The following is a 57,671-nucleotide window of genomic DNA, read 5'->3' on the forward strand; positions in this document are numbered from 1 at the left end:
AATTATTCAATTGAAATTTCAGCAAACTTACGCAAATTTAAGTTATACACCAATTATCATCTTATTTAATGTTTTAGAATGATTTTTTATTCGATTTTTTTTATTAGTGAATATACAATTGAAAATTGTAAGTATTTGATAATTAGTTTTCAAGTTTGTTTTGTTAATAAATTATACAAGTGTTTTTTGCTTTAGATTTTATCCAACTGCTGTTTTTGCTAACTTTTTAAATAGTTACCGAAATTTTATTTGTAAGAAAATATTTTTTAAAGTGTAAAAACTTATTAACAAAGTGGGGTTTTGTGGTAAAAAGTGGTAAATATTTTATATTTTTGTCTGAAACAAAGCTAAAAAATGAATTCATTTATAGGAACATACGAATGCAAAGTAGATGCTAAAGGGCGTCTTATGGTTCCTGTTGCACTTAAAAAGCAAATGAATGATTTAGAGGCTGGTTTTGTTTTAAAAAGATCTGTTTTTCAGCCTTGCATGGAGTTGTATCCTATGGAAGAATGGAATAAAATGATGGCAAAAATTAATAAACTGAATCGTTTTGTAAAGAAGAACGATGATTTTATTAGAAGATTTACAGCTGGAGTTAAAGTGGTTGAGATTGATGCTAATGGAAGATTGTTGATTCCAAAAGACTTAGTTGTGTTTGCTAAAATTGATAAAGATGTAGTGCTTTCTTCGGCTATTAATATCATTGAGATTTGGGATAAAAATCTTTATGAATCTTCTATAGAAAGTTCAGTTGATGATTTTGCTTCGTTAGCAGAAGAGGTAATGGGGAATTTAAATTTTGATGAGGATGGAATATCATAATCCGGTTTTATTAAAGGAAACGGTTGATGGTTTAAATATTAAGCCTAATGGAGTTTATGTAGATGTAACCTTTGGTGGAGGGGGCATTCTCGTGAAATAATGTCAAGGCTAGGTGAGAATGGTAAATTGATAGCTTTTGATCAAGACGAAGATGCGTTGCAAAATGCAATTGATGATGAAAGGTTTTTATTGATTAATGAAAACTTTAGAAATATAAAGAGATTCTTGCGTTTTCATGGCATTAAAGAAGTAGATGGTATTTTAGGTGATTTTGGTGTTTCTTCACATCAGTTTGATGTGGCTGAAAGAGGTTTTTCTACACGTTTTGATGCGGAATTAGATATGCGAATGAATCGTCGTGGCGATTTAAGTGCGTATCATGTGGTGAATGAATACGATGAACAAGATTTGAAAAGAGTTTTTGTTCAGTATGGCGAATTGAAAAACGGTGGAGCAATGGCAAATGTTATTGTTTCGGCTAGGAAAGACAAACAAATTAGAAATACAGAGCAATTAAAACAGGTGCTTTCTAAATTTTTGCCTGCGCATAAAAGTAATAAGATATTGGCTCAAATTTATCAAGCTATTCGTATTGAAGTGAATCAAGAAATTGATGTTTTGAGAGAGTTTTTAGAGCAATCTTTAGAGATATTGAAACCTGGAGGAAGACTAAGCGTTATTTCATATCATTCTTTAGAGGACAGACTGGTTAAGCGTTACATGCGAAATGGAATGTTTGAAGGAGAGCCAGAAAGAGATATGTTTGGTCGTTTTGAAGTTCCTTTTAAAATTATAGAAAAGTTAATTGTGCCTACAGAAGAAGAAATTGCAATTAACAATAGAGCAAGAAGTGCGAAACTTAGAGTAGCTGAAAAAATCTAAGGTATGAAACAGGGAGTTTACAGCCTTTTGAAAGCTAAATTTTTAGTAAGTGACGATGCTCTTAAAAATTGGAAGTTCATTGTTTTTTTAATTGTCCTAGCGATGATCATGATTGCAAATAATCATTGGTACGATGCTAAAAATTATAAAATAACCGAGTTAACGAATAAAGTTAAGGAGTTGCGTTCAGAGTTTGTAGATAAACGTTCCGAGTTGATGAAATTAAAAATGGAATCAACAGTTTCGAAAAAAATGGAAGAAAGAAATATTTTTCCTGCTGAAGTTCCTCCCACAAAAATTATAGTAAAACAAAAAGAAGATAAAAGTAAAAGTTTTTTTGAACGATTAAAAATATGGCAGTAAACCAAAAAAATACAAATTATAGAATGTATTTAGTGGCCTTCACTATGTTCGTGATGGCTGTTTTGGTTTTGGTTAAATTAAATAATATTCAATGGATAGAAGGAGAATATTATCGCAAATTAGCAAAAGAACGTACGGTTAAAAATTTTACTATTCCTGCAAATAAAGGAAATGTTTATTCGGCAGATGGTAGTTTATTAGCAACTTCAATTCCGGAGTATACTATTAGATTTGATGCTTTGTCGCCTTCCTCAGAAAATTTTTCAGAATTATTAAAGCCGTTAAGTGATTCGTTGGCAAAAATGTTTGGCAAATCAACAGGTTTTTATCAATCAGAATTGCAAAAAGCTCGTAATAATAAAAATCGCTATTTCTTAATTGCTCGAAAATTAAGTTATACCGATTATATGCGTATCAAAAGTTTTCCTTTATTCAACAAAGGAGCTTATAAAGGCGGAATTATTATCGAACAAAAAACAGTTCGTTCGCATCCTATTGGTTTAGTGGCACAAAGAACAATTGGTTACGAAAGAGAAAATGCAGACGGTTCTGCAAATGGTAAAGGTTTAGAATTTGCTTTTAGTACTTACTTAAATGGGAAAAATGGGCATCGTATGATGCAAAAAATTGCAAAAAGTCAATGGAAACCTATCAGTGATAATAACGAATTAGAACCTCAAGATGGTTACGATATTATTTCAACAATAGATGTATATATTCAAGATATTGCACATCACGCGCTTTTAAAACAACTAGAACATTATCAGGCAGATCATGGTTGTGTGGTTGTAATGGAAACTAAAACTGGCGAAGTAAAAGCAATTTCAAATTTAGGTAGAGCAGATGATGGTTCTTACTATGAAACTCAAAATTATGCTGTAGCCGAATCGCACGAGCCTGGTTCAACTTTTAAGTTAGTTGATTTGATAGCTCTTTTAGATGATAACAAGATTGATACAAGTAAAGTATATGATACAAATGGCGGTGTTATTGAATATTATAATAGGAAAGTAAGAGATTCTAAAAAAGGTGGTTACGGAAAAATTTCAATTGCTAGAGGTTTTGAGCTTTCTTCAAATACAGCATTAGTAAAAGCAGTAACCGATAATTATGCCAGCAATCCACAACAGTTTGTAGATAGAATTAACAGTTATGGTTTAAACAAACCACTAGGTTTACAATTAGTTGGAGAAGGAAAACCAAGAATTCCTCAACCTGGAGATAAAAATTGGTACGGAACAACATTGCCTTGGATGGCATTTGGTTATGGAGTTGCAATGACACCATTACAAACTCTGACGCTCTATAATGCTGTAGCAAATGATGGTAAAATGATAAAGCCATTCTTTGTTAAGGAAGTAAAAGAATGGAATAAAACCATTAAAAAATACGATATCGAAGTAATTAATCCTAAAATTGCTTCAGATGAAACATTAAATAAAGTTCGTGCGGTATTAGAAAATGTGGTAAAAAAAGGAACAGGTTCAAAACTATATTCTAAAGACTTTTCTATGGCGGGAAAAACAGGTACGGCTCAAGCAAATTATCGCGACAAATCGAAGTTACACTATGTGTCGTCTTTTGTAGGATATTTTCCAGCAAACGAACCTAAATATTCTTGTATTGTAATTGTGCATAAACCTAATGTAGCTGCAGGATATTATGGAGCAGATGTTGCGGGACCAGTTTTTAAAAGAATTGCTCAAAAAATTTATACCGATTCGCCGCCAACAAATCATATCAAGAATATTGATTCTGAAATTGCTTTGGTAGAACAAAACTATAATTCGTACTATAAAAAAGCGCAAGATATAACTACTAAAGTTCCTAATGTAAAAGGAATGCAAGTTATGGATGCAATTGCATTATTAGAAAATTTAGGATTTAAAGTAAAAGCAAACGGATTAGGAAAAGTGAAATCTCAATCTATTCAAGCGGGAGAACCTATTCATAACAACGAAACAATTGTATTAGAATTATCGTGAATATTTTAAAAGACATATTATATAAAGTACATCTTGAAGCGGTTCAAGGTGCAACAGATATTGCTGTAAATAAAATTGAATTTGATTCTAGAAAAGTAGAATTGAATGATGTTTTTGTAGCTATTCGCGGTTTACTTTCAGATGGACATGATTTTATTGAAAAAGCTGTAAATCAAGGTGCAATTGCAATTGTTTGTGAAGAATTTCCATCAAAAATAGTAAACGGAGTTACATATGTTAAAGTTGAAAATTCAAACGAAGCTTTAGCACATTTAGCTAATAATTTCTACGAAAATCCATCTTTAAAATTACGCTTAGTTGGTGTTACAGGAACCAATGGTAAAACTACCATTGCGTCATTGTTGTACCAAATGTTCAAAAAAGCAGGTTATAAAGTAGGCTTGTTATCAACTGTAAAAATTATGGTTGATGAAACAGAATATAAAGCAACACACACAACACCAGATTCATTGACAATAAATTATTATTTAAATGAAATGATTGAAGTTGGGTGCGAATTTTGTTTTATGGAAGTTTCTTCTCACGGAATTCATCAAAAAAGAACGGAGGGTTTGCATTTCGAAGGCGGAATATTTACAAATCTTTCTCACGATCATTTAGATTATCACAAAACATTTGCAGAATATCGCGATGTAAAAAAATCATATTTTGATAATCTGCCTAAAACAGCATTTGCTATAACAAATGTTGATGATAAAAACGGAAGTATAATGCTTCAAAACACAAAAGCTAAGAAAATTACTTATGCTATTAAATCTTATGCCGATTATAAAGCGCAAGTTTTAGAAAATCAATTTACAGGATTGCTTTTAAAAATTAATAACAATGAGGTTTGGACCAAATTAATTGGTTCTTTTAATGCCTATAATTTGTTAGCTATTTATGCTACTGCTGTAGAATTAGGAATTGAACAAAATGAAGCGTTGCGTTTACTTTCAGAATTAGAAAGTGTTTCTGGAAGATTTCAATATTTCATTTCAAGTGGAAAAATTACAGCGATTGTAGATTATGCGCATACACCAGATGCATTAGAAAATGTGTTGAATACCATAAATAATATTCGCACAAAGAATGAAGAATTAATTACAGTTGTAGGTTGTGGTGGCGATAGAGATAAAACCAAACGACCAATAATGGCTCAAATTGCTTCGGAACTAAGTACGAGAGCCATTTTTACTTCAGATAATCCAAGAACAGAAGATCCTCAAGTTATTATTGAAGAAATGGAAAAAGGTGTTGAGGCTCAAAACTTCAAAAAAACACTTTCCATTTTAGATAGAAAACAAGCTATAAAAACAGCATGTCAATTAGCGCAACCAAATGATATTATTCTAATTGCAGGAAAAGGGCATGAAACTTATCAGGAAATAAATGGTGTGCGCCATGATTTTGATGATTTAAAAATTGTAAAAGAATTATTAAGCCAACTAAACAAGTAACCTATGCTATATTACATTTTTCAATATTTAGATAAAGCCTTTGATGTTCCAGGAGCAGGTGTGTTTCAATACATCACTTTTCGTTCTGCAATGGCATTTATTGTGTCATTGTTAATAGCTACAATTTATGGTAAAAAAGTAATTAACTTTTTAAGAAAACAACAAGTAGGAGAAACAGTTCGCGAGCTTGGTTTAGAGGGTCAAACTCAAAAAGCCGGAACGCCAACAATGGGAGGAGTTATCATTATAATGGCAACATTAATTCCAGTTTTATTATTTGCCAAATTAGAAAATATATATGTTGTTCTATTAATAATTACAACACTTTGGATGGGAACTATTGGTTTTATAGACGACTATATCAAAGTTTTCAAAAAAGATAAAGAAGGTTTAAAAGGAAGGTTTAAAATTGTTGGTCAAGTTGGTTTAGGTTTAATTGTAGGATGTGTATTGTACTTTCATCCAGGAGTAACTATCAAAAAGGATATTGAAATTAATAAAGTAACTATTGAGAATATTGAAAAAATAAAATCGGTAGAAGTTAAGTCAACAGAAACAACTATTCCATTCTTAAAAAACAACACTTTTGATTATGCTAAAGTGTTGTCTTTTATGGGTGAGGGTTACCAAAACTGGGCTTGGTTAATTTTTATTCCAGTGGTAATTTTTATCATTACAGCGGTTTCAAACGGTGCTAATTTAACAGATGGAATCGACGGTTTAGCCGCAGGAACTTCAGCAATTTCAGTTCTAACCTTAGGTATTTTTGCATTTGTTTCGGGGAATATCATTTTCTCAGATTATTTGCACATCATGTACATTCCTAATTCTGGAGAAATTACCGTTTACATTGCAGCTTTTGTAGGTGGATTAGTAGGTTTTCTTTGGTACAATGCTTATCCTGCACAAGTATTTATGGGCGATACAGGAAGTTTAACAATTGGTGGTATAATTGCCGTAATTGCTATTGCAGTTAGAAAAGAACTTTTAATTCCAATTATTTGTGGTGTCTTTTTAGCCGAAAATTTATCGGTAATGCTACAAGTAAGTTATTTTAAATATACTAAGAAGAAGTATGGCGAAGGTCGAAGAATTTTCTTGATGTCACCTTTGCATCATCATTATCAAAAGAAAGGTTTCCACGAAAGTAAAATTGTATCTCGTTTTTGGATTGTGGGAATCCTATTAGCAATTCTTTCACTTGTGTTATTAAAACTTAGATAATATGCGATTAGTTGTTCTAGGTGGAGGAGAAAGCGGAGTAGGTACCGCAATTTTAGGAAAGAAGAAAGGATACGATGTGTTTGTTTCTGATTTTGGAAAAATAAAAGAAACCTACAAAGAAGTTCTATCAATTAATGGCATTCAGTGGGAAGATGAGCAACATACTGAAGATTTAATTTTAAATGCTGATGTAGTGATGAAAAGTCCAGGTATTCCTGATAAAGCTCCAATTATAAAGAAGTTGGTCGAAAAGGGAATCTCTGTAATTTCTGAAATTGAATTTGCAATCCAGTTTACAAATGCATTAACAATAGGTATAACTGGTAGCAATGGAAAAACCACTACAACATTATTAACCTATCATTTGTTAAAACAAGGAGGTTTAAATGTTGGTTTAGCAGGAAACATTGGAAAGAGTTTTGCATGGCAAGTTGCCGAAGATAAATTCGATGTTTATGTGTTAGAATTAAGTAGTTTTCAATTAGACGGAATTATTAATTACAAGCCACACATTGCCATAATTACCAATTTGAGTCCAGATCATTTAGATCGCTATAATTATGATTACAATCAATACATCGCGGCTAAGTTTAGAATAACGATGAATCAAGATGAAAACGACTTTTTAATTGTGGATGGAGACGATATAGAAATTCAAAAATGGTTACAAAACAATAAAATAGAAGCAAACGTCATTCCTTTTTCGCTTCAAGATAAAAATAAAGAAGGAGGATATGTACAAGAAAACAATATATATAACAACGTCAATAACGAATTATTTACTATGCCAATTAACGAATTAGCTTTAGAAGGAAAACACAACGTTAAAAATGCTATGGCTGCAACAGCAGTAGCGCAGTTGATGAAAATTAGAAAACAAACTATCAGAGAAAGTTTAAGCAATTTTCAAGGAGCAGAGCATCGTTTAGAAAAGGTTTTAAAAATTCAAGACGTACAATATATTAACGATTCAAAAGCTACTAATGTAAATTCTGTTTTTTATGCTTTAGATAGCATGACTACACCTACAGTTTGGATTGTAGGAGGAGTAGATAAAGGAAACGACTATGATGAATTAATGCCATTAGTTCGCGAAAAAGTAAAAAGCATTATTTGTTTAGGTGTTGATAATCAAAAGTTAATGAACACTTTTCAAAATGTAGTAGATACAATTGTAGAAACAACATCAATGGTTGAGGCTGTTAAAATTGCTCAAAAAATGGCAGAAAAAGGCGATGCAGTTTTACTTTCTCCAGCTTGTGCTAGTTTCGATTTATTTGAAAATTACGAAGATAGAGGTCGTCAATTTAAAAATGCAGTAAGAAATTTATAATATTTAAAATGAATTTTTTAAACAAGTTAAGAGGAGATAAAGTTATTTGGGCAATAGTTGTTCTATTGGCGCTTATCTCATTTTTACCTGTTTATAGTGCAAGTACTAACTTAGTTTATGTTATTGGTAAAGGTTCAACGTTAGGTTACTTGTTTAAACATTTAGTTCATTTATTTATTGGTTTTGTTATTATATTTTGGATACACAAAGTACCCTATCATATTTTTAGAGCACTATCAATGCTCGGTTTACCAGTGGTAGTCGCTTTATTGATATATACTTTGTTTCAGGGAACTACAATTGGTGGTGCAAATGCGAGTCGATGGATACAAATTCCTTTTGTTGGAATTAGTTTTCAAACATCTACTTTAGCGTTTACCGTTTTAATGGTTTATGTGGCGCGTTATTTGGCTAAAGTAAGCGATAAAGAATATTCCTTTAAGGATTCATTATTAGAGTTATGGTTACCCATCTTTGGAGTATTAATTTTTATCCTTCCATCCAATTTTTCTACAACAGCCTTAATCTTTTCAATGGTTTGTATGTTGTTGTATATTGGACAATATCCATTAAAATATCTAGGAGTAGTCTTAGGTTCAGGTTTTGTGGTGCTAATGTTGTTTTTCTTAATGGCAAAGGCATTTCCAGATAATAAATTGTTTAGTAGGGTTAGTACATGGGAAAGTCGAGTTGAACGATTTCTGCACGACGAACCTAATGAAGATGATTATCAAATTGAAAAAGCTAAAATTGCGATTGCATCAGGTAAAATTTATGGTTTAGGACCAGGAAAAAGTGTTCAGAAAAATTTTTTACCACAGTCTTCATCCGATTTTATTTTTGCCATTATTGTAGAAGAATATGGATTAATAGGAGCAATTGGAATTGTGTTTTTATACTTATTGCTTTTTTTTAGATTTATAATAAATGCTCAAAAGGCTTCAACTTTATTCGGAAAATTATTAATCATTGGATTAGGATTTCCAATTATTTTTCAAGCATTAGTAAATATGGCTGTTGCTGTTGAATTATTACCAGTAACTGGTCAAACTTTACCGCTCATTAGTGCCGGAGGAACGTCAATATGGATGACTTGCGTTTCCATAGGAATTATTTTAAGTGTTACCAAAAAAGATGAAGAAGTAGCACAAGACGAAGAAGAAAAGAAACAAAGAGATGAAGCTTTAAAAAGAATTATCGACAGAGAAATTCAAGAAGGTTCGACTGAAAATACAGAAGAGGAAATCGATGAGTCCCCAAACCCATTAGAACCTGTTTTAAATCAATAGTATGGAAAAGAAATTTAAGTTTATTATCAGTGGTGGTGGAACTGGCGGACACATTTATCCAGCGGTTGCTATTGCAAACGAATTAAAAGTTCGTTTCCCTGATGCTGAATTTTTGTTTGTTGGGGCAAAAGATAAAATGGAGATGCAAAAAGTGCCTCAAGCGGGTTACAAAATTGAAGGTCTTTGGATTTCAGGAATTCAAAGAAAATTAACCTTACAAAATTTAGCATTTCCTTTAAAATTAGTGTCGAGCTTATTTAAGTCTTTCTTAATTATAAAAAGATTTAAGCCCGATGTGGTAATTGGAACAGGAGGTTTTGCAAGTGGAGCTGTTTTAAAAGTAGCATCTATGTTAGGAGTACCTACATTAATTCAAGAGCAAAATTCATTTCCAGGTATTACAAATAAATTATTAGCTAAAAAGGCTGAAGCTATTTGTGTTGCTTACGATGGAATGGAAAAGTTTTTTCCGACTGATAAAATAAAATTAACTGGTAATCCGGTTAGGCAAGATTTAATTTTTGTTGACGATAAACGCTTGCAAGGATTGACTTATTTTGAGTTGAATACCGAAATGAGAACATTGCTTGTTTTAGGTGGAAGTTTAGGAGCTAGAAGAATAAATCAATTAATGGAGAAGGAACTCGATTTTATTCTTCAATTGGGAATTCAGGTGGTTTGGCAATGTGGAAAGTTGTATTATGACGAGTATAAACATTTAAATGAGAAAGAAAACGTACATGTTTTTGCGTTTATTGATAGAATGGATTTTGCTTATGCAGCAGCCGATTTTATAATTTCTCGTTCAGGTGCATCTTCAATTTCTGAATTACGTATTGTAGGAAAACCAACAGTTTTAATTCCATCGCCTAATGTAGCGGAAGATCATCAAACGAAAAACGCAATGTCATTATTCGATAATAAAGCGGCTATTTTGTTAAAGGAAATAGAGTTAGAAGAAAAATTTAAACACACTTTTGCCGATTTAGTTTCAAATGATGAATTACAAGATAAATTAAGTAAGAAAATTCATAAAAGAGCGTTACCAAATGCAACAAATAACATTGTTGACGAAATAGAAAGATTAATTGGAATAAGAAAGTAAAATGAATTTACAACAAATAAATAGCGTATATTTTATTGGTATTGGAGGTATTGGAATGAGTGCCTTAGCACGCTATTTTATGCATATTGGTAAAAATGTTGCAGGTTACGATAAAACACCTACACAACTTACTGATGAATTAATCGCTTCAGGAATGTCAATTCATTTTGAAGACGATGTTAAATTAATCGATGCTAAATTTTTAGATAAAGAAACAACTTTAGTGGTGGTAACTCCAGCGGTTCCAAAAAATCATAGTGAATGGAATTTCTTTTTAGATAACGGATTTGTAGTTAAAAAAAGAGCCGAAGTTTTAGGAATTATTACTAAAGATACATTTTGTTTTGCAATTGCTGGAACTCACGGTAAAACTACTACTTCTAGTATTTTAGGTCATATTCTTTTTGAAAGTGGTGTAGATGTTACGGCTTTTTTAGGAGGAATTGTTGAAAATTATAATTCAAATTTAATTGGAACAGGAAAAACAGTTACTGTTGTAGAAGCAGATGAATTTGATCGTTCCTTTTTGCATTTGCATCCTAACTTAGCTTGTGTTACTTCAATGGATGCAGATCATTTAGATATTTATGGCGATGCTACTGCAATTGAAGATTCGTTTAGAGAATTTGCTCATAAAGTTGAGTCGAAAAATTTGTTTGTTGCAAACGGACTTCCATTAAATGGAAATACAATTGGTGTAAATGTTTCTTCAGATTTTGAAGCTCAAAATATTAGAATTGAAAATGGTTTTTATGTTTTCGATGTAAAAACACCAACCGAAGTAATAACGAATATAAAATTTGGCTTACCAGGTCATCATAATCTGTCAAATGCGCTAATTGCTTTAGCAATGGCAAAAAGTTATGGAGTTTCAAATGATAATATTAAAAACGCCTTAGCTTCTTTTAAAGGAGTTAGACGTCGTTTTTCATTTCAAATTAGAGAAGAGAAGTTAGTGTATATAGATGATTATGCACATCATCCAACAGAAATAAATGCAGTGCACCAAGCAGTGAGGGAATTGTATCCAAATAAAAAAGTTTTGGCAGTTTTTCAGCCACATTTATTCTCCAGAACTAAAGATTTTGTTGATGGTTTTGCAGAGAGTTTATCAAAGTTTGATGAAGTTGTGTTATTGGAAATTTATCCTGCTAGAGAATTGCCTATGGAAGGTGTAAATTCTAGTTGGCTTTTAAGTAAAATAAATAATCCAAATAAGAGATTAATAGAGAAACAAGAATTGTTAACGGATATTAAAAATTCAAATTTTGATGTTTTGGTAACAATTGGTGCTGGCGACATTGGAGAAATGGTAAAAGACATTAAAAAAATGTTAGATGAAGAAGCTAAATTGGTATAATATTCGATTGGTTGTTATCGTTGTTTTAATGGTTTTTTTGTATTCTTTTTCGAGTACTAGAAATGAAAATCGTAAAATAAAGGAGCCAACTATTTCATTTGCAAAAGGTCAAGAGAATTTGTTCATAACTCATGAAATAGTTAATAACTTGTTGAAACAAAATTTAGGAGGCACGTATAATATTAAAAAAGTTAAAGTAGATTTGAATACTCTAGAAACTGTTCTCGATGATCACGAGATGATAGAAAAAGCAGAAGTTTTTTCGACAATAGACGGTTCTCTAAGTGCGCTAATAACCCAAAAGACCCCAATCGTTCGTTTTGTGTCAAGTAATGATTCATATTATCTTGATAGCAAAGGAATTAAAATGCCGTTATCTGAAAACTTTTCTGCGAGAGTACCTCTTGTAACAGGTTCGCTTGCCGAAAACGGAACGGAAAAATATATAGAATTGTTTAATGAAATTAGTAAAGACGATTTCTTAAGCAAGAACATTACTGGTGTTAAAATATTACCATCGGGAAGTGTTATTATGACAAATAGGAATTTCGATTACAAAATTGTATTCGGGAATCCTATATATGTTAAAAAGAAATTAGATAATTACAAAGCTTTCTTTTACCACGCTGTAAAAGATACTTTGGTTAAAAATTATAAGGAAGTAAACCTTATGTTTACGCAACAAGTAGTTTGTAAGAAATAGAATTGAAAGTAAAATGAACAAAGACAACATTGCAGTAGGACTAGACATCGGAACCACAAAAATTGTGGCAATGATTGGTAGAAAAAATGAATATGGAAAGTTAGAAATTCTTGGCTTGGGTAAAGCGAAGAGTTTAGGTGTTCATAGAGGCGTTGTAAATAATATTACACAAACTATTCAATCTATTCAACAAGCAGTTTTAGAAGCTGAAAATGATTCAGGATATAAAATTAACGATGTTGTTGTAGGAATTGCAGGTCAGCACATCAGAAGTATTCAACATAGCGATTATATCAGTCGCAATAATCCAGATGAAGTAATCGGAGATTTGGATATTGATATGTTAATTGGTCAAGTACACAAATTAGCCATGTTACCAGGTGAAGAAATTATTCACGTTTTACCACAAGAATTTAAAATTGATGGTCAAAGCGAAATAAAAGAGCCTATCGGAATGTATGGCGGAAGATTAGAATCTAGTTTTCACGTAGTAGTAGGTCAAGCAGCTTCAATAAGAAATCTTGGTCGTTGTGTAAAAAGTGCTGGATTAGAATTATCAGGATTAACATTAGAACCATTAGCTTCTGCTGATGCAGTTTTAAGTCAAGAAGAAAAAGAAGCAGGAGTTGCATTAATCGATATAGGTGGTGGAACAACAGATTTAGCCATTTTTAAAGATGGTATCATTCGTCACACTGCCGTTATTCCATTTGGAGGTAATGTAATTACAGAAGATATCAAAGAAGGTTGTTCAATTATTGAAAAACAAGCCGAATTATTAAAAGTAAAATTTGGATCAGCTTGGCCTGGAGAAAATAAAGACAATGAAATTGTTTCTATTCCCGGATTAAGAGGTCGTGAGCCAAAAGAAATTTCATTAAAAAACTTGTCAAAAATTATTCATGCAAGAGTAGTAGAAATTATAGAGCAAGTTTATTCTGAAATTAAACTTTACGGTCATGAAGATCCAAAAAAGAAATTAATTGCAGGAATTGTTTTAACTGGAGGTGGCGCACAACTAAAACATATTAAACAATTAGTAGAATATATAACAGGAATGGATACAAGAATTGGGTATCCAAACGAACATTTAGCTGGTAACTCAAACGAAGAATTATCGAGCCCATTATATGCTACGGCTGTTGGTTTAGTTATGAATAGTATTCGAAATAATACTAAGAGCGCAACGCCATTAGTGGAATTGAAAAAAGAAGAGCCTGTTGTTGTTCACGAACCGATAAAAGTGGTAGAACAACAAGAAAAAGTAGAAGAAGTGCAAGAACAAGTAATGTCTCATGAAACGGAAACTACTGGTGAAAAAATCAAAAAATCATTTTTTGATAAATACATAGAGAAGATTAAAGAATTTTTAGATAACGCCGAATAAAAAAAGTACCACATTATGTCAGAATTTTCAAGTATCGAATTTAATTTACCTAAAAACCAATCAAACGTTATCAAAGTTATTGGTGTAGGAGGTGGAGGTAGTAATGCTATCAACCACATGTTTAAACAAGGAATTAAAGGTGTTGACTTTGTAGTTTGTAATACCGATGCGCAGGCTTTGCAAAATAGTCCCGTTCCAAATAAAATTCAATTAGGTTTAAGCTTAACTGAAGGTTTAGGAGCAGGAGCAAATCCAGAAGTTGGTCATCAATCTGCAATTGAAAGTATTTCAGAAATTGAGAAAATGTTAGACACTAATACTAAGATGGTATTTATTACCGCTGGTATGGGTGGTGGTACAGGTACTGGTGCAGCTCCAGTAATTGCTCAATTAGCGAAGGAACGCGATATTTTAACAGTAGGTATTGTAACAATTCCGTTTCAGTTTGAAGGGAAAAATCGTTCAGAACAAGCTATGCAAGGGGTTGAAAGACTTCGTAAGCAGGTTGATTCGTTGATTGTAGTTAATAATAATAAATTAAGAGAAGTTTACGGAAACCTTGGTTTTAAAGCAGGTTTCTCTAAAGCTGATGAAGTGTTAGCAACTGCGGCTCGTGGTATTGCCGAAGTTATTTCTCAACACTACATTCAAAATATCGATTTACGCGATGCTAAAACGGTACTAGCAAATAGTGGTACTGCGATTATGGGTTCGGCTGTAATTTCTGGAGAAGAAAGAGCAAAACAAGCTATTGTAAGTGCGTTAGATTCTCCTTTATTAAATGATAATAAAATTACGGGTGCTAAAAATGTATTGTTGTTAATTGTATCTGGTTCTTCTGAAATTACACTAGATGAGATTGGAGAAATTAACGAATACATCCAAAATGAAGCAGGTTACAGTGCAAATATTATTATGGGTGTTGGTGAAGACGAAACTTTAGAAGACGCTATTTCAGTAACAGTAATTGCTACGGGTTTTAATATCGATCAACAAGCAGAAATTATTAATACCGAGCCTAAAAAAATAATTCATTCTTTAGAAGATGAACAAAAAATTGTTCACGATTTATCAGCGCCTATTCAAAATATGGTTGTAAATGAGCCTATTTTTGAATCTAAAAATGATGTTGTTGCTGAAGAAGAAACAAAAACTGAAGCTGTTGTTGAAGAGCAAAAAGTTGTATTTACATTAGAAGAAGAGGAAGAAAAGGAAGTAATTGAAACGCCAGCTCCTGTTCAATTTGAAATAAATGAAGTGGTGCCAACTCCAACTATGGATTTAGTTCCTACTTCTGAGTTAATAAAAATATAGATGTTACATTCGAAGTAGTTTCACCAAATGTAGCGCCTTCGTTCGAAATTATTACGCCACAAATTAGAGAAATCGAAGTTGTAGAACCGGAGTTTGTTTTAGGAGATGAGTTTAAATTTTCGTTAGACTTATTTGATGCGCCAACAGCAAAAACGGAACAAAAAACAATTTTCGATTTAAATATTAATGAAGAAGTTAGAGAAATTAAAGTTAATGATCCTATTAATGTAGTTCCTGTAACTGAAGTTAGTAAAGATGGTGTTGTAAAATATTCTCTAGAAGATTTCGAAGAAAAAGAAGAAGTAGTTGAACAAAAAGTAGTTGCTAAAGTTCAAGAACCAGTTGATGAAGAATTAAATTTTCAGTACAAAAAGAAGAGAAAACAACTTTTACAAATTCTGAAAACTTAGATAATGTTTCTCCTTTCGAAATGACAATCGAAGAAACATTAAAAGCAAGAGCTGCAGAACGAAAAAGAAAAATGAAAGAGTTTAATTATAAGTTTAATTTAGCTTCTTCAAATATTGATGAGTTCGAAAAAGTTCCAGCTTATAAAAGAATGGGAGTAGATGTAACTTCTACGCCAGATGTTAACAATCAGTCTAGAACCTCATTGGGAACCGATAGTAATGATGATTTACAATTAAGATCTAATAATTCGTTTCTACATGACAATGTAGATTAGTCCATAAATCCCAACCTACATAAATCCCGATTTTATCGGGATTTTTTTTATTTTTGCACTATTATTTTTGGAACCTATTTCCAGCTATTCGCTTTAGTTTTAATAAATGCTTTGCATTAATCAAAAGCTATCGCTACTATCTGGGGTAGTTTATTTAAGAAAAAGAAATCGTCATTTCGAGTATTTCAAAATTTTTTGGAATATATCGAGAAAAAGATTTCATATAATTACAAGTTTGGTTCTCGATACAATTTTCGACGAAAATCACTCGAACTGACGTTGAAAAGAAATATAACAATAAATAAAAAATAATATTATGAGTTTAGAAAAACAAATAATGGATCAAATGAAAGAAGCAATGAAAGCAAAAGATTCAGTTGCTTTAGAAGCTTTAAGAGCCATTAAATCAGGAATTATATTAGCCAAAACAGAATCGGGAGCAAAAGAGGAGTTATCGGCTGATGAAGAAATTAAATTATTACAAAAGTTAGTTAAACAAAGAAAAGATAGCGCTGCAATTTATACTGAACAAGGAAGAGCTGATTTAGCAGAACCCGAGTTAGCACAAGTAGCAGTTATCGAAAAGTTTTTACCAGCACAATTATCTGAAACAGAAGTTGAGGCTGCAGTAGCTAAAATTATTGCTGAAGGCGGATTTTCAGGAATGGCAGCTATGGGGCAAGTAATGGGGCTTGCATCAAAGCAATTAGCAGGAAAAGCTGACGGTAAAACAATATCAACTGTTGTTAAAAAGCTTTTAGCTTAATTAAAAAGATATAAGTTAGAATATAGAGGATAGATTACTTCATAATTCTAAAATCTAAATTCTAACTTTCTATTGGCTCCGTAGTTCAACTGGATAGAATAACGGATTTCGGCTCCGTTGGTTGGGGGTTCGAATCCCTTCGGGGTCACAACTAAATTTTAAAAATCCTTATTATATAAGGGTTTTTTGTTTTTAATAGGTTTGTTTTCCCGACATTTTCCCGACATAGAGAGTATTTTAACTTTTTTTCGCCGTATTTGGCAAATTTCACGCACTGGGTTTTAATGTATTGTTGAGGTTCCCGATAGGGCAAAGTATTTTAATTGAATTCCGAAGCTCTCGCACTCCAGGAGTATTATTATAACCTCATCGAGAGAAAACGCCGTATTTGGCAAATTTCACGCACTGGGTTTTAATGTATTGTTGAGGTTCCCGATAGGGCAAAGTATTTTAATTGAATTCCGAAGCTCTCGCACTCCAGGAGTATTATTATAACCTCATCGAGAGAAAACGCCGTATTTGGCAAATTTCACGCACTGGGTTTTAATGTATTGTTGAGGTTCCCGATAGGGCAAAGTATTTTAATTGAATTCCGAAGCTCTCGCACTCCAGGAGTATTATTATAACCTCATCGAGAGAAAACGCCGTATTTGGCAAATTTCACGCACTGGGTTTTAATGTATTGTTGAGGTTCCCGATAGGGCAAAGTATTTTAATTGAATTCCGAAGCTCTCGCACTCCAGGAGTATTATTATAACCTCATCGAGAGAAAACGCCGTATTTGGCAAATTTCACGCACTGGGTTTTAATGTATTGTTGAGGTTCCCGATAGGGCAAAGTATTTTAATTGAATTCCGAAGCTCTCGCACTCCAGGAGTATTATTATAACCTCATCGAGAGAAAACGCCGTATTTGGCAAATTTCACGCACTGGGTTTTAATGTATTGTTGAGGTTCCCGATAGGGCAAAGTATTTTAATATTTTTATGTAACTTACTATATATCAATAAGTACACCCCCTACCTAAAACGCATTGCGAGTATAATTCTGTCTAAACAGCGATGTACAACACTATCGAATACCCATGATAAAAAGGCATATCCCCAATAAATAATTATTTAAAATGTTTTATCTCTATATAATTGTTGAGGCTCATTCAAACGTTTTAAATCAGGGCGTTTTATTGTATCTACGTTATTAGTTTTGTTGTAATTTAATTCGTCATTAATCCATTTCTTTAATTTAACTAAAGAAACATTTTTATTAAAATAAAAATCATTAAATTTTTCAATCATAAAAGCCCATTGTTCTTTACTGAATTTATTTTTAAATTCATTTTCAATATTAATAACTTCATTTGAAAAGTTTAATTTTAAAAAATCAAAGGGAGAGCACTCTCTCTTTATTTCTTTAACTTCTTTTATATTCTTATTTTCTTTAGTTGTTGTTTTTTGTTTGTTGTTTCTTTGTTTTTTGTTTGTTGTTTTTTCTTCAATACCTACCCAAGTATCATAATTTACAATAGTTATAGTAGTATTTTTGTTTGTTGTTTTAGTTTCTATATAATTAGTTTCTTTTAATTTATCGAGAGCTCTCCTAATTTGAGCAATTGATAACCCTAGAGCATTAGATAATTTATCATTACTAGTTACAAATTGCCCTCTATTTATTTTGTGACCTTTCCAGTATTTTGTTTCGTAATTAGCCATAATTAGAATATGTAAAAATGTACTCCTTATGCAATTATCCGAGTACCATTCCCAATCTAATATTTCTTCCCTAACTATTTGAATATAACCATACTTCATTATTATCGTATTTTAACCTCATTTGTAGGATATTCAAATTGATGTAGATATATAAACTTTAATTTATCTTTTAATGAATAAGGATTAAAGTTTTTAAAGTAGTCTATTACTAAAATTCCCAAATCGGCGCAAACTTGCACTAATAAAAGACTTTTACGCCCTTTAGAGTTTACTTCATCGCCATAGTAAACGCCTTTTAAGGTTGTTTCTCTCAATCCAGTTACTAAATCGCTATCACTCCAATTCGGTTTATCTCTTTTACGTAGCCAAAAATCAATATCAGTACAATTGTTTTTTCCAAAATTGCGCTCAATTTGTACCCATTCCGTAAATAAGTAGTTGTTTTCCATTGGTTCCGTAGAAGTCAAATAATACTTTGAAACGGTTTCTTTTACATTATCTAATTGATAAATAAAACGTGTGAAGTAAATACCATTTGTTTGCATAGCTCTATTTATTTGAATTATTAATTATTTCTTCAATATCCGAGCGTTTAAAGTATGTGCGGTTTCCTACTTTGTAAGGTTTTAAAATTCCTTTATTCATCCAGTTATGCAAACAAAAGTTACTTATCTTTAGTAACGATTTTGTTTCTTCTCGAGTTAAATAACTATCGGGTTCTTTAGGTTGAAATTCTTTTTTTAATACTTCAATTTCATTTTTTACACTAATAGAAATTAATTCTTTTAACTGGTCGGGGTTTACGCCGTGTAACATTGTTGTTTCCATAACTATATAATTTAAATTGTACTTCTTAATTTTTTACAATACTACAGCACTAAGAAAAGTTACAACGGTATAAAAGTTTACTTTCTTAATTGGTTTGTATTAATGTTACTTTGTTTTGTAAAAAAAAACACCTACAATAAGTAGGCGCATTTATGTTAAGTTAAAAGAAATAGATTAACAATTATTGGAAGTTTTAAAACTTTGAAAGTCTTTATATTTTAATTCTCCGAAATATTGAAAGTATTTATTATTAACATGGTTAAATGTTTCTTCTTGCGTTTCATGATGAGGTAATAATAAAAAATACTCTTTGTAAAATCCTTTATTTGTAGAAATACGGCGCATTTCTTTTCGTTCTTTTTTAAGGGTTTTTAATTCGTTTTCCAATTGTTTTAATAGAGTTTCCATAATTATAGTTATTTAGCGATTTTTAATTCAATTTTATTATCTTTTTTAGTTTTTCTGTTTGCCAGTATTCACGTAAAAAGTCGGCATTATCTTTAGCCGTTTTACCAATATATTTTAATAACATTTTTTCGGTAGTGTGACCAGTTGCAGACATAATAACGGGCGTTGGTAGTTTTCCGTAATGGATAGTTGCAAAAGTACGGCGTCCTATATGCGTTGAAACTAATTCGTATTTTTTATAAGTTGAGTTTACTTTACGCCAAATCGGGTTCTTTTGCGTTCCAATGTTTTCAAGTTTACGCCCTTTAACCTCATCGTTTATATTTAATTCTTTGCACACCTCTTTTATGTAGTCATTATACTTTTGAGTTGAAATTTTATGCGGAAATCCCCAATATTTTCAATAATAGACTTTATTTGCCAGTGTATTGGTAAAATAATCTTTTGCCCAGTTTTTTGCGCCGTATATTCGATAAAATCCCCGTTTAAGTTTTCTTTTGTGAAGTTTACTAAATCGGAAGCTCTCGCACCAGTCCAAACACCAATAATTAACCAGTTTTTTGCATTTTGTAAATAGTTTTGCTCAAAGTTTGAGTAAAATATAGTATCAATTTCTTTTTCTGAAAAAGTTACAAAAGTTGTAGGTTCTTTAGTAACTCGAAATTCACTTTTAGTAAAATCATTATTAACTTTTATTCCGTTCTCTTTTGCGTCTTTACATATTGATTTTAATAGCGCAATATGTTTACCAATAGTGTTAAAACTTAATTTTTGATTTTTATTTAAGAAGTTTACAAACTCTCTATAAAATTTTAAATCTATATCAGTAAATACAAATTGTTTGTTTTTAAGTTTTTGAAAATCTTTAATTTTTTGTGTTAAATTTTTGTATCGTAGTTTAGTAATGTGAGTTACACCAGTACGCCCGTTTTTTTGTACTTTAAAATCCAAATTATCAATATAAAAACTCGAATACGAAACAAAATAATTTAAATCGGTTGTTTCTCTTTGATTAAAAACATTTTTTATTATACTCTCGAGCCAATAAGAGTTAATTAATTCCCCTTTAGCATAATCAATAGAAAATTTATTAATCACCTCATCTCTTAACTCATTAAGTTTATTTTGTAGGTTTAGTTTTTCTGAAAATTCGGCAACTTGTCGCACGTTGCCGTTTTTATTATTCCAGTATTTAGAATTAATGATTAAAGATGTACTTTTTGTAAAATCGAATTTACGCCCGTGTAAGAAACGCAAATAAATTGTACTAGGGTAATTGTCACTTTTAATAAAAAACTTAACAGACGCCATAAAAACAATATTTAAGAATTCAAATATAATGTTTTCCCGACATTTTCCCGACATTTTTATAATTTATTCAAACTTTAACGAATTTATAAAAACAATTTACAAAAAGTAAAATCTTTTTTAATGGTTATATTTACTGGGTTTTATTTCTTTTTTTACTGAAAAAATTGAAGTTTTGAAAATGTGTAAAATTATATAGGTTGTACTCCCTTCGGGGTCACAAATTTAAATGCTTAAAGTTTGTTAAGCATTTTTTTATTTCCTTGTTTAAATGTATTTTTAGACATCAAATCAATTTTCTTTGAACTATTTACTTATTTTATTTGGTGCAATATTTATAAGTTTATTTGCTTATAATGTTATAGTTGAGCCAGTTTATGCTTTCTTTTTTCGTAAACCTATTTACGTACATTTTTACCCTTTTCCAAAAAGCTGAGTTTACATCAACTACAAATTTTAAACAATCAGTTTGAATTTTATCAAAAATTAGATCCAAAAATAAAAGATATTTCGAGCATAGAGTGGCTACTTTCATAGATAAATATCCATTTTACGGAAAAGAAAGTTTAATAATTACAGATGAAATGAAAGTATTAATTTCCGCTACGGCAATTATGTTAACCTTTGGAATGCGTAATTATTTATTTGATGTCATTGACAAGGTTATTGTCTTTCCTGATATTTATTATTCAAGTATGAATGACAACTATCACAAAGGAGAATTTAATCCATTAATGAGTGTTATCGTTTTTTCTTGGAAACATTTTTTAGAAGGTTACGAAATATCAAATGATAATTTAAATTTAGGTTTACATGAATTTGGACATGTCATTCATTATCAAGGACTAAAAAACACAGATACTTCAGCTACTATCTTTGCAGTTACTTATGACGAAATTATGGAGCAAGTAAAGCATCCGCCAAATTTAAAAAGACTTAGAGATTCTAGCTATTTTAGAAATTATGCCTATACAAACGAATTTGAATTTATAGCAGTTATTCTAGAACATTTCTTCGAATCTCCCGAACAGTTTCAATCTGAATTTCCTCAACTCTATGAAAAAGTTAAGGTTATGATTAATTTTCACGACTTTTCATAATATACAAAAAAAACAGTATTTAATCAATGATTTATATTGTTTTTTTTATTTTTTTACTTCGTAAATTTGTGATAATCAAATATCTAAGTTATGAAACAGCGTGTTCCAATTTCGACAATTATGACCAAGAATGTTGTAAAGCTTAATACATCAGACGATTTAACTAAAGCGGAACAATTATTCAAAAAGCATCATATAAGACATATTCCTGTTGTTAATGGAAATAAAATAATAGGAATGTTAAGTTACACAGATTTGCTGCGAATTTCGTTTGCAGATGCAGTAGATGACGACGATTCAGAAGTTATAGATACTACTGTTTATAACATGTTTACAGTGGAACAAGTTATGGCTAAAAATTTGGTTAAAGTTTCTCCTGATAATACAATTAAAGAAACAGCTGAAATACTTTCTAAAAAAGAATTTCACGCATTACCAGTTTGCGAAGATGATTTGCTTGTTGGTATCGTAACGACTACTGATTTAATAAAATATTTAATAGATCAATATTAATAAAAAAGCTCCTAGATGGAGCTTTTCTTATTTTGTAATTTCTTTTAAGTTTTTAATGGTTTCAATTGGATTTTCAGAATTGAAAACAAAACTTCCAGCAACTAAAACATCAGCGCCAGCATCTACAAGTTGTTTTGCATTTTTGCTAGTTACTCCGCCATCAATTTCAATTAATGTAGGCGCATTTTTTTCTGCTATAAGTTGTTTCAGTTTTTTTACTTTGTTGTAAGTGTTTTCAATAAATGATTGGCCTCCAAAACCTGGGTTAACGCTCATAATACAAACTAAATCAATATCTTGAATAACATCTTCAAGTAAGTTAATGTTGGTATGAGGATTTATAGCAACTCCAGCTTTCATACCTTCGGCTTTTATAGCTTGTAAAGTTCTGTGTAAATGTGTACAAGCTTCATAATGTACAGTTAAAACATTTGCACCCAACTTTTTAAAAGTAGAAATATAACGGTCAGGATCAACAATCATTAAGTGAACATCAATAATTTTTTTTGCATGCTTGTTAATTGCATCTAAAACTGGCATTCCGAAAGAAATATTAGGAACAAAAACGCCATCCATAATATCAATATGGAACCAATCGGCCTCACTTTGATTAATCATTTCAATATCGCGTTGTAAGTTTGCAAAATCTGCTGCTAAAACAGAAGGAGCAATAAGTGTGTTTTTCATGTTATAGTTAGTGTTGTTTATTTGAGATTTCAAAATTCGTTGTTCTACATTGAATGTTCAATCTTTTTGCAAATGTACAAATTATACACTTTTGTTTTTGGAATTTTGAATTTTCAAGTTTAAAAAAACAAAACCTCGGTAATCAGCCGAGGTTTCAATCATCAATCAAAAAACGAACAGTCATGATTAGACCGTTGTTATCGTAATTAGGATTATTATCCTAAATATGTTTTTAAAATTTTACTTCTAGAAGTGTGTTTTAATCTGCGAATTGCTTTTTCTTTAATTTGGCGAACACGTTCACGCGTTAAATCGAAAGTTTCTCCTATTTCTTCAAGAGTCATTGGATGTTGATCACCTAATCCAAAATATAAACGAATAACATCAGCTTCTCTTGGAGTTAATGTTTCTAAAGCTCTTTCAATCTCAGTTTGTAAAGACTCGTGAATTAATTCTCTATCAGGATTTGGAGATTCTCCAGAACGTAATACGTCATATAAGTTAGAATCTTCACCTTCAACTAAAGGTGCATCCATTGATAAATGACGACCAGAATTTTTCATAGATTCTTTAACGTCATTAACTGTCATGTCTAATTCTTTTGCAATTTCTTCGGCAGAAGGAGCACGTTCACTAGATTGTTCTAACAACGCGTACATTTTATTGATCTTGTTGATAGAACCAATTTTATTTAGTGGTAAACGTACAATACGAGATTGTTCTGCTAAAGCTTGTAAGATAGATTGACGAATCCACCATACAGCATATGAAATAAATTTAAAACCACGAGTTTCATCAAAACGCTGAGCCGCTTTAATTAATCCTAAGTTTCCTTCGTTAATTAAATCGGGTAATGTTAATCCTTGGTTTTGATATTGTTTAGCAACCGAAACTACGAAACGTAAATTAGCTTTAGTTAATTTTTCTAAAGCTCTTTGATCGCCTGCTTTAATTCTTTGTGCTAATTCTACCTCTTCATCTGCAGTAATTAAATCAACTTTACCAATTTCTTGTAGGTATTTGTCTAAGGAAGCAGTTTCACGATTAGTTACCTGCTTAGTAATTTTGAGCTGTCTCATTTAATTTGTCCCTCTAATTTAATTCTTATACGTAAGTAGAAACTAAAAAGTTACAAAAAATATAAAAAAATAAAAAAAGCTCTCATAAAAATGAGAGCTTTAATATTTGAATTAATATATGAAAATTAACCTTGAGGATTTTCTTTATTTTCTTGAGGTTTTTTATCCTCTCTAGGTGGTCTTGGTAATAATTGTTTTCTAGAAACCTTTTCTTTTCTAGTTTTAGGATCAACTCCTAAATATTTTACCATAAATACATCACCCATATTAACTACGTCGCTTGGTTTTTCTGTTCTTTCCCAAGCTAATTCAGATACGTGTAATAAAACTTCTTGACCAGGCGCTCTTGTATATTCTACAACTGCTCCAAAATCTAACATTTTAACAACTTTTACTTCGTATGCTTCACCAACTTCAGGTTTGAAAATCATAGCTTCAATTTTTGCTAACACAGCATCAATACCCGCTTGATTTGTTCCTAAAATTTCTACAATACCTCGATCTCCATCTTCGTTAAGAACAATTGTAGTTTCAGTATTTTTTTGTAATTCTTGAATATTTTTTCCACCAGGACCAATGAAAGCACCAATCATACTAGCAGGAATAGAACTCATTACAATCTTAGGAGCTTTAGGTTTTACATTTGCATTTGGTTTTGCAATTGTTTCAGTTATTTTACCTAGTATGTGTAAACGACCATCACGAGCTTGAGCTAAAGCTTGCTCCATAATATCGTAACGTAATCCTTCGATTTTGATATCCATTTGACATGCTGTAATACCGTCAGCAGTACCAGTTACTTTAAAGTCCATATCACCTAAATGATCTTCGTCTCCTAAAATATCTGATAATACAGCGAACTTATCACCATCTGTAATTAATCCCATAGCAATACCAGAAACTGGTTTTACCATTTGAACTCCAGCGTCCATTAAGGCTAATGTTCCAGAACAAACAGTAGCCATTGAAGAAGAACCGTTTGATTCTAATACTTCAGATACTATACGAATTGTATAAGGACAATCTGCAGGAATCATGTTTTTAAGTGCACGTTGCGCTAAGTTTCCGTGTCCCACTTCTCTTCTTGAAGTTCCTCTTAATGGTTTTGCTTCACCTGTTGAGAATGGAGGGAAATTATAATGTAAATAGAATTTTTCTTCACCTTGTTCAGATGGTAAATCAATTACGTTAGCTTCTCTTGAAGTACCTAATGTTACTGTAGCTAAAGCTTGAGTTTCCCCACGTGTAAATATTGCTGATCCATGAGCAGAAGGTAAGTAATCAACTTCAGACCAAATTGGACGAATTTCAGTTGTTTTTCTACCATCTAAACGAATTCCTTTTTCAAGAATTACATTACGAACAGCTTCTTTTTGTACTTTATAGTTGTATTTTGAAACAAGTTCTGCTAAATTTTCATTTTCAGCATATTCTTCTTCAGTATACAAAGCTTTTACTTCTTCTTTTACTTCTGCAAATTTTTCTCCTCTTTCTTGTTTAGAAGAAGCTTCTTGAGCAATTGCATAATATTTATCGTAAGCTGCAGCTTTTACTTTTGCTTTTACAGTTTCGTCTTCTAATTCGCCTTCATATTCGCGATAAGCTGGTGAACCTAAAGCGGCTCTTAATTTTTCTTGAGCTACAATTTGTACTTTAATAGCTTCGTGGGCAAATTTAATTGCTTCTACCATTTCAGCTTCTGAAATTTCTTTCATTTCACCTTCTACCATACAAACTGAATCTTTAGAAGCGCCAATCATCATATCGATGTCTGATTGCTCTAATTGTTCGCGACTAGGGTTAACGATTAATTGACCGTTTACTCTACCTACACGAACTTCAGAAATAAGATTGTAAAAAGGAATGTCTGAAACAGCTAATGCAGCAGATGCAGCTAAACCAGCTAATGCATCAGGCATAACATTATCGTCATGAGACATTAATTGAATCATAACTTGTGTTTCTGCATGATAATCATCTGGGAATAATGGGCGTAAAACACGGTCCACTAAACGCATAGTTAAAATTTCTTGGTCACTTGGGCGTGCTTCTCTTTTGAAAAAACCACCTGGGAAACGACCTGCAGCAGCAAATTTCTCACGGTAGTCTACCGTTAATGGAAGGAAATCTACTCCTGGATTGGCAGTACGGGCAGATACTGCGGTTGCTAAAAGCATGGCATCGCCCATACGAACCACGACAGAACCGTCTGCTTGTTTGGCTAACTTACCTGTTTCGATAGAGATAGATCTTCCATCTCCTAAATCGATAATTTCTTGGGTTACTTTAGGAATCATAAATTTGAATTCTTAATTAAACAAAGGGTTTAGTTGCGTTGTTGTGTGTGTTGTTGTTAGTTGTTTGAAACCCAATGAAAAACCAAACTTTTTTCTGTCTTTTTTTGTAAACAAAAAGGGGCGCAAAGCCCCTTTAGTTGATTATTTTCTAATACCTAATTCTTTAATAATCTCACGATATCTGTTGATATCCTTGTTTTTTAAGTAGTCTAAAAGACTTTTTCTTTTACCTACTAATTTTACTAACGAACGCTCAGTGTTATAATCGTGACGATTTTGTTTTAAGTGTTGCGTTAAGTGGTTAATTCTGAAAGTAAATAATGCAATTTGTCCTTCAGCAGAACCTGTGTTTTCAGCTTTTCCTCCGTGTTTTGCGAAGATTTCAGCTTTAGTTTCTTTAGTTAAATACATGCCAATATTGTTTAATAATTTTTATGTAGATTGAGATTTTCTCAACATGGGTGCAAAGATAAGTTTATTTTTGTATTATACAAACTAGTTTCTAAAATAACTTCGCAACTTCTTCATTTACAAACTCTAAAAAGCGTTCGTCGGCTTCAGTAAATGGATCAATTTCATGAGAATCTATATCTATTTGTCCAATATTTTTGCCATTTACGAACAAAGGAATAACAATTTCTGATTTTACTGTAAAACTACATGCAATGTAATTGTCTTGAGTTTTTACATCACGAACTACAAAATTTTGGTTCGATTCTGCAACTTGACCGCAAATTCCTTTCCCAAATGGAATCACTGTATGATCAGTTTCTGCTCCAACATATGGGCCTAAATGCAATGTCTTGGTGTCGTGGTTTGCAAAATAGAAACCCACCCAGTTGTAATAACTAATTTCTTTGTTTAATAATTTACAAATTTCTAGTAGTTTTTCATCTCTTTCCAAGTTAGATGAAACTATTGATTGTATTTCTGGTTTTAAATTTTCGAAGCTCATGTTCTTTTTTTTGCAAAAATATTTATATTGCAATAATGTTAATTATATTTTTTTGTTAAAAATTCTCTCTTTTGAAAGCTGTTATAAACCAACATAAACCTTTTTTTGTTTTTTTATTTAAGTTTTTGGCCTTTTACATAATTTTTGCATTGGCTTATAAAGTTTATTTAAATCAATATGATGTTTCTAAATTTGAAGTAGATTTTATTTCTGAAAAAGTTAGTTACCAAACTGTAGCGTTTCTAAATTTTTTTGGAGGTGAAGCGCAAGCATTTCATCACGACTTTGAACCATCTATGAAATTAATTTTCAATGGTAAATATTCGTCTCGAATAATAGAAGGTTGTAATGCTGTTAGTGTAATCATTTTATTTTCGGCTTTTGTTTTTGCATTTTCTAATAAATTTAAAAGAGCATTATTATATATAGTTATAGGATCAGTAATTATTTATGCATTAAATATTGTTAGAATTGCGTTACTTACTTATGCATTATTTTACTATCCACAATATGAAGAATTATTGCACGGAACAGTTTTTCCATTATTCATTTATGGAGTAGTTTTTATTTTATGGGTTTTATGGGTTACTAAATTTTCGGGATATGGTAAAATGGCTATTGAGAAATAAAGTAAAATTAGGTTTAGTTACTTTACTAGTTTTTTTACTTGTGTTGATTCGATTTTTTGAATCGGCATTATTTTACGATCCTTTTTTATCATTCTTTAAGTCAGAATTTCAAAATGAGGTCTTACCAGAATACACGACTTGGAAACTTTATTTAAATTTATTTTTTAGGTATACTTTAAATTCGGCAATTTCTATTGCTATAATTCATGTTTTATTCGCAAATATGCAATTAACAAAATTGTCATTTTGGTTATACATTATATTCTTTTTAGGGTTAATTATTCTTTTTGCTATTGAGCTAAATTTTTATCAAGATTATATGCTTATGTTTTACACAAGAAGATTTATTATTCAACCCATTTTCTTAATTCTATTTATTCCAGCCTTTTATTATCAAAAATTGAATCGATAATTTTCGTAAATTAGTGTTATAGTTTTATAACATGAAAATTAAAAAACAAACGGGTGAGTGGGTTAATTTTGATAGACAAAAATTAATTAGATCATTGCAAAGTGCTGGAGCCAATTTAGATTTAGCTAATGCAATAGTTTCTGAAATTGAACCAAAAATCCATGACGGAGCAACATCAAAACAAATTTTTAAGTTGGCTTTTCAAAAACTTAGAACAAAATCCAACTCTAATGCTGCTCGATATAATTTAAAGAAAGGAATTCAATTTTTAGGTCCGGCCGGATTTTACTTTGAGAAGTACATCGCCAGAATATTTGAATTGCAAGGTTATAAAGCTAAAACGAATTTAATTGTAGAAGGAAAATGTGTTTCGCATGAACTCGATGTAATTATTCAAAAGGAAATGCATCTAGCAATGGTAGAATGTAAATTTCACGGCAGTCAAGAAACTAAAACTGATGTAAAAGTTCCGATGTATATTTTATCGAGATTTAACGATTTAAAGAATACAGATTTTAATTTTTTTTCGTCGAATCAACAATTTACAAAATGCTGGATTGTAACCAATAATAAGTTTACCGAAGATGCTGTAAAATTTGGAATTTGTAGCGGTTTAAATTTATTAAGTTGGAACTACCCAGAGAACAATAGTTTAAAAGATATTATTACACATTACCGAGTTTTTCCAATAACTTGTTTAACAACAATAACTCAAGCGGAAAAAGAAATTCTTCTTATTGAAGATATTTTAACAGTTTACGATTTTATTCATTTTGGAAAAAGTAAAACGAATTTAAAACTGAGTCAAAATAGATTGAAAAAAGTATTAAATGAATGTCACCAACTTTTAAATAACTAGGTATGAAAATTTACTTTTTTGGAGGAACAGAAACCGTTACAGGTTCTAAAACATTAATAGAATCCGATGAAATTAATGTAATGATAGATTGTGGCTTGTTCCAAGGCCTTAAAGAATTACGATTGTTAAATAGAGAACCATTACCATTTGATGTTAGTTTAATCGATTTTGTGATTCTTACGCACGGACATTTAGATCATTGCGGTTGGTTACCATTATTAGTAAAATATGGCTTTGAAGGAAAAATATTTTGTACAGCTCCAACGAAGGAAATTACCAAGTTGATTTTATTAGATAGTGCTAAAATTCAGGAAGAAGAAGCCGAAAGAGCAAATAACGAGCATTATTCTAAACATGATCCTGCCGAACCTTTATATACAGTTGCCGATGCAGAAAAAGTATTTCCGTTATTAAAATCGGTTAATCCTAATGAGGAAATTAAGTTGTCCGATTCTGTTTCGTTCAATTTCTTTTATGCATCACACATTTTAGGAGCTTGTTCTATTTCGTTAAGTATCGAAGATAAAAAACTTGTTTTTTCTGGAGATGTTGGTCAAGATGATGATGTATTGTTATTTCCGCCAATAAAACCAAAACAAGCTGATTATATTTTCTTAGAAAGTACATATGGAAATAGAGTTCATCCTGAAAACAAATCATTACAAGATTTAGAATTATTCATTAACAATACTTTTAAGCGAGGTGGAAATGTTATCATTCCAAGTTTTGCTGTGGAACGTGTACAAACAATGATGTATTTGCTTTGGCAACTTAAAAAAGTAGGTAGAATTCCAAATATTCCTTATATAATTGATACACCAATGGGAATTGATGTACTGCATTTGTTTCTTGAGAATACCAAGTGGCATCGATTAACGCCTCATGAATGTGAAGAAATGTGTAGAATGTTTACGTTAATTTCTGATTATAAAGACACCATTGAAGCGATTTATAACAAACGACCAAAAGTTGTGATTGCTGCAAGTGGAATGGTAACTGGAGGAAGAGTTTTGTCTTATTTAGAACGTTACATTGATAAGCCTGAAAATACAGTTTTATTAGTAGGTTATCAAGCTGAAGGAACACGAGGAAGAAGATTGCTAGAAGGTGAGCCAGAAATTAAAATGTATGGAAAATATTATCAAGTTAAAGCTTCCGTTTTTTTAATTGAAGGATTATCGGCTCATGGCGATCAAAAGATTTAATTAATTGGTTGTCCGATTTAGATGAAAAACCTCAAAAAATGTTTTTAGTTCATGGTGAAAAAGAAGCATCAAAAGGTTTAAAACAAAAGATTGAAGAAGTTTATAATTACGAATGTTTAATTCCCGCTTTAAACCAAGTAATTGAAATTTAGGAAATTTTAACGCTTTATAATTTTCAGTTTATTAACTTTGCATTTCGTAATGAACAAGATAACAGGTTTCATATTATCCTTTTTTATATTGATTTCCAATTTAGGATTGGCAGTCAATATTCATTATTGTCATGATAAAGTTGCTTCAATAACTCTTGGTTATCCAGAAGGAGATTCTTGTAATGATGATGAAGGAACTTGTTGTGCAAAAGCCGAAAGTCATAAAAAATGTTGTTCAGAGACTTCGATAAAAACTGAAAAAAAATCGGATAATCTTGTTGTAAAATCGCTAAGTTTAGATTTGCAGCAGTTTGTTGTTGCGCAAGAATTCGATTTTAATTTTCAAAAACAAACAGTTTCAATTGATAACCAAAAATTAATTGAAAACTACTGCGAATCTAATTCGCCGCCACTTTATAAATTATACTGCCAACTCGTTTTTTACGCATAATTTTTTAATGTACTCAGAGTAAAATCTTATTGAACATTAAAAAAATTATTTATGAAACATACACTAAGTGTGTTGCTATTTTTTATGGTATTTTTTGCAAATGCTCAAGATATTATAAAAGGAAAAGTAGTAGACACTAACAACCAACCTTTATTAGGTGCCAATGTTTTTTGGCAAAACACATCTATAGGCGCATCAACTGATGTAAACGGAGAATTTAGTATTTCTAAAACCGACTTAACCAATAGTTTGTTGGTGAGTTATATAGGGTTTAAAACTCAAAAAGTAGAAATTTTAAATTCGGAATTTGTAACTGTAGTTTTAGAAGAAGTTACGAATTTGAATGAAGTAACCGTTACTAAAACTCAAAAAAGTACAGAACATTCTTTAATACAAGCAACGAATGTTCAAAAAATGGGAAGCAAAGAGTTGTTAAAAGCAGCTTGTTGTAATCTTTCGGAAAGTTTTAGTACAAATCCTTCCATCGATGTAAATTTCTCGGATGCTGTAACAGGGAATCGCCAAATTAAAATGTTAGGATTAACAAGTCCATATATTTTAATTGCAGAAGAAAATATTCCTTCTGTTCGAGGCGCTTCTCAAGCTTACGGATTGTCTTATATTCCAGGTACTTGGGTAGAAAGTATTCAAATTACAAAAGGAGCAGGAAGTGTAATTAATGGTTACGAAAGTATTTCGGGTCAAATTAATTACGAATTGTTAAAACCAGCTAACGATATTCCTTTCTTTTTAAATGCTTATGGCTCTCAAGATGGGCGTTTTGAATTGAATACGCATTTCAATCAAAAATATTCCGATAAGTTGAGTTCTTCATTATTTGTGCATGGAAATACACGCCAATTTAAAAATGATATGAATGATGATGGATTTTTAGATAATCCGATTGGAAAACAAATCAATATTTTAAATCGTTGGCAATATAATGATGTTGAAAAAGGCTGGGTCAGTTTTTTAAACGTGCGTTATATGAAAGACGAAAAACAAGCCGGACAAGTAGATTTTGATCCAGATACTGATAAATTTACTACGAATGCTTGGGGAAGTGAAGTAAATACTGAAAAAATAGAAATTTCAAATAAAACAGGTTATGTTTTTCCAGATGAACCGTATAAAAGTTTCGGACTTCAAAATTCATTTCAATCGCACAAACAAGATTCTTATTTTGGCTTTAATCAATATGATGTTCATCAAAAAAGTTGGTATTCTAACCTAATTTATAATTCAATTATTAGCAATACAAAAAATAAATTCGCAACAGGTTTAAATTTTACTTACGATGATTATAATGAATTTGTGGCGGTTAATTTTGCCCAAGATTTTTCAAGAATCGATAATTCCGTTGGAGCATTTTTTGAATTTACTTATGATAATTTAGACAATCTAAGTGTTGTTGCTGGAATTCGATTGGATAATCATAATAGATTAGGAACATTTGTAACACCTCGCTTACATATTCGATACAATCCATGGAAAGATGCTGTGTTAAGACTTTCTGCTGGAAGAGGAAAACGCGCGGCTAATATTTTTGCTGAAAACCAACAATTATTTGCATCAAACCGTCAATTTTCAATTCTTAATAATGATGGAAAGTTATATGGTTTAAATCCTGAAATAGCTTGGAATTACGGTTTAAATTTCATTCAAAAGTTCAAGATATTTGGAGCAGAATCGGAAATTATTTTAGATTATTACAGAACTGATTTTCAAAATCAAGCTATTGTAGATTTAGATGTAAGTCCGCAACAAGTTGTCTTTCATAATTTGGATGGAAAAAGTTATGCAAATAGTTTTCAAGCAGAATTTAGTGTAACACCAATTAAACATTTTACGTTGCGTTCGGCTTATAAATATTATGATGTACAAAGTGATTATTTGGTAGGTAAATTAGAAAGACCATTGCAAGCAAAACATCGTTTCTTTGCAAATGCTGCATTTGAAACACATATTAAAGAAAAAGGACAACAATGGAAATTTGATGCAACATATAACTGGTTAGGAAAACAACGTTTGCCAGATACATCAACAAATTTACCACAATACCAATTAGATGAATATTCATCATCGTTTGGAACATTAAATGCACAAATAACAAGAACATTTTCGAGTACTTTTGAAGTATATATTGGAGGTGAAAACATTACAAATTACAAACAAAATAATGCAATTATTGGAGCTGATAACCCTTTTGGAACATATTTTGATAGTAGTTTAGTATACGGGCCATTATTTGGTCAAATGTATTATGCAGGTTTACGATTTAAAATTAAATAACAATTTAAAACTATAAAAATGAAAAAAATAGTAGCAATTCTATTAATGATGATTTCTTTTGTAACAGTAGCACAAGAGAAAAAAAGTAAAAATAAAAAAGCAGAATTTAAAGTAAACGGGAATTGCGAAATGTGCGAAAAGCGTATTGAGAAAGCCGCTTTTTCGGTTAAAGGAGTTAAAAGTGCTGATTGGCATGTTGATCATCATGACATACACTTAATTTTTGATGAAAATAAATGTTCATTAGCCGATATTAAAAAAGCAATTGCAAAAGCGGGTCACGATACAGAAGAGATTAAAGCAACTGATGAAGATTATGAAAAACTTCACGGTTGTTGTCAATACGAAAGATTATAAATATAAAAAACTCCAACTGATGTTGGAGTTTTTTTATGGAAAGAAAAGTTTTACCTTTGACATCTATGCGAAAAATAATTTTCATTTTTTTAATTTCATTGCAAATGTTTTCCCAATCAAATTTTGAATTGGGCAAGCAATATTTTGCAGATAAAAAATGGGAATTAGCGCAAAGTAATTTCGAAAAAGTTTTGGTTCAAAATCCAAATAATTACCAAGCGATTGAATATTTAGGCGATATTTTTGGTCACCAAAAAAACTGGGATTTAGCGATTGAAAAATATAAAACACTTCGCGATAAATTCCCGCAAAATGCTAATTATTGGTACAAATATGGAGGCGCTTTAGGAATTAAGGCTAAAGAAAGTAATAAGTTTAAAGCACTTTCCTTAATTGATGATGTAGAAGAAGCTTTTCTAAAAGCAGCCAAACTCGACAAAAATCATATTGATACGCGTTGGGCATTGGTAATGTTGTATATTGAATTACCAGCAATTATTGGCGGAAGTGAAAAAAAAGCTCAAAAATATGCTACTGAATTGTTGAATTTGTCTAAAGTAGATGGTTACTTAGCAAAAGGGTATATTGATGTCTATTTTGAACGCTACCAAAGTGCTGAAAAAAATTATACTTTGGCACACAAAATTGGCAATTCAAAAACTACGTTTGAAAAGTTATATGACTTATATTTGAACAAGCTTAAAAACATCGAAAAAGCCAAACAATTAAAAAAAGAATTTAATTCGTGAGAAAAATAAAATGATTGGTATTTAAAAAACTTTTCACTTTTGACTTTTCACTTTTGACTTACAATATGAGAGTACACTTCATAGCAATTGGAGGGGCAGCCATGCACAACTTAGCCTTAGCCCTACACGAAAAAGGATATCAAGTAACCGGAAGCGATGATGCTATTTTTGAACCGTCAAAATCGCGTTTAGATAAAAAAGGTTTGTTGCCCAATGAATTAGGTTGGTTTCCTGAAAGAATTACAGCCGATTTAGATGCGGTAATTTTAGGGATGCACGCTAAAAAAGACAATGCCGAATTGTTACGCGCTCAAGAACTTGGAGTGAAAATTTATTCGTATCCCGAATTTTTATACGAACAATCCAAAGATAAAACGCGAGTTGTTATTGGTGGTTCGCACGGAAAAACGACGATTACTTCCATGATTTTGCACGTGATGAATTATCATGATGTTAAGGTGGATTATATGGTTGGTGCGCAATTAGAAGGTTTTAATACGATGGTACATCTAACTGAAGAAAATGAATTTATCGTTTTAGAAGGTGATGAGTATTTAACATCACCAATCGATTTGCGTCCGAAGTTTCATTTGTACCAACCTAATATTGCATTACTTTCAGGAATTGCTTGGGATCATATCAATGTGTTTCCAACTTTCGAAAACTATGTAGACCAATTTAGAATTTTTACCAATTTGATTACCAAAGGCGGCATTTTGGTGTACAATGAAGAAGATGCAACGGTAAAACAAGTTGCAGAAGAATGCGAAAATCAAATTCGTAAAATTGCGTATCAAACACCAGAATATTCAGTTGAAAATGGAACTACTTTATTGGAAACTCCGGATGGTGCAATGCCAATTGAAGTTTTTGGAGCACACAATTTGAATAATTTGGCAGGAGCCAAATGGATTAGCCAATGTATGGGTGTTGATGAAGCCGAATTCTACGAAGCGATTGCTACTTTTAAAGGAGCGAGCAAACGTTTAGAGAAAATTGCGGAAAGTTCGAATAAAGTAGCGTATAAAGATTTTGCACATTCGCCAAGTAAAGTTTCAGCGACAACAAAAGCCGTAAAAAATCAATATCCTGATAGAAAATTAGTGGCTTGTTTAGAATTACATACGTATAGTAGTTTAAATGCCGAGTTTTTAAAAGAATATCAAGGCGCTTTAGATGCAGCCGATGTTGCTGTTGTTTTCTATTCGCCTGATGCAGTTAAAATCAAACAATTAGAAGAAGTAACCTACGACCAAATTGCGAATTCTTTTGAACGTAACGATTTAATAATTTATACGAATCCAACCGAATTTAAAGATTTCTTATTTAATCAAAATTTAGATAATTCAGCGTTATTGTTAATGAGCTCTGGCAACTACGGCGGATTGAATTTTGATGAAGTAAAGGAGTTGATTCGTTAATGTGTTGATTTGAAAATTTGATAATAAATAAAAAAATCCGAATTTAATTCGGATTTTTTTATTTGTCACATCGAGCGAAGTCGAGATGTCTCATATTATTGTTTAAAGAAAAAGTTTAAATTAGTTTGTTTGCTTTTAATATTGAATAAATTATTGCTGATAAAAAAATGTATGTTAAAATCATCATTTCAAATCTTAATTCAACATTTCTTCTTACAAAAGCATATGGAAGCATAATTAAACCTAGTCCTAAAATAAAAAAGGCAATTTTAGTATCTTCATCTTTGAGTTTTTTAGTTTTTTCTAAATCAATAAACTGGCTATTATTTTTTTCTAGTCCATAAACGTAAGTGAAATTATTTACAATGGTTTCTCTGTTGAGTTTGTATTTATCTGAATTGTCAATCTTAATTCGAATGCTGTCATTTTTATTAATGGATTTTTTAAATAATTCTAAATCAATAGTTTTGTATTCAAAATTCGAAATATGAAAATCCTTTTTGTATTCCTTTGAAGTAATGATAATATGTGCAGGTGTTTTTCCTTGTCTTTCAATAAATTTTGGGCTTTCTTTTAAAGTTAATTGTAATTCTGTGAGATTGCTTTCATTAATTGAATTGTCTTTTTAAAAAAGAATATGGAAAGTATAATAATTGAGATTGAAATGATGAAAATTCCAATTCTGTCTTTTTTTAATTCTTGATTAAAAGAATCAGGCATTTGGTTTTAAACTTTTTTCAAATATAACTTTTTTTCAATTTACAATTATCAAATTATCAAATTTTCAAATCAACACATCATCAAATCCACAAAATTTTCTATTTTTGTTTCTATAAACGCCAAATAAAATTTTATGTACACGCCAATTAATCAGTGGGCCGAAGACGATCGCCCGCGTGAAAAATTTCTGCTTAAAGGAAAATCTTCCTTGTCTGATTCTGAACTTTTAGCCATTCTTATAGGTTCGGGTTCTCGTAACGAGAGCGCCGTGCAATTGTGCCAACGTATTCTAGCGAGTTCACAAAACAATCTCAATCTTCTGGGTAAATTATCCATTCAACAATTGATGAATTTCAAAGGAATTGGCGAAGCCAAAGCGATTTCTATTGCCGCCGCTTTAGAACTAGGAAGAAGAAGGCGCGAAGAGGAAGTAATCGAACTCAAAAAAATAACGTCGAGTAAAGCGGTTTTCGATATCATGCAACCTTTGATTGGAGAATTACCACACGAAGAATTTTGGGTATTGTTTCTCAATAATTCTAATAAGGTCATTTACAAGACACAAATTAGCAAAGGCGGAATTACAGGAACTATTGTCGATATCCGAATTGTGTTTAAATTTGCTTTGGAGCACAATGCGACTTCCATAATTTTATCGCACAATCATCCTTCTGGAAAACTCCAAGCTAGCGAAGCCGATATCCAAATTACTAAGAAAATTAAAGAAGCTGGAAAGAATTTAGATATTCAAGTTTTGGATCATGTAATTATTACTGAAAAGAGTTATTATAGTTTTGTAGATGAAGGAATTTTTTAGAAAGTATTAAGAAAATCTTTCTCGCTAAATATGTATCTTGCAAACAATTAATTTTCGTCAGTTCGAGTGATTTTCGATAGAAAATAATATCGAGAACAGAGAAAATAAATTAGAAAACAATTCTCGATACTTTTTATTCCATAAAAAACTCGAATTGACGTTTTCTAATTCATAATTAAAAACTCATAATTCATAATTAAGAGAATGATTAGCACATCAGGAATTACGTTTTCCTATTCTAAAGACCAATTGTTTCACATGCCCGATTTGTATTGTGAAGCAGGAAGCACGATTTTAATTACTGGTGATTCTGGAAAAGGAAAAACAACTTATCTGCATATTTTAGCAGGAATATTAAAACCAAAAACGGGAGAAATTTTAATTGATAAAGTTAACATGGTTGCTTTATCAGAATCGAAAGGTGATAAATTTCGTGGAAAAAATATTGGTTTAGTTTTACAAAAATCGCATTTTGTTACTTCACTAACGGTTCTAGAAAATTTAGAAATGGCGAGTTGGTTAGCAACAGGAAAGAAAAATGCAACAAGAGCAAAAGAATTGCTAGCAAAATTAGATATTGCAAATCAAGCTAATAAATTACCTAACCAATTAAGTATTGGTCAGCAACAACGTGTTTCAATTGCTCGTGCTTTAATGAATGGACCAAAAGTACTATTGGCAGACGAACCTACATCGAGTTTGGATGATAAAAATGCAGAAAAGGTAATTCAGTTATTGACCGATTTGTCTAAAGAATACAAAGCAGCATTGGTAATTGTTACGCACGATGCAAGAATTAAAGAGAAGTTTACTAACAAAATAACAATGGTATAATGATTACAAAATTAGCTTGGCGAAATATTTGGTTCAAACCGTTGAATACTATTTTAAGTATTATTTTGTTAACCTCGAGTGTGGCAATTATTACGGTTTTAATTTTATTAGAAAAACAATTCGAAGAAAAGTTTACAAATAATTTAGACGGAATAGATTTAGTAATGGGTGCGCAAGGAAGTCCGTTGCAATTAATTTTGTCGTCTATATATCAAGTTGATGCTCCTACTGGAAATATTAGTTTAGATTCGGCAAAAGTTTGGATGCAAAATCCAATGGTTGGAAAAGCAATTCCATTGGCCTTCGGTGATAATTACAAAGGATTTAAAATTTTAGGAACTACCCAAGATTATTTAAAGCATTTTAAAGTTGAATTTTCTGAAGGGAAAACTTTCGATAGAAACTTTGATGTTGTTATTGGAAGTGAAATTGCTCAAAAGTTGAGTTTACATGTGGGTGATGAGTTTTTTGGTTCACATGGTGATTCTGCCGAAGGCGAAGTACACGATCATTACGCATACAAAGTTGTTGGAATTGCTGAGCCAACGGGTAAAGTGGTAGATAATTTAATTTTATGTAACATACCAAGTGTTTGGCAAATGCATCATCAAGGACACGAAAATCCCGAACATGGAGAAGAAGGTCACGTTCATGAAGAAGGAGATGAGCATGAGCATCATGAAGCTTCAGATTTAACAATCGACGAACCTGGAATGGAAATTACTTCAGTTTTATTGCAAATGCGCAATCCAATGGCAAAACTAACTTGGCAACGCATTATTCCGCAAAATACTAAAATGCAAGCCGCTTCACCTGCAATTGAAATTAATAGATTGTTTACTTTGTTTGGTGTTGGAATCGATGCACTTCGTTATTTAGCATACGGAATCATGTTAATTTCAGGAATCTCTATTTTCATTGCTTTGTTCAAAACTTTAAAAGAACGTAAAAGCGAATTTGCGCTATTACGTGTAAATGGAGCAGGAAGATTTCAATTATTAAAACTTGTTTTGATTGAAAGTTTGCTTTTATGTTTTGTTGGTTTTATTTTTGGTACGATTTTGGGAAGAATAGCATTAGTTCTCATTTCAAAATCATCGGAAGCCGACTTTAAATTGAGTTTTAATCCGTACGAATTTATTTGGAACAAAGAAGGTTGGTTGTTAGTACTCACACTACTTGTAGGGATAGTTGCAGCATTAATACCAGCCATAAAAGCATATACATTAAATATTTCAAAAACATTAGCAAATGCGTAAAATATATACAGTTGCAGTAGTTGCAATAATTTCAATAATCACTTTTAGTTTTACTAATAAAAACATTTCTAGTAAAGTAGCATTAGAAAAAAATGTAGTGCTAACAGATACTTTAACGTGGAAGTTGTTAGGACAAATTGATTATCAAAAGAAAAAGGATAAAACTTATGGAGAAGTGATGTTTCCTGTAATTAATCCGAAGTTAAAAGCTTTGCAAGGAAAACCTATTGTTATCACTGGATTTATAATTCCAATTGACAATAAAAATTATGCAATTAGTAAAAATGTTTTTGCTTCTTGTTTCTTTTGTGGAAAATCGGGACCAGAAACGATTATGGGAATTAAATTTAAAGGCGATTTACCAAAGTTAAAAACTGATCAATATGTAACTTTAAAAGGAACTTTTCGTTACAATGATAGCGATGTTGAAGACTGGATTTATCACGTTGAAAATGCAGTTATTACAGCTGGAAAATAATTATTAATTACGAATTAATTTTGTCACATCGAGCGGAGTCGAGATGTATTTTTAATCACCGCATAAGCAAATCAACAAATCAACATTTAGAATTGTTCCAAAACAAAAAACACCTTTTTTTCGATTTAGATCATACCCTTTGGGATTTCGATAGAAATTCTGCAGTTGCTTTTGATGTAATTTTTAAACAGCACGGATTTGATTTTTCTATAGATGAATTCCTAAAATATTATATTCCAAGAAATCAGCATTATTGGAAGTTATATCAAGTAAATAAGATTTCGCACGAAGATTTACGTTATTATCGTTTAAAAGATGTTTTCGATATTTTAGAAGTAGAGGTTTCAAGAGAATTGGTAAACCAACTTTCAGATGACTATATTACACATTTGCCCAATAGTAATCATTTATTAGATGGTGCTATTGAAGTTTTGGAATATTTGCAACCAAAATACGAATTGCATATAATTACAAATGGTTTTCATTTTGTTCAAGACAAAAAATTGAAAAATTCAAATATTGAACACTTTTTTAAATCGGTGACCAATTCGGAAATGGCAGGTGTAAAAAAACCACATCCAACTATATTCGAATTTGCATTATCTTTAGCCCAAGCAACTAAAGAGGAAAGTATCATGATAGGTGACAGTTGGGAAGCTGATATTGAAGGAGCAGTCGATTTTGGAATGGATGCTATTTTCTTTAATGCTGAAAATATTAAAACAGAAAATACTTCACATGTAGAAGTAAAACATTTATTAGAACTTAAAAACATACTATAATGAAATCGCAATTAAAAACATGTTTGTTGAAAGCAAACACTTAATAAGATAGTGCGATTCCATATAACCAATGTAAAACAAACAATTAATATATATGAAAAAGCTTATTTTAGTTTTTGCACTTTTTATAACTATTCTTTCTTCTGCACAAGAAAATTACAAATATGTAATTGTGCCAGCAAAATTTTCATTTTTAAATGCAGCAAATAAGTATAATTTAAATGCTTTAACAAAATCATTTTTTGAATCTCAAGGTTTTACTGTTTTTTATGATACTGATAAATTGCCTGAAGAATTAGCAAACAGTAGATGTTTAGCGCTCTATGCTGATGCTGTTGAGGAAAATAAATTATTTACTACAAATATTATAATTCAAGTTAAAGATTGTCAAAACAATGTTTTAACTGAAAGTTTTAGAGGTAGTAGTAGAGAAAAAGAATATGAAGAAGCTTATAAAGAAGCATTTAGAGCAGCTTTAACTTCGTTAAAAGGTCAATTAAATTTTAAAAATAATTTTACTGCTAAAAGTGAAGTTGTAGCCAAAACGGAAACAAAAGTTGAGGTTAAAGAAGCAAATGTTGAAGTTCAAAAAGTTGTCAATCCAGATCAATTATTTGCTTTGCCTATTGAAAATGGATACAAAATTGTCGATAGCGAACCTAAAGTAGTTTACATTATTCAAAACACTTCTATAGAAAATGTTTATATGGCTAAAAAAGGTGATGTTCAAGGAACTTTCTTAAAGAAAATTAACGGTTGGTTTTTTGAATATTATCAAGAGGGAAAATTAATTTCAGAGAAAGTTAGTGTGAAGTTTTAATTTGGTTATGGGTCAAGGGTTTTAGGTTAAAGTTTATAAATTTTTATTAGCTTTAACCATTTACCTAGTACCTTTTACCTTTAGTATCCATATTTATCCTTCCATCTATTCTTTAGAAACTGACGTAATTCACGTTCGCGTGCATTTTCTCCAGGTTCAAAAAATTTAGTTTCCGAAATTTCAGATGGTAAAAATTCTTGTTCGGCAAAGTTGTTAGAAAAGTCGTGAGCATATTTGTATTCGTCACCATAGCCTAATTCTTTCATCAGTTTGGTAGGCGCATTTCTCAAATGCATTGGTACCGGTAAATCACCCGTTTGTTTAACTAATTGTTGTGCTTTACCAATTGCCATATAACTGGCATTACTTTTTGCTGAGGTGGCTAAATAAATAGCACACTGACTTAAAAGTATTCTACTTTCAGGGTAACCAATTGTTGTTACCGCTTGAAACGTATTGTTCGCCATAATTAAAGCCGTTGGATTGGCATTTCCTATATCTTCACTGGCTAAAATTAGCATTCTTCGGGCAATGAATTTTACATCTTCACCACCTTCAATCATGCGAGCTAACCAATATACAGCACCATTAGGATCACTTCCACGAATCGATTTAATAAACGCCGAAATAATATCATAATGCTGTTCACCTGTTTTGTCATAAAGAACCGTATTTTTTTGAACCAATTGCATTACTTTATCGTTAGTAATTTCAATTTCGTCGCCATCAGTTGCATTGACTACTAATTCAAAAACATTTAATAATTTTCTTCCATCTCCACCTGAAAGTCTCAATAAAGCTTCTGTTTCTTTTAATTGAATATTTTTGGTTTTCAAAACTTCATCAACAGCAATAGCACGATGTAATAAAGCTTCTAAATCTTCTTTGGTAAAAGGATTCAGAACATAAACCTGACATCTTGACAATAAAGCGGGAATTACTTCAAAACTCGGGTTTTCAGTAGTTGCTCCTATTAACGTAACCCAACCTTTTTCGACAGCAGCTAATAATGAATCTTGTTGCGATTTGCTAAAACGATGAATCTCATCAATAAACAAAATAGGATTCTTGGTAGTAAAAAGTCCGCCACTTTGTTTGGCTTTGTCAATTACTTCTCGAACTTCCTTAACACCAGAATGAATAGCACTCAATTGGTAAAACGGACGCTTACTTTCCTCAGCCATAATTTGAGCTAAAGTAGTTTTTCCAGTTCCGGGTGGTCCCCATAAAATTAAGCTAGGAATGATACCTTTCGCAATTTGATGGGTTAAAGAACCTTGATCGCCAACTAGATGTAGTTGGCTAATATATTCTGATAAATGTTGAGGTCGTATGCGTTCTGCTAAAGGTGCTTCCATAGTGTAAAAGTACATTTTTTTCAATTTTATATAAAAGAAAAAGGTTTGAAAATTTAATTTCAAACCTTAAGTAATTTTATAACGATTTGGTTTATTCGTGTTTATCTGAATTTTTTGCGAGTAATAAATCTCGCGTGTTTTTTTGAACCGAAATTGCAGAGAATAAACTTAATAGGAATGACATGCCGTAAAATCCTTTTTCACTTAATTCTAAATCGGCATTCCAAAGTCCAATAACGAGTAAAGTAATTGAAGCAATGGTTGTGAACCAACTTATTCCATAATACATATCGGTTACTGGAATTCCTTCGGCTCTATCTCGTACAGATTTTTGAACAGAAATTACTGAGAATAAACCAAACAATAAGATTGTGAAATAGTAACCTTTTTCGTTTAATTCCATTTGTGCATTCCAAAGTCCAATACAATAAGAAACCATTCCGGTAATTAATGAAATCCATGCTGCGCCAATAAATGCATCTGTTGGTTTTTGAACAATAATAATTTCTTTTGTTTTTGTATTCGTTTGTTCTACATTGTTTACTTGATTTGTTTCCATAATCTTTGTTTTAAATTTCTAAAGCAAAGAAAGAAACAAGAAGAAGGTCAAACAATGAACTTCGGTTAACAAATTTAAAGGTTATAATATTTTTGCGCGAATTCTACTTAAAGCTTGTGGTGTGATTCCAATATATGATGCTAAATACTTCTGTGGGATTTCCTGAACAAGGTTTTGTTGTTCTTTAAATAAGTTTAAATAACGTTCTGTTGGCGAATCTTTCATGAAGCTTAATTCTCGTTTCGATTTGTACATAAAAAATTCTTCTGCAAAAACGCGACCTATAGATTCTCCACATGATGTGTTTTTGTAAATTTCATCTAAATCTTCTCTGGTAATAAAAATAACTTTAGATTTTGTTAAACTTTGAATACAAGCCACACTTGGCGTTTGTGTAAGAAACGATGAATAACTGCTGATTAACTTGTTTGGAAAACCAAAATCGGAAGTAACATCTTTTTCAGCTAGTTCAATAAAAATACGAAAAACACCTTCTAAAATGAAATAGATGTTTTGTTCTACTTGATTAGTAGTAATAAGAAATTCTTTTTTCTTGAAATCTTTTGTTTGAAGTTTTGATGCAATAAAGTTCCAATCGCTTTCTGAAATTTCTACTTTTTCTTGCAGAATTTTTCGTAATTTATCCATTTAAAGAGTGCTGTTTTTTCTTTTGACTAAAATAGAATCTATTTGAGAATATGACAAAAATTCATCTAATATTTTTTGGTGTTATATTTGAGTTACTTTTTTAAAACCAATAAGGTTTTATTTTAATATGAAACAAGTTATTCGCGACCATCAATTTAAATTTTATAATTCGGTACTACTGTTGCCAGTATTTTTTGTTTTAGTATTATGGATGGTTTTTTGGTACGAATCTAGATTTCATGAGAATTTTCATCATTTCGGAATTTACCCAAGAGAAATTTTTGGTTTAAAAGGAATTTTATTCAGTTGGTTGTTGCATGGCGATTTTCAACATATTGTTAATAACTCATTAGCATTAATAGTCTTGCTTTCTTTTCTCCGTTTTTTTTATAGAGAACAAACGTGGAAAGTAATTATTTTAGGAATCTTTTTTCAGGCTTAGGAACTTGGCTTTTGGGACGACCTAGTTATCATATTGGTGCCAGCGGCTTAATTTATGTTTTGGTAAGTTTTATTTTCTTCAAAGGAATTTTTACCAAATATTTTAGACTCATGGCAGTTTCCTTTGTTGTAGTTTTATTATATGGTGGTATGGTTTGGTATATGTTTCCTAAAGTAGATAATCATATTTCTTGGGAAGGGCATTTAAGTGGATTTTTAACAGGTTTATTCATGGCTTTATTAATTAGAACACCTCAATTTGGTAAACCCGTTATGTATAATTGGGAACATCCCGATTTTAATCCTAAAGAAGATGCATTTATAAAAAATTTCGATGAATCGGGCAACTTTAATCCACCACCAAAACCAAAAGAAGGTGAAAACGAAATCAAAGATTATTTTTCTTCATCCATGAAAGTGATTTATGATTTTTTGAGAAATAATTAAAATTAATAGGTTGAAGAATTTGCAATTACATAATCTTGGAAAATTTCAATCAAAGGTAGGATTGAAAGAACAATTCAATTCTAAAAAGATTGAAATTGAAAACAATGACAAGCTTTCTAAAGAAGAAAAGTTACTTCAAATCAAGAATATTGAACTCGAATTAAATGAGAAAATTAAAAAAGTAAATGGTCTTTGTTTTAATTTTCAAACTCATTTTTAAATCTTCAAATTTTCAAATTAACAAATTACAATCTTTGTCTAACAACTTCATATAAAAACGCTCCACAAGCAACCGATACATTTAATGAAGATATTGTGCCAAACATAGGAAGTTTAGCTTTTTCATCAACAACTTTTAAAACAGAAGGATTTACACCTTTGTCTTCGCTACCCATAATAATAGCTGTAGGTTCTTTAAAATCTATATCGTAAATATTTTGATTCGTTTTTTCGGTAGCTGCAACTGTTTTTATACCACAAGATTGTAGGTGAAAAACAGCATCTTTAACATGGTCTACTTTACAAATAGGAACATTAAATACAGCACCAGCGCTTGTTTTAACAGTATCTCCATTTACAGGAGCGCTTCCTTGTTTAGGTATTATAATTCCGTTTACACCAGTACATTCTGCAGTACGAATTATAGCTCCAAAATTTCGAGCATCTGAAACACCATCTAAAACAATGAAAAGAGGAGTTTTTCCTTGGTCTAATAAAGTTGAAATTACTTCATCTAAATCGGCAAATGAAATTGGAGAAATGGTTGCAACAGCACCTTGATGGTTTCGATTACCTAATCGGTTAAGTTTTTCGATAGGAACTTGTGAGTAATTGATATTGTGTTCTTTTAAAACTTTTAATAGTTCTCGCATTAATTCTCCATGAGAATCTTTTTGAATAAACACTTTATCAATTTCTTTTCCAGCATGAATTGCTTCGATAATGGCTCTAATTCCAAAAATTTGTTGCATTTTTTCCATTTTGCAAATTTAGATGTTTAAAGTTTAAAAGTTTAAAAGTTTAAAGTTTTTTTCGTTTCAAGAATGCGAATAGTTGAAATATAGCCCTGATGGGAGCGGCACCTTGTATAGCGTACAGCAGGAAAATGAATTGCAAATAAGCCTTTTAATGCGCTTCTAGAAATTTGTTTTAAAACTTATTTGAATAATAGAGTCAGAAAGTTTTATAGCTTGATCATCCGTACTTCCGTTTGCATAAATGAGTTTAAAAAGCCCATTTTGTGTAAGCATTCCGAAACCAAAACCTAAGCCTAATAATCCGCCTTGTAAATTGGTTGTTTTATCTTGAAAATAGCCATAATCTGTTATAGAATGCACATATAAGTTGGGTGTTATTAGATAGCGATATTCGGTAAAAATCCCTGAAAAGAAATTAGCTTGTAAAGTGTTTTCTCTAAATCCTCTAATGGAATTAATTCCGCCAAAACGATACAATTCGTTAATGACATAGTTTTGACTGTCGAGATAATAGGATTGGTTTTTTACAAAAACTTGATTTTTTTCGTTTAAATATACGAGGTGACTTGCATTAACTTCTGCAAAAAATTGATTGGTATTTATTGCGGTTAATGTTCGTTTACCCATTCCAATTTTTGCCAATAGAATTGTTTTTTCGGGAAACAAGAAATCGGAAACATTACGTTTTAAATAATCGAAACTAAGTGTGTAAAAAGTACTTTTATAATCATTAAGACTTATAGCGTTTAAGTTTTGAATGTCTACTGAATTTATGGTTTGGTAACCCAAAAATACTTTTCGATTATAACTAAAATAGTAACCCGCTTCAAGGTTAAGTTGGGTATTTTGAAAAGTACTATCTTGTTTAAATATTTTTAAATTTCCTTTGGCTCCAAAAGGGGTTTTAAACCAATATGGTATCTCAGTTCCGAGATTAAATGAAGTTTGTTTACTTCCATCATTTCTCCAATACAAATTAAACTTTTCGCCCGAATTTAAGATGTTGATTAGATTTAAATCGAGATAACCATTGAAAGTCAATTTTGTATTCTTTTCATCATTTGCAAAACCTATAAAACCGTCAAATTTATTAGGTTTGGTTCTTTCTAAATACGTGTAAATTTTTGTAGAATCTTTTGTAAATAAAATTTCAGGAGATTTGGTTGCAGTAACAAATGGAAATTCTTCAATATCTCTAGAAACTTCGTTTACTAATTCTTGATTAAAGGTTCTGTTTCTAAGTTTTCTTTTCCAATTTTGTTTAATGTTTTGCGGAAATTTATCGTAACCCAAAACTACGATATCATCTAGTTTCCTTTTTTGGTTAAGATTTAAAGATAACTCACATAAAATTATAGTTCCATTTACTTTTTGATTAATTAATTTTAGCTTCGATAAAGCATAACCACTTGATTCTAATAGTTTTAATTTTGAATTCATCCAGTTTTCTACTTCACCTGGTAAAATTGAAATAGCATCTTCATTTATTTTTAAAATTTCTTTATCACTTTTAGAAATTTGGTTAGTTTTTATAATTAATTTTTTAATTCTACTTCCTAAATAATAATGAAAAACAAATGTACTATCGTTTATTTTCTTTTGAGAATTGAGTTCGAAGTTAAAATAACCAATGTTATATAAAGAGTTTTCAAATGTTTTTTGAGTTTCTAAAATTTCAGCAACATTTTCATGTTTTTTTGGATATGTAAGACTGTCTATAATAGAATTTTCGTATTCATTTTTTCCTTTAATATTTAAATAGAAATTTTGGGCAAATGTTACTGCCGATAAGAAAAAAAGAAAAACTAGAAATTTTGATTTCATAATGTAAATAAACGAAAACTTTGAAGAAATAATATAAAAAAAGCACCCGAAGGTGCTTTTTAACATAACGTAACTTCAAAAAAACTAATTTTTTATCAAGCGCTTTGTAAATGATTTATTGTCTTTTGTAGCTTTTACAAGATATAATCCGTTTTGTAATGATGAAATATTCATGGCAGAATCAGAAAGAACCGATTTAAAATCTAATACTTTTTGACCTGTTAAAGTGAAAATTTCTATTGAATCCATTCCTTCTGAAATAAAAATTTCTGTATTTGAAGGATTAGGATATAAGTTAATTTTAGATTCATCTAAAAATGTATCATTACTTAAAGTTGATGGTTGGTTACCAAAAATTCTAAATTGACCAGATGCAATAGCTATTTGTGCACTAGTACTTGTTACAACATAAGGAGTATTATCCATTAAATCATACCAAGTTCCAGTGTAAGGAAAATCTGGAGTTACATTTTGATTAGCAACAGAGAAGTTAGCTAAAATAACAACATTTTTTAAACTTGTTGACGGAAGACTATTGTCGTAAACATAAACTCTTTGTCTAATATTGTTTCCGTCAGGACTAATTGCGTAACTTCCGTTAAACACAGGTTCTGTTGTTTTTAATTCTATAAATCTAGAATACTTTTGATAAATAGGTCCGCGAACAGGATCGGCTAACCAGTTTTCTACCCATTGTGGTTGAGGTTTTGTATCTAATTTACAATCTCCAGCAGTCGCATCAGAATCGGAATTTACTGTACCATTATTACATGTGAATATTGAATCATCCATTCCTAGTTCTTGGAAATGCCAAATCATTTTCGGTCCTGGAACTAAAATACTCACAGCTCCAATTGAAGCCATTCTATTTAAAGCATTAGTTAAATTACCAGCAACTGGGAAAGATCCACTTCCATTACCGTAAGTAACAGCTTCATACATCAATCTGTCTTTATCGTGACTTTCAGGATATCCCATTAAACGTTTACCTGTAAAGCCTCTACTTGTATGACCAATAGTTGAAATATCGGCTCCAGTAGAATAACCTTGAGCTAATTGCTTATAAGGATAGAAAATTTCACCCCATAACATTATCCCTTTTCCTTCAGCATATCTGTAATTTGCCCATTCTGTTTCTTCGGTTGCAGATCCACCTGTACCTAAATGTTCAAAAATTACATATTGATCGTTATCTAACGACCATTGATAGTCTGCATATTCTTTTAAAACAGCAACTCTATCAGCTTGATAGTTATTAGTACAAGCATCGTCACCACCAGAACAATTTTGAGTGAAACCTTTAGTTAAATCCCAACGGAAACCATCAATTTTAAAGTCTTGTATCCAATGTTTAAGTGTTCTTTTTACATACTCTTTAGTATGTGTAGATTGATGATTAAAATCTTCTCCAACACTATAACTATGTCTTGCAGAAGTATTAAAATATGGATTATCTGTGTTAGGACTTCCCCAGCCATCACCATCAGGATCATTCATCCACATACGAACCATAGGGTTTCTTCCAAATGCGTGGTTAAAGGCAATATCTAAAATTACAGCGATACCATTTTGATGGCATAGATCAACTAATTCACGTAATTTATCTTCTGTTCCATAGAATTTATCTAAAGCCATATGATAAGCGGTGTTATAACCCCAACTTTCATTGCCTTCAAATTCCATTACCGGCATTAATTCGATGGCATTGATTCCTAAATTTTTAAAATAATCTATTTTGTCAATTACATCTTGATAATTTCTATCTGCATCAAAATCACGAACTAGAAGCTCGTAAACTACTAAGTTATCCTTATTTGGTTTCGTAAAATTAGTTACTTGCCAATTGTATGGAGTTTGGCCTGTTTGTAAAACGGTTACTTCTCTTTCTTGTCCTGAAGGATAAGCATAAGTAGTATTTAAATTAGGAAATGAAGCAGCTGAGATCCATGGATCATCATAAGGAGAAAGCACTAATGTTGAACAAGGATCAGCAGTTTTTACCATAGCTTGAGAATTTGCTGTAGGAGTTTGATCTACCACCCAATATTGATAAGTATAAACTTGTCCAGCTGTTAATCCAGTTAATTCTAACCAAAATTTAGAAGATGATGGATCTTTTTTCATAGCATAAGCAGCAGTTGGTTGCCAATAGTTAAAAGAGCCTGCTACATAAACAAAATCTTTTCCAGGAGCATTTAATACTAAAGTTGCTTTTGAATTATCGGAAGAGTTATAATTAATTCCTAAATCTAAACCAGTTGGTAAAGCTTCCGTAACTGTCGTTGGACTAACAACAACATTGAAAAATTTTGAAAAGGTTTGTCCTCCTAAAGTTATCTGCAGCTCATAAGATTTATTTACAGTAATGTTTGTGTCAGAATATGAATAGGAACTTCCTGTAAATGTATTGATGGTTGAACCATTTGCAATTAAATTGTAGTTCGCGTTTCCACCAGTATTAGATGCAGAAATTGCTAAACTTCCACCTGAATTTACAACTGTGTAACTGTTTTCATAAGGTGTGTTTAAGTTAACTTGAAATGCTCCAACAGGTAATTCTAAATCTACAGATTGTTGCGAACCAGTAGCACTTCTAAACACAATATTAATTTTAGAAATGGTTCCAGAAGGATTGCTGTAAAAATCTTGGATTGTAGGAGTTAAATCTAATTTATAAATATTTCCAGAAACTAAAGTTAATGCAGGTTGCGTGGTATTGTTACCCCAAGATCCTATAACATTTTGCCAAGGATTTCCATTAACAGTCACTCCAGTATGTGCATATATTGTTCCAGAATATGAAGCAAGTCCTGTTCCAGTTTTATCAAATAATAATGTTGCAGTTTGATTTGCTTCGGGTGTTGTGCCACCTTGCCAAGAAACTTGTGCAAATGTAAAGCTAGTTATTATTGAGAAAAGTAGTAAGTAAATTTTTTTCATTTTCATATAAAGCATAAAAGGGCTACCTAAGTAGCCCTTATTAATTTATTATTGTGGTGTAATTGAATATTTGTAGTCTCTTGGACTTGTTAAATCTAATTCTATTAGATAAGTTCCTGCAGTAACAGCTATATTACCACCACCATAGGTCATCATTTCACCTCCATAATTTCCTGGATCAGCTCCTCCATCATAACTTCCTAAGTTAAATTGGTCTGAACCATTATTCCAAGAATCATTGTAACGAAATTTAATTTCTCCATCTACTAATGTCACAACTAATGACCATTTACCCGTATTTGCGTCATAAGTCATATTTGTATCACTATCCCAACCACCTGGAGTAGCGCTTCCAATAACACCCCAACTTACCAAAGTAGTTTCATAAGTTAAATCAGTTGTATTTGCTCTAACTCTATAATAACCTGCAGCATTTGGACCACAATTTGTTGAGCTTCCTTGTAATAAAACACCAGAAAAAGATCCGTCATCACCCCAATCTGTATTTCCCCACTCATATACTCCAGAAGAATTAGCTGCAATAAACTTAAATTCTCCATCTAACCAAACATATCCTTCATAATCTGTTGCACCAAAACCTGAAGCTGCTAATTCTGGAGCTGTAGCTGGAGACCATCCTTGGTGGTTACCTACAACTCCAATTTTAGGTAAATCAGTAGAATAAGGAGTTACTGTTATTGTTACAACATTTGAAACCATTGGGCTGTATCCATTTGCACTTGAAATAACTCTTACATCAAAATTAGCAGCAGTATAAGGAGTAGCTCCTAATGCTAAACATGCTGTATTTAATGTTTCTGTAGAGATTGATGATTGAAGAGCTCCTGAAGTTCCGCCTAATACTTGAGCTGCAGAAAAGTCTCCTCCGTTATTATCAATTTCTAAGCTGTAAGAGATTGCTACATCACCATTATAATTTGCTTTACTCCAAACAAATCTCTCTGCTTGTTGAGTCATGTTCTCTGGTAATAGAATGTAAATATTACCGTCTTCTGGAGCAGATAAAATTGGAGCATCTATTCCTTGAATAGCAGGTCTATCTTGAACATCATCAGTACTACATGAAATTGTTGCAACTGATAATAATATAAATAATGATTTAATTATATTTTTCATATTTTTTCATATTAAATTAATAACCAGGGTTTTGAATTAAATTAGGGTTTACAATAATTGCATCTTGAGGTATTGGGAAAAGTCTTCTATAAGTAGGGATTGGTGAGCCATTGGCAACATTCCCTTTCCAAGGCCATAAGTATGAACTTCCTGAAAATTTTCCAAAACGAATTAAATCAGTTCTTCTATGACCTTCCCAATGTAATTCGCGTGCTCTTTCATCTAAAATAAAGTCTAAATTTAAATCAGAAGTTGTAATATTTCCAGAAGTATTACCATAAGCTCTTTCTCTAAGATCATTAATATATCCTACGGCAGTACTTGCATCTCCACCACCATTTCTTAAATAACATTCTGCATACATTAAATAAGCATCTGCAAGTCTAAAAACAGGATAATCAGTATCTACAAAGTCTCCAGATGAGTCAGAGCCTTGATTTCCAAAACTGTCAACATTTTTCCATTTTGAAATAGCATATCCATCTGTAAAACTTCCCACATCATTTATCTCTAGACTTTGTCCGTTAGTGTAAAATTGTTTACGGTAGTCATTGTCCATGCCATTGAATTTATTTACAAATGCAGATGTAGTTCTTAAACCTGCCCAACCACCATTGATTCCAAAATCAGAAGCAGTCATACTACCACCCACGGCAGCGTGTGTTAAATAAGTGGTTCCACCGTAGGTTTTTGTATGTAAACCATCAAAAGCAACGGCAAAGATAAATTCATTTTGAGCTCCGTTTGAATTGTTGTCAGCCATGAATAATTGTCTGTAATTATTATGTAATGAATAACTAGTTTCATTGATAACTTTATTTACATAAGTAAAAGCATCTGCATTTCTATCTTCACCAATATAAACTTGAGCATTCAAAAATAATTTTGCTTTTAACATCCATGCAGCAGCTTTATCTACTCTAAATTGTTCATTAGTATTAGGGTCTTTTAAATCTGATTCCATTTCAGTTAGTTCTTGCTCCACAAAATCAAATAAATCTTGTCTTGAAGCATATGGAGGTAAGTAATATTGAGTTGGAGAGTCCTCAGTAGTTAATGAAGCACCTCCAAATAAATCAATAATATGCCAGTAACTTAAAGCTCTTAAAAATCTAGCTTCTGCTCTGTATACTATAATTTCATCTCTTACTGCTCCAGTAATACCTCTACTATCTAGTTTTTCATCAGTTGATTGTCTTAAAAACTCATTACAATTAGTTATTTGATATGCTAATCTATAAAAAGTAGCTTTAATAAATCCATCAGAGGTTGTCCAACTGTGCCAATGGAAATCTTTTATAGTAGCATCATTCCAAGCAATAATTGCTTCATCTGTTGTTAATTCTTGAAAATTCCAGTAATTTCTTAAGTAAGAACTGAAACCTTCGTCTATTCCAGCAACGTCTCCAGCACCCGCAGGACCTTGTTGTCCAGTGGTTGCAAGACCTGCATATAATTTTGCTAAGAAGTTTTTATAAGAATCTGGGTCTGAAAATACCTCGTCAGCTGTTTGTTCAGCTCCTTCTGGTTTTGTGTTTAACTCATCAGTACAAGAAATAGTTAATAACAAAAGAAGAAAAGAAGATAAACTTAAAAGGTTAATTTTTAAATTCTTCATAGTTTTTTTTTTAAAAGTTTACATTTAAACCTAAAGTGTACATTCTAGGTCTTGGGTAAATTGTATTATCGATACCACCGTTAACCTCTGGGTCAATACCTTTGTAACTAGTGATTAAGATTAAATTTTGTCCACCAAGCGATAATTTAGCATTTGCTTTACTTCCTAAGAAGTTTTTGAAGTTGTAACCAATTGTTACATTGTCCATTCTTATGAAAGAAGCATCTCTAACGTAATAATCTGATAAAAATCTTTCAGAACCAGCATAAGTGAAGTTTGTATTTAAAACCTCTGTTGTAGCATTACCTAAATCTGTATCTCTAATTAAGATTTGGTTTTGCCAACCTAAATTAGAATCAACATTATAGTAATTATAGTTACCCCAGCTGCCTCTCCAAGACATTGCAAAATCCCAGTTTTTATAGCTTATATTAGTGTAAAAACCATAATAAACATCTGCTTGAGGCTTTTTGTAAAAATAGCGGTCAGCACTATTAATTTGTCCGTCACCATTTCTGTCGATAAAAACACCGTCAATTGGGTTACCATCTGCATCATACGCTTGTTCATATACATAGTATGCATTAGGGAAATAACCAACTTGAATTCTTTGTACTTCATTGTTGATACCACCAGTTATACCACCAGTTGAAATTCCAAATTCGGAAGCACCATCAATTAACCCAGTTACTTTTGCGTTTTGTAATGTTACATTTCCTCCTACAGTTACATTCCAATCGTCATTAGTTACTAAAATTGCTTCTAATGCCATTTCAATACCTTGATTTTTAGTTTTACCTATGTTGTAATAGTTATAATTTGAAAAACCATAAAATGGTGGATTTGGGATGTATGCAATAAGGTCTTTAGTTCGTTTTTCATATACATCTACAGCACCTGTAATTCTGTTTTTGAAAAGACCAAAATCTAAACCTATGTTTCTTGTTTCTGTTTGCTCCCATTTTAAATTAGGATTATATTCTTGTGGTCTAATTGGATTGTAAAAACTGTTTCCGATTTGATATTGTGCTTGATTATCAGCACTTAAATAAGTTGGCAGAGATGGGTATAGTCTACCAATATCTTGTTGTCCAGTAATTCCCCATCCAAATCTTAGTTTTAATGACGATATAGAATTAACATTTTCAAGAAATTTTTCTTTATCTAATTTCCAAGCTAAAGCAGCAGATGGGAAATTACTCCATCTGTATGCAGGAGCAAATCTAGAAGTTCCATCTCGTCTTATGGTTGCAGTTAAAATATATTTGTCATAAACATTAAAAATACCTCTTGCAAAATAGGATTGTATATTATATCCTTGTTTTTTGTATTGAGATGTACTTGTGTTACCAGCTAACGTAGTTGAAAATCCTGGATTATTAATGTAATCGAAGTTTTGATAATTATATCCAGCGGTTAAATCAATAGAACCTTTAATTGCAGAAATGTCTTTTTTATAATTTAAAAATAAATCCATCAATCTATTTTTACTTTCATTTCTGTAGTCATATTCCGCATTTACATTATTGTAAACATAATCATTATCATAACCCCCATAACTTCTTCCAGAAGTGTAATCATAACCAAAGTTAGCTACTGCTTTTAAATCTGGAAAAAAGTGTAATTTATATTCGGTTTGAATGTTTCCTAAACTTCTAAATGAAGTCCCATAATTGTGTGATTTGTTTATCAATCCAACAGGGTTTCTACTTGCTAATTGTTGATTCCATTCAAAGTAAGAGCCATCTGGATTTGTTACATTTTGAGTTGGATCAAAAGCTAACGAGGCACCTATTGCACTTCTTTCACTGTAGTTGTTTTGCATGGAAGAAGTTTTATTATTTGCTTCAATTTTTAGGTGGTTATCAAAAAAGTTACCAACTAATGCTACACTTGTAGTTGCTCGAGAAAAATTATCTTCTTTTAAAATACCATCCATGTTTGTGTAGCCAGCTGAAGCTCTATAAGTGATATTGTCAGCTCCACCAGATAATGAGATATTATGGTCTGTGCCAATTGCATCTCTGTAAATTTCTTTTTGCCAATCTGTATTTGCAGTACCTAGTAATGCTTGTTGATTTGCATTTCCGTAAGTGGTAACATAATCTCTTAATTGGTTTCCGTTTAATACATCTACTTTTTTTGCAATTGAACTAAAAGAAACATTGCCATTATAGTTGATTTTCATTTCACCACTTTTACCTTTTTTAGTAGTGATTATTATAACACCATTCGATGCTCTTGAACCATAAATAGCTGCTGCTGACGCATCTTTTAAAACGGTAACACTTTCAATGTCATTTTGGTTTATTGTTGCTAATGGATTTCTTCCTCCAGTATTATCTGCAGCAACAGGAACACCATCAATAACAAAAAGTGGGTCATTAGAAGATCCAAAACTACCAAGAGAAGAACCTTGTCTGACTCTAATAGTTGCACCTTCACCTGGAGCTCCACCACCATTAGTAATTTGAACTCCGGCAACCTTACCTTGAATCATTTGATCAGCTGCTACTACAGGTCCTTTAACAAAGGTTTTATCTGTAATTGTATTTACCGAACCTGTTGCATCTTCTTTTTTAACAGTTCCATAACCAATTACTACAACATCTTGTAATTGCTGAGAATCTTCTGTTAAAGAAACTGAAATGTTTTTTTGTCCTGTATAAGTAACCGTATTCTCTTTATAGCCTAAGTAGCTAAATACAATTACATCATTTTGTTTTACTTTTTCTAATGAGAAATTACCATCAAAATCGGTAGTTGTTCCATTAGAAGTTCCTTTTATTACAATGTTTACTCCAGGTAATGGCTGTTGAGAACCACTATCTAAAACGACACCATTTAAAGTGTTTTGTGCAAACATACTTATAGGTAAAATAAGTAATAAAAGTAATAACTTTTTTTGCAGTGTTTTCATACAAATTAATTAAGTTAAACGCTATTTTATAGTAGCTTATATTCACTTCCAATGTTAAATTTATGTAAAAAAACGGTTTTAAAAAACATTTGACGTCTAACTACCTACCGAAAACGTTTTCGTGTTGAAAACTTTATAAATTAAGTTATTTTTAACAGTTAAAATTGCCATATTAAAATTTATGAATTACATTTATTGCAATATTATAAATGATATGAAGAAAAAAGTTACTTTAAAGCAAATTGCAAAAGAATTAGATGTTTCGGTTTCAACAGTTTCAAAATCTCTTAGAGATAGTCCTGAGATTAGTGAAGATACGCGTTTAAAAGTTCAAGCTTTTGCTAAACTATATAACTATAAGCCTAATAATATTGCACTAAGTTTAAAAAACAAAAAACAAAGACAATAGGGGTTATAATTCCTGAAATTGTACATCATTTTTTTGCAACAGTAATTAGTGGAGTTGAACAAGTAGCAAATGAGACAGGCTACAATGTTATTGTGTGTTTATCAGATGAGTCTTTTGATAAAGAGGTTATCAATATGGAAATGCTTGCCAATGGTAGTATAGACGGGTTTATTATGTCACTTTCTAAAGAAACGCAACAAAAAGGAGATTATCATCATATTAAAGAAGTAATAAATCAAGGTATGCCTGTTATCATGTTTGATAGAGTGGCAAACGAAATCTTAACTGATAAAGTTATAATTGATGATTATCAAGCAGCTTATGAAGCGGTTAATTTCTTAATTCAAAATGGTGCTAAAAAAATTGCCTTAATTACGACAGTAGATTATGTTAGTGTTGGAAAATTAAGAACGGAAGGCTATTTGAAAGCTTTAGAAGATAATGATATTAAGGTTGAAGATAAATATATCGTTAAAATTGAAGATATTGAAACTTGTGATTCTAAAATTCATTACTTGCTGCATAGTGAGAAAGTTGATGCAGTAATTGCAGTGAACGAATTATTTGCAGTCGTAACTATTAAAATAGCAAA

At 31.2% G+C, this 57,671-nt stretch carries 53 protein-coding genes, 1 tRNA gene and 3 pseudogenes (1 of these 57 running past the window's edge); 37 read left to right on the forward strand and 20 right to left on the reverse strand.

Translation table 11 applies throughout. The annotated features are described in order from the left end of the window. Positions 1-354 precede the first annotated feature (354 nt). The 15 genes and pseudogenes from mraZ to GCU34_RS12820 all read left to right on the forward strand — a co-directional run bounded on the left by mraZ (position 355) and on the right by GCU34_RS12820 (position 16,829). On the forward strand, positions 355-825 hold the full coding sequence (gene mraZ, locus GCU34_RS12750; protein ID WP_072781419.1) for a division/cell wall cluster transcriptional repressor MraZ: 471 nt from the start codon (positions 355-357) through the stop codon (positions 823-825). Then, positions 800-1,707, forward strand: a pseudogene (gene rsmH / locus GCU34_RS12755) (16S rRNA (cytosine(1402)-N(4))-methyltransferase RsmH). The gene mraZ and the pseudogene rsmH overlap by 26 nt, the downstream one beginning before the upstream one ends. A gap of 3 nt (positions 1,708-1,710) precedes the next feature. After that, positions 1,711-2,070 carry an FtsL-like putative cell division protein gene (locus GCU34_RS12760; protein WP_072781415.1) on the forward strand — a complete coding sequence of 120 codons (360 nt, stop codon included), beginning with the start codon at positions 1,711-1,713 and terminating at the stop codon, positions 2,068-2,070. After that, on the forward strand, positions 2,061-4,055 hold the full coding sequence (locus tag GCU34_RS12765) for a penicillin-binding protein (RefSeq protein ID WP_072781413.1): 1,995 nt from the start codon (positions 2,061-2,063) through the stop codon (positions 4,053-4,055). Before GCU34_RS12760 ends, GCU34_RS12765 begins: the two co-directional genes overlap by 10 nt. Then, on the forward strand, positions 4,052-5,515 hold the full coding sequence (locus tag GCU34_RS12770) for a UDP-N-acetylmuramoyl-L-alanyl-D-glutamate--2,6-diaminopimelate ligase (protein WP_072781410.1): 1,464 nt from the start codon (positions 4,052-4,054) through the stop codon (positions 5,513-5,515). The genes GCU34_RS12765 and GCU34_RS12770 overlap by 4 nt, the downstream gene beginning before the upstream one ends. Positions 5,516-5,518: 3 nt before the next feature. Beyond that, the gene (mraY, locus tag GCU34_RS12775; protein WP_072781408.1) at positions 5,519-6,739 is read left to right on the forward strand and encodes a phospho-N-acetylmuramoyl-pentapeptide-transferase; all 1,221 of its coding nucleotides are present in this window, start codon (positions 5,519-5,521) and stop codon (positions 6,737-6,739) included. Between the two features lies 1 nt (position 6,740). Then, complete coding sequence (gene murD, locus GCU34_RS12780) at positions 6,741-8,072, forward strand: UDP-N-acetylmuramoyl-L-alanine--D-glutamate ligase (RefSeq protein WP_072781406.1); 1,332 nt, start codon at positions 6,741-6,743, stop codon at positions 8,070-8,072. Positions 8,073-8,080: 8 nt separating this feature from the next. Continuing rightward, a complete protein-coding gene (locus tag GCU34_RS12785) occupies positions 8,081-9,361 on the forward strand; it encodes an FtsW/RodA/SpoVE family cell cycle protein (protein WP_072781403.1) in 1,281 nt (426 codons plus the stop codon). 1 nt (position 9,362) lies between these two features. After that, positions 9,363-10,466: an undecaprenyldiphospho-muramoylpentapeptide beta-N-acetylglucosaminyltransferase gene (murG, locus tag GCU34_RS12790; RefSeq protein ID WP_072781401.1), complete on the forward strand. Its 1,104-nt coding sequence runs from the start codon at positions 9,363-9,365 to the stop codon at positions 10,464-10,466. Position 10,467: 1 nt separating this feature from the next. Beyond that, positions 10,468-11,826 carry a UDP-N-acetylmuramate--L-alanine ligase gene (gene murC / locus GCU34_RS12795; RefSeq protein WP_072781398.1) on the forward strand — a complete coding sequence of 453 codons (1,359 nt, stop codon included), beginning with the start codon at positions 10,468-10,470 and terminating at the stop codon, positions 11,824-11,826. Continuing rightward, on the forward strand, positions 11,804-12,529 hold the full coding sequence (locus tag GCU34_RS12800; RefSeq protein WP_072781396.1) for a cell division protein FtsQ/DivIB: 726 nt from the start codon (positions 11,804-11,806) through the stop codon (positions 12,527-12,529). Before murC ends, GCU34_RS12800 begins: the two co-directional genes overlap by 23 nt. A gap of 13 nt (positions 12,530-12,542) precedes the next feature. After that, positions 12,543-13,916, forward strand: a complete 1,374-nt coding sequence (gene ftsA / locus GCU34_RS12805; protein ID WP_072781392.1) for a cell division protein FtsA — start codon at positions 12,543-12,545, stop codon at positions 13,914-13,916. 15 nt (positions 13,917-13,931) lie between these two features. After that, a pseudogene (gene ftsZ / locus GCU34_RS12810) lies at positions 13,932-15,915 on the forward strand (cell division protein FtsZ). Between the two features lie 316 nt (positions 15,916-16,231). After that, positions 16,232-16,681: a GatB/YqeY domain-containing protein gene (locus GCU34_RS12815; RefSeq protein ID WP_072781387.1), complete on the forward strand. Its 450-nt coding sequence runs from the start codon at positions 16,232-16,234 to the stop codon at positions 16,679-16,681. Between the two features lie 74 nt (positions 16,682-16,755). Further along, a tRNA-Arg gene (locus GCU34_RS12820) sits at positions 16,756-16,829 on the forward strand. Between the two features lie 969 nt (positions 16,830-17,798). On the opposite strand, the gene GCU34_RS12825 is transcribed toward GCU34_RS12820, so the two are convergent. The 6 genes from GCU34_RS12825 to GCU34_RS12850 form a co-directional block, all read right to left on the reverse strand. After that, the gene (locus GCU34_RS12825; RefSeq protein ID WP_072781385.1) at positions 17,799-18,389 is read right to left on the reverse strand and encodes a helix-turn-helix domain-containing protein; all 591 of its coding nucleotides are present in this window, start codon (positions 18,387-18,389) and stop codon (positions 17,799-17,801) included. A 101-nt stretch (positions 18,390-18,490) separates the two neighbouring features. Then, positions 18,491-18,934, reverse strand: coding sequence for a hypothetical protein (locus tag GCU34_RS12830; RefSeq protein ID WP_072781383.1), 444 nt, complete (start codon positions 18,932-18,934; stop codon positions 18,491-18,493). 4 nt (positions 18,935-18,938) lie between these two features. After that, complete coding sequence (locus GCU34_RS12835; RefSeq protein ID WP_072781380.1) at positions 18,939-19,217, reverse strand: helix-turn-helix domain-containing protein; 279 nt, start codon at positions 19,215-19,217, stop codon at positions 18,939-18,941. A 174-nt stretch (positions 19,218-19,391) separates the two neighbouring features. Then, entirely contained in the window at positions 19,392-19,625 is a 234-nt protein-coding gene (locus tag GCU34_RS12840) for a hypothetical protein (protein WP_072781378.1), read from the reverse strand. A 22-nt stretch (positions 19,626-19,647) separates the two neighbouring features. Beyond that, the gene (locus tag GCU34_RS12845) at positions 19,648-19,965 is read right to left on the reverse strand and encodes a site-specific integrase (RefSeq protein ID WP_227658687.1); all 318 of its coding nucleotides are present in this window, start codon (positions 19,963-19,965) and stop codon (positions 19,648-19,650) included. A 5-nt stretch (positions 19,966-19,970) separates the two neighbouring features. Continuing rightward, complete coding sequence (locus GCU34_RS12850; protein WP_152378483.1) at positions 19,971-20,936, reverse strand: phage integrase SAM-like domain-containing protein; 966 nt, start codon at positions 20,934-20,936, stop codon at positions 19,971-19,973. Positions 20,937-21,454: 518 nt separating this feature from the next. On the opposite strand from GCU34_RS12850, the gene GCU34_RS12855 reads away from it, so the two are divergent. Next, the gene (locus GCU34_RS12855) at positions 21,455-22,033 is read left to right on the forward strand and encodes a zinc-dependent peptidase (protein ID WP_394367532.1); all 579 of its coding nucleotides are present in this window, start codon (positions 21,455-21,457) and stop codon (positions 22,031-22,033) included. Positions 22,034-22,123: 90 nt separating this feature from the next. After that, on the forward strand, positions 22,124-22,546 hold the full coding sequence (locus GCU34_RS12860) for a CBS domain-containing protein (protein ID WP_072781371.1): 423 nt from the start codon (positions 22,124-22,126) through the stop codon (positions 22,544-22,546). A gap of 27 nt (positions 22,547-22,573) precedes the next feature. Here the strand turns inward: GCU34_RS12860 and rpe are convergent, their stop codons facing one another. From rpe to GCU34_RS12885, 5 genes are all read right to left on the reverse strand, one after another. Then, a complete protein-coding gene (rpe, locus tag GCU34_RS12865; protein ID WP_072781369.1) occupies positions 22,574-23,233 on the reverse strand; it encodes a ribulose-phosphate 3-epimerase in 660 nt (219 codons plus the stop codon). Positions 23,234-23,448: 215 nt separating this feature from the next. Next, entirely contained in the window at positions 23,449-24,312 is an 864-nt protein-coding gene (locus GCU34_RS12870) for a sigma-70 family RNA polymerase sigma factor (RefSeq protein ID WP_072781367.1), read from the reverse strand. 125 nt (positions 24,313-24,437) lie between these two features. Beyond that, positions 24,438-26,609, reverse strand: a complete 2,172-nt coding sequence (locus GCU34_RS12875) for a polyribonucleotide nucleotidyltransferase (RefSeq protein ID WP_072781365.1) — start codon at positions 26,607-26,609, stop codon at positions 24,438-24,440. Positions 26,610-26,750: 141 nt separating this feature from the next. Next, positions 26,751-27,020, reverse strand: coding sequence for a 30S ribosomal protein S15 (gene rpsO / locus GCU34_RS12880; protein WP_072781362.1), 270 nt, complete (start codon positions 27,018-27,020; stop codon positions 26,751-26,753). Between the two features lie 91 nt (positions 27,021-27,111). Beyond that, positions 27,112-27,564 (reverse strand): GAF domain-containing protein, encoded by a 453-nt coding sequence (locus tag GCU34_RS12885; protein WP_072781359.1) that lies wholly within the window; start codon positions 27,562-27,564, stop codon positions 27,112-27,114. A gap of 71 nt (positions 27,565-27,635) precedes the next feature. On the opposite strand from GCU34_RS12885, the gene xrtF reads away from it, so the two are divergent. From xrtF to GCU34_RS12960, 16 genes are all read left to right on the forward strand, one after another. After that, on the forward strand, positions 27,636-28,193 hold the full coding sequence (gene xrtF, locus GCU34_RS12890) for an exosortase family protein XrtF (protein WP_072781357.1): 558 nt from the start codon (positions 27,636-27,638) through the stop codon (positions 28,191-28,193). Beyond that, positions 28,168-28,605 carry an exosortase F system-associated membrane protein gene (locus GCU34_RS12895; protein ID WP_072781355.1) on the forward strand — a complete coding sequence of 146 codons (438 nt, stop codon included), beginning with the start codon at positions 28,168-28,170 and terminating at the stop codon, positions 28,603-28,605. Before xrtF ends, GCU34_RS12895 begins: the two co-directional genes overlap by 26 nt. A gap of 31 nt (positions 28,606-28,636) precedes the next feature. Continuing rightward, entirely contained in the window at positions 28,637-29,464 is an 828-nt protein-coding gene (locus GCU34_RS12900) for an ATP cone domain-containing protein (RefSeq protein WP_072781352.1), read from the forward strand. Positions 29,465-29,466: 2 nt separating this feature from the next. Continuing rightward, positions 29,467-30,669 carry an MBL fold metallo-hydrolase gene (locus GCU34_RS12905; protein ID WP_317162518.1) on the forward strand — a complete coding sequence of 401 codons (1,203 nt, stop codon included), beginning with the start codon at positions 29,467-29,469 and terminating at the stop codon, positions 30,667-30,669. A gap of 38 nt (positions 30,670-30,707) precedes the next feature. Continuing rightward, positions 30,708-30,821 (forward strand): MBL fold metallo-hydrolase RNA specificity domain-containing protein, encoded by a 114-nt coding sequence (locus GCU34_RS14310; protein ID WP_317162519.1) that lies wholly within the window; start codon positions 30,708-30,710, stop codon positions 30,819-30,821. Between the two features lie 49 nt (positions 30,822-30,870). Beyond that, complete coding sequence (locus GCU34_RS12910; RefSeq protein WP_072781347.1) at positions 30,871-31,272, forward strand: HYC_CC_PP family protein; 402 nt, start codon at positions 30,871-30,873, stop codon at positions 31,270-31,272. A 51-nt stretch (positions 31,273-31,323) separates the two neighbouring features. Further along, positions 31,324-33,564, forward strand: a complete 2,241-nt coding sequence (locus GCU34_RS12915) for a TonB-dependent receptor (RefSeq protein WP_084656793.1) — start codon at positions 31,324-31,326, stop codon at positions 33,562-33,564. Between the two features lie 18 nt (positions 33,565-33,582). Further along, positions 33,583-33,921 (forward strand): heavy-metal-associated domain-containing protein, encoded by a 339-nt coding sequence (locus tag GCU34_RS12920; protein WP_143146164.1) that lies wholly within the window; start codon positions 33,583-33,585, stop codon positions 33,919-33,921. A 104-nt stretch (positions 33,922-34,025) separates the two neighbouring features. Continuing rightward, entirely contained in the window at positions 34,026-34,670 is a 645-nt protein-coding gene (locus GCU34_RS12925; RefSeq protein WP_227658688.1) for a tetratricopeptide repeat protein, read from the forward strand. Positions 34,671-34,735: 65 nt separating this feature from the next. Beyond that, entirely contained in the window at positions 34,736-36,091 is a 1,356-nt protein-coding gene (locus GCU34_RS12930) for a UDP-N-acetylmuramate--L-alanine ligase (protein WP_072781340.1), read from the forward strand. 853 nt (positions 36,092-36,944) lie between these two features. Continuing rightward, a complete protein-coding gene (gene radC, locus GCU34_RS12935) occupies positions 36,945-37,628 on the forward strand; it encodes a RadC family protein (protein WP_072781338.1) in 684 nt (227 codons plus the stop codon). Between the two features lie 204 nt (positions 37,629-37,832). Further along, positions 37,833-38,462, forward strand: a complete 630-nt coding sequence (locus GCU34_RS12940; protein ID WP_072781335.1) for an ABC transporter ATP-binding protein — start codon at positions 37,833-37,835, stop codon at positions 38,460-38,462. Beyond that, positions 38,462-39,721: an ABC transporter permease gene (locus GCU34_RS12945; RefSeq protein WP_072781333.1), complete on the forward strand. Its 1,260-nt coding sequence runs from the start codon at positions 38,462-38,464 to the stop codon at positions 39,719-39,721. The genes GCU34_RS12940 and GCU34_RS12945 overlap by 1 nt, the downstream gene beginning before the upstream one ends. Continuing rightward, positions 39,714-40,199: a hypothetical protein gene (locus GCU34_RS12950; RefSeq protein WP_072781330.1), complete on the forward strand. Its 486-nt coding sequence runs from the start codon at positions 39,714-39,716 to the stop codon at positions 40,197-40,199. Before GCU34_RS12945 ends, GCU34_RS12950 begins: the two co-directional genes overlap by 8 nt. Before the next feature lie 92 nt (positions 40,200-40,291). Then, entirely contained in the window at positions 40,292-40,981 is a 690-nt protein-coding gene (locus GCU34_RS12955) for a YjjG family noncanonical pyrimidine nucleotidase (protein WP_072781327.1), read from the forward strand. Positions 40,982-41,075: 94 nt separating this feature from the next. Then, complete coding sequence (locus GCU34_RS12960; RefSeq protein ID WP_072781325.1) at positions 41,076-41,801, forward strand: hypothetical protein; 726 nt, start codon at positions 41,076-41,078, stop codon at positions 41,799-41,801. A gap of 80 nt (positions 41,802-41,881) precedes the next feature. Here the strand turns inward: GCU34_RS12960 and GCU34_RS12965 are convergent, their stop codons facing one another. From GCU34_RS12965 to GCU34_RS12975, 3 genes are all read right to left on the reverse strand, one after another. Beyond that, a complete protein-coding gene (locus GCU34_RS12965) occupies positions 41,882-43,159 on the reverse strand; it encodes a replication-associated recombination protein A (RefSeq protein ID WP_072781322.1) in 1,278 nt (425 codons plus the stop codon). A gap of 91 nt (positions 43,160-43,250) precedes the next feature. After that, the gene (gene yiaA, locus GCU34_RS12970; protein ID WP_072781320.1) at positions 43,251-43,718 is read right to left on the reverse strand and encodes an inner membrane protein YiaA; all 468 of its coding nucleotides are present in this window, start codon (positions 43,716-43,718) and stop codon (positions 43,251-43,253) included. A gap of 81 nt (positions 43,719-43,799) precedes the next feature. Then, the gene (locus GCU34_RS12975) at positions 43,800-44,366 is read right to left on the reverse strand and encodes a Crp/Fnr family transcriptional regulator (protein ID WP_072781317.1); all 567 of its coding nucleotides are present in this window, start codon (positions 44,364-44,366) and stop codon (positions 43,800-43,802) included. A 127-nt stretch (positions 44,367-44,493) separates the two neighbouring features. On the opposite strand from GCU34_RS12975, the gene GCU34_RS14315 reads away from it, so the two are divergent. From GCU34_RS14315 to GCU34_RS12985, 3 genes are read left to right on the forward strand one after another with little or no spacing between them, the layout of a single operon-like run. After that, entirely contained in the window at positions 44,494-44,808 is a 315-nt protein-coding gene (locus tag GCU34_RS14315; RefSeq protein WP_317162520.1) for a hypothetical protein, read from the forward strand. An 11-nt stretch (positions 44,809-44,819) separates the two neighbouring features. Further along, positions 44,820-45,254: a rhomboid family intramembrane serine protease gene (locus GCU34_RS14320; RefSeq protein WP_317162521.1), complete on the forward strand. Its 435-nt coding sequence runs from the start codon at positions 44,820-44,822 to the stop codon at positions 45,252-45,254. Between the two features lie 10 nt (positions 45,255-45,264). Next, the gene (locus GCU34_RS12985; protein WP_152378485.1) at positions 45,265-45,474 is read left to right on the forward strand and encodes a hypothetical protein; all 210 of its coding nucleotides are present in this window, start codon (positions 45,265-45,267) and stop codon (positions 45,472-45,474) included. A gap of 25 nt (positions 45,475-45,499) precedes the next feature. Here GCU34_RS12985 and rlmB read toward each other — a convergent pair whose 3' ends face one another. The 6 genes from rlmB to GCU34_RS13015 all read right to left on the reverse strand — a co-directional run bounded on the left by rlmB (position 45,500) and on the right by GCU34_RS13015 (position 56,670). Then, a complete protein-coding gene (gene rlmB, locus GCU34_RS12990; RefSeq protein WP_072781313.1) occupies positions 45,500-46,234 on the reverse strand; it encodes a 23S rRNA (guanosine(2251)-2'-O)-methyltransferase RlmB in 735 nt (244 codons plus the stop codon). Positions 46,235-46,390: 156 nt separating this feature from the next. Further along, positions 46,391-48,055 (reverse strand): BamA/TamA family outer membrane protein, encoded by a 1,665-nt coding sequence (locus GCU34_RS12995; protein WP_072781311.1) that lies wholly within the window; start codon positions 48,053-48,055, stop codon positions 46,391-46,393. A gap of 84 nt (positions 48,056-48,139) precedes the next feature. Next, the gene (locus tag GCU34_RS13000; protein WP_072781308.1) at positions 48,140-50,995 is read right to left on the reverse strand and encodes an alpha-amylase family glycosyl hydrolase; all 2,856 of its coding nucleotides are present in this window, start codon (positions 50,993-50,995) and stop codon (positions 48,140-48,142) included. A gap of 48 nt (positions 50,996-51,043) precedes the next feature. After that, the gene (locus tag GCU34_RS13005) at positions 51,044-52,132 is read right to left on the reverse strand and encodes a SusE domain-containing protein (RefSeq protein ID WP_072781306.1); all 1,089 of its coding nucleotides are present in this window, start codon (positions 52,130-52,132) and stop codon (positions 51,044-51,046) included. A gap of 16 nt (positions 52,133-52,148) precedes the next feature. Continuing rightward, positions 52,149-53,750 (reverse strand): RagB/SusD family nutrient uptake outer membrane protein, encoded by a 1,602-nt coding sequence (locus tag GCU34_RS13010; protein WP_072781304.1) that lies wholly within the window; start codon positions 53,748-53,750, stop codon positions 52,149-52,151. Positions 53,751-53,760: 10 nt separating this feature from the next. Then, positions 53,761-56,670, reverse strand: coding sequence for a SusC/RagA family TonB-linked outer membrane protein (locus GCU34_RS13015; protein WP_072781301.1), 2,910 nt, complete (start codon positions 56,668-56,670; stop codon positions 53,761-53,763). Between the two features lie 214 nt (positions 56,671-56,884). Between GCU34_RS13015 and GCU34_RS13020 the strand changes: the two are divergent. Next, a pseudogene (locus GCU34_RS13020) lies at positions 56,885-57,671 on the forward strand (LacI family DNA-binding transcriptional regulator); it runs 253 nt beyond the window's last position.

Source organism: Flavobacterium haoranii, from assembly GCF_009363055.1.
Lineage (GTDB): Bacteria > Bacteroidota > Bacteroidia > Flavobacteriales > Flavobacteriaceae > Flavobacterium > Flavobacterium haoranii.

What these genes read in the sequence shown, in the direction of transcription:
- mraZ (WP_072781419.1), top strand. Translation starts at nt 355, where the DNA reads ATGAATTCATTTATAGGAACATACGAATGCAAAGTAGATGCTAAAGGG.
- GCU34_RS12760 (WP_072781415.1), top strand. Translation starts at nt 1,711, where the DNA reads ATGAAACAGGGAGTTTACAGCCTTTTGAAAGCTAAATTTTTAGTAAGT.
- GCU34_RS12765 (WP_072781413.1), top strand. Translation starts at nt 2,061, where the DNA reads ATGGCAGTAAACCAAAAAAATACAAATTATAGAATGTATTTAGTGGCC.
- mraY (WP_072781408.1), top strand. Translation starts at nt 5,519, where the DNA reads ATGCTATATTACATTTTTCAATATTTAGATAAAGCCTTTGATGTTCCA.
- murD (WP_072781406.1), top strand. Translation starts at nt 6,741, where the DNA reads ATGCGATTAGTTGTTCTAGGTGGAGGAGAAAGCGGAGTAGGTACCGCA.
- GCU34_RS12785 (WP_072781403.1), top strand. Translation starts at nt 8,081, where the DNA reads ATGAATTTTTTAAACAAGTTAAGAGGAGATAAAGTTATTTGGGCAATA.
- murG (WP_072781401.1), top strand. Translation starts at nt 9,363, where the DNA reads ATGGAAAAGAAATTTAAGTTTATTATCAGTGGTGGTGGAACTGGCGGA.
- murC (WP_072781398.1), top strand. Translation starts at nt 10,468, where the DNA reads ATGAATTTACAACAAATAAATAGCGTATATTTTATTGGTATTGGAGGT.
- GCU34_RS12800 (WP_072781396.1), top strand. Translation starts at nt 11,804, where the DNA reads ATGAAGAAGCTAAATTGGTATAATATTCGATTGGTTGTTATCGTTGTT.
- ftsA (WP_072781392.1), top strand. Translation starts at nt 12,543, where the DNA reads ATGAACAAAGACAACATTGCAGTAGGACTAGACATCGGAACCACAAAA.
- GCU34_RS12815 (WP_072781387.1), top strand. Translation starts at nt 16,232, where the DNA reads ATGAGTTTAGAAAAACAAATAATGGATCAAATGAAAGAAGCAATGAAA.
- GCU34_RS12825 (WP_072781385.1), bottom strand. Translation starts at nt 18,389, where the DNA reads ATGGCTAATTACGAAACAAAATACTGGAAAGGTCACAAAATAAATAGA.
- GCU34_RS12830 (WP_072781383.1), bottom strand. Translation starts at nt 18,934, where the DNA reads ATGCAAACAAATGGTATTTACTTCACACGTTTTATTTATCAATTAGAT.
- GCU34_RS12835 (WP_072781380.1), bottom strand. Translation starts at nt 19,217, where the DNA reads ATGGAAACAACAATGTTACACGGCGTAAACCCCGACCAGTTAAAAGAA.
- GCU34_RS12840 (WP_072781378.1), bottom strand. Translation starts at nt 19,625, where the DNA reads ATGGAAACTCTATTAAAACAATTGGAAAACGAATTAAAAACCCTTAAA.
- GCU34_RS12850 (WP_152378483.1), bottom strand. Translation starts at nt 20,936, where the DNA reads ATGGCGTCTGTTAAGTTTTTTATTAAAAGTGACAATTACCCTAGTACA.
- GCU34_RS12860 (WP_072781371.1), top strand. Translation starts at nt 22,124, where the DNA reads ATGAAACAGCGTGTTCCAATTTCGACAATTATGACCAAGAATGTTGTA.
- rpe (WP_072781369.1), bottom strand. Translation starts at nt 23,233, where the DNA reads ATGAAAAACACACTTATTGCTCCTTCTGTTTTAGCAGCAGATTTTGCA.
- GCU34_RS12870 (WP_072781367.1), bottom strand. Translation starts at nt 24,312, where the DNA reads ATGAGACAGCTCAAAATTACTAAGCAGGTAACTAATCGTGAAACTGCT.
- GCU34_RS12875 (WP_072781365.1), bottom strand. Translation starts at nt 26,609, where the DNA reads ATGATTCCTAAAGTAACCCAAGAAATTATCGATTTAGGAGATGGAAGA.
- rpsO (WP_072781362.1), bottom strand. Translation starts at nt 27,020, where the DNA reads ATGTATTTAACTAAAGAAACTAAAGCTGAAATCTTCGCAAAACACGGA.
- GCU34_RS12885 (WP_072781359.1), bottom strand. Translation starts at nt 27,564, where the DNA reads ATGAGCTTCGAAAATTTAAAACCAGAAATACAATCAATAGTTTCATCT.
- GCU34_RS12895 (WP_072781355.1), top strand. Translation starts at nt 28,168, where the DNA reads ATGGTAAAATGGCTATTGAGAAATAAAGTAAAATTAGGTTTAGTTACT.
- GCU34_RS12900 (WP_072781352.1), top strand. Translation starts at nt 28,637, where the DNA reads ATGAAAATTAAAAAACAAACGGGTGAGTGGGTTAATTTTGATAGACAA.
- GCU34_RS12905 (WP_317162518.1), top strand. Translation starts at nt 29,467, where the DNA reads ATGAAAATTTACTTTTTTGGAGGAACAGAAACCGTTACAGGTTCTAAA.
- GCU34_RS14310 (WP_317162519.1), top strand. Translation starts at nt 30,708, where the DNA reads ATGTTTTTAGTTCATGGTGAAAAAGAAGCATCAAAAGGTTTAAAACAA.
- GCU34_RS12910 (WP_072781347.1), top strand. Translation starts at nt 30,871, where the DNA reads ATGAACAAGATAACAGGTTTCATATTATCCTTTTTTATATTGATTTCC.
- GCU34_RS12915 (WP_084656793.1), top strand. Translation starts at nt 31,324, where the DNA reads ATGAAACATACACTAAGTGTGTTGCTATTTTTTATGGTATTTTTTGCA.
- GCU34_RS12920 (WP_143146164.1), top strand. Translation starts at nt 33,583, where the DNA reads ATGAAAAAAATAGTAGCAATTCTATTAATGATGATTTCTTTTGTAACA.
- GCU34_RS12925 (WP_227658688.1), top strand. Translation starts at nt 34,026, where the DNA reads ATGTTTTCCCAATCAAATTTTGAATTGGGCAAGCAATATTTTGCAGAT.
- GCU34_RS12930 (WP_072781340.1), top strand. Translation starts at nt 34,736, where the DNA reads ATGAGAGTACACTTCATAGCAATTGGAGGGGCAGCCATGCACAACTTA.
- radC (WP_072781338.1), top strand. Translation starts at nt 36,945, where the DNA reads ATGTACACGCCAATTAATCAGTGGGCCGAAGACGATCGCCCGCGTGAA.
- GCU34_RS12940 (WP_072781335.1), top strand. Translation starts at nt 37,833, where the DNA reads ATGATTAGCACATCAGGAATTACGTTTTCCTATTCTAAAGACCAATTG.
- GCU34_RS12945 (WP_072781333.1), top strand. Translation starts at nt 38,462, where the DNA reads ATGATTACAAAATTAGCTTGGCGAAATATTTGGTTCAAACCGTTGAAT.
- GCU34_RS12950 (WP_072781330.1), top strand. Translation starts at nt 39,714, where the DNA reads ATGCGTAAAATATATACAGTTGCAGTAGTTGCAATAATTTCAATAATC.
- GCU34_RS12960 (WP_072781325.1), top strand. Translation starts at nt 41,076, where the DNA reads ATGAAAAAGCTTATTTTAGTTTTTGCACTTTTTATAACTATTCTTTCT.
- GCU34_RS12965 (WP_072781322.1), bottom strand. Translation starts at nt 43,159, where the DNA reads ATGGAAGCACCTTTAGCAGAACGCATACGACCTCAACATTTATCAGAA.
- yiaA (WP_072781320.1), bottom strand. Translation starts at nt 43,718, where the DNA reads ATGGAAACAAATCAAGTAAACAATGTAGAACAAACGAATACAAAAACA.
- GCU34_RS12975 (WP_072781317.1), bottom strand. Translation starts at nt 44,366, where the DNA reads ATGGATAAATTACGAAAAATTCTGCAAGAAAAAGTAGAAATTTCAGAA.
- GCU34_RS14315 (WP_317162520.1), top strand. Translation starts at nt 44,494, where the DNA reads ATGAAACAAGTTATTCGCGACCATCAATTTAAATTTTATAATTCGGTA.
- rlmB (WP_072781313.1), bottom strand. Translation starts at nt 46,234, where the DNA reads ATGGAAAAAATGCAACAAATTTTTGGAATTAGAGCCATTATCGAAGCA.
- GCU34_RS12995 (WP_072781311.1), bottom strand. Translation starts at nt 48,055, where the DNA reads ATGAAATCAAAATTTCTAGTTTTTCTTTTTTTCTTATCGGCAGTAACA.
- GCU34_RS13000 (WP_072781308.1), bottom strand. Translation starts at nt 50,995, where the DNA reads ATGAAAAAAATTTACTTACTACTTTTCTCAATAATAACTAGCTTTACA.
- GCU34_RS13005 (WP_072781306.1), bottom strand. Translation starts at nt 52,132, where the DNA reads ATGAAAAATATAATTAAATCATTATTTATATTATTATCAGTTGCAACA.
- GCU34_RS13010 (WP_072781304.1), bottom strand. Translation starts at nt 53,750, where the DNA reads ATGAAGAATTTAAAAATTAACCTTTTAAGTTTATCTTCTTTTCTTCTT.
- GCU34_RS13015 (WP_072781301.1), bottom strand. Translation starts at nt 56,670, where the DNA reads ATGAAAACACTGCAAAAAAAGTTATTACTTTTATTACTTATTTTACCT.